Origin of the sequence: Nonomuraea sp. NPDC049709 (genome assembly GCF_040674815.1) — a bacterium.
Taxonomy (GTDB): domain Bacteria; phylum Actinomycetota; class Actinomycetes; order Streptosporangiales; family Streptosporangiaceae; genus Nonomuraea.
In genome coordinates this window covers 4,216-48,523 of record NZ_JBFANM010000083.1, presented here as the reverse complement: position 1 = coordinate 48,523, position 44,308 = coordinate 4,216, and the positions used below count along the sequence as shown (strand labels likewise).

At 71.4% G+C, this 44,308-nt stretch carries 41 protein-coding genes and 1 pseudogene; 23 read left to right on the top strand and 19 right to left on the bottom strand.

Annotated features, from left to right (window positions below; genetic code table 11):
• Positions 1 to 81: 81 nt before the first annotated feature.
• The 4 genes from AB0J69_RS50595 to AB0J69_RS50580 form a co-directional block, all read right to left on the bottom strand.
• Positions 82 to 987: an amino acid ABC transporter permease gene (locus tag AB0J69_RS50595; RefSeq protein ID WP_364133595.1), complete on the bottom strand. Its 906-nt coding sequence runs from the start codon at positions 985 to 987 to the stop codon at positions 82 to 84.
• Entirely contained in the window at positions 984 to 1,673 is a 690-nt protein-coding gene (locus tag AB0J69_RS50590) for an amino acid ABC transporter permease (protein WP_364133593.1), read from the bottom strand. The genes AB0J69_RS50595 and AB0J69_RS50590 overlap by 4 nt, the downstream gene beginning before the upstream one ends.
• A gap of 73 nt (positions 1,674 to 1,746) precedes the next feature.
• Entirely contained in the window at positions 1,747 to 2,586 is an 840-nt protein-coding gene (locus AB0J69_RS50585) for a glutamate ABC transporter substrate-binding protein (protein ID WP_364133591.1), read from the bottom strand.
• Positions 2,587 to 2,617: 31 nt separating this feature from the next.
• Positions 2,618 to 3,373 (bottom strand): amino acid ABC transporter ATP-binding protein, encoded by a 756-nt coding sequence (locus AB0J69_RS50580; protein ID WP_364133588.1) that lies wholly within the window; start codon positions 3,371 to 3,373, stop codon positions 2,618 to 2,620.
• Positions 3,374 to 3,511: 138 nt separating this feature from the next.
• On the opposite strand from AB0J69_RS50580, the gene miaB reads away from it, so the two are divergent.
• Entirely contained in the window at positions 3,512 to 5,008 is a 1,497-nt protein-coding gene (gene miaB / locus AB0J69_RS50575; protein ID WP_364133585.1) for a tRNA (N6-isopentenyl adenosine(37)-C2)-methylthiotransferase MiaB, read from the top strand.
• Positions 5,009 to 5,069: 61 nt separating this feature from the next.
• Here miaB and AB0J69_RS50570 read toward each other — a convergent pair whose 3' ends face one another.
• Positions 5,070 to 5,513, bottom strand: a complete 444-nt coding sequence (locus AB0J69_RS50570) for a hypothetical protein (RefSeq protein WP_364133582.1) — start codon at positions 5,511 to 5,513, stop codon at positions 5,070 to 5,072.
• A gap of 403 nt (positions 5,514 to 5,916) precedes the next feature.
• Between AB0J69_RS50570 and AB0J69_RS50565 the strand changes: the two genes are divergently transcribed.
• From AB0J69_RS50565 to AB0J69_RS50555, 3 genes are all read left to right on the top strand, one after another.
• Complete coding sequence (locus AB0J69_RS50565) at positions 5,917 to 6,480, top strand: hypothetical protein (protein WP_364133580.1); 564 nt, start codon at positions 5,917 to 5,919, stop codon at positions 6,478 to 6,480.
• Positions 6,481 to 6,557: 77 nt separating this feature from the next.
• Positions 6,558 to 7,310 (top strand): isocitrate lyase/phosphoenolpyruvate mutase family protein, encoded by a 753-nt coding sequence (locus AB0J69_RS50560; RefSeq protein WP_364133577.1) that lies wholly within the window; start codon positions 6,558 to 6,560, stop codon positions 7,308 to 7,310.
• 33 nt (positions 7,311 to 7,343) lie between these two features.
• Complete coding sequence (locus tag AB0J69_RS50555) at positions 7,344 to 7,997, top strand: hypothetical protein (protein ID WP_364133575.1); 654 nt, start codon at positions 7,344 to 7,346, stop codon at positions 7,995 to 7,997.
• Here AB0J69_RS50555 and AB0J69_RS50550 read toward each other — a convergent pair.
• A complete protein-coding gene (locus tag AB0J69_RS50550) occupies positions 7,970 to 8,887 on the bottom strand; it encodes a ribonuclease Z (RefSeq protein ID WP_364133572.1) in 918 nt (305 codons plus the stop codon). The two genes, AB0J69_RS50555 and AB0J69_RS50550, sit on opposite strands and share 28 nt — an antisense overlap.
• Before the next feature lies 1 nt (position 8,888).
• Between AB0J69_RS50550 and AB0J69_RS50545 the strand changes: the two genes are divergently transcribed.
• The 7 genes and pseudogenes from AB0J69_RS50545 (at position 8,889) to AB0J69_RS50515 (ending at position 15,104) form a co-directional block, all read left to right on the top strand.
• On the top strand, positions 8,889 to 9,398 hold the full coding sequence (locus AB0J69_RS50545; protein WP_364133569.1) for a methylated-DNA--[protein]-cysteine S-methyltransferase: 510 nt from the start codon (positions 8,889 to 8,891) through the stop codon (positions 9,396 to 9,398).
• 12 nt (positions 9,399 to 9,410) lie between these two features.
• A complete protein-coding gene (gene miaA / locus AB0J69_RS50540; RefSeq protein WP_364133566.1) occupies positions 9,411 to 10,316 on the top strand; it encodes a tRNA (adenosine(37)-N6)-dimethylallyltransferase MiaA in 906 nt (301 codons plus the stop codon).
• A gap of 9 nt (positions 10,317 to 10,325) precedes the next feature.
• On the top strand, positions 10,326 to 11,138 hold the full coding sequence (gene dapF / locus AB0J69_RS50535) for a diaminopimelate epimerase (RefSeq protein WP_364133560.1): 813 nt from the start codon (positions 10,326 to 10,328) through the stop codon (positions 11,136 to 11,138).
• 48 nt (positions 11,139 to 11,186) lie between these two features.
• Positions 11,187 to 11,942, top strand: a complete 756-nt coding sequence (locus AB0J69_RS50530; protein WP_364133557.1) for a hypothetical protein — start codon at positions 11,187 to 11,189, stop codon at positions 11,940 to 11,942.
• A gap of 19 nt (positions 11,943 to 11,961) precedes the next feature.
• Entirely contained in the window at positions 11,962 to 14,238 is a 2,277-nt protein-coding gene (locus tag AB0J69_RS50525; protein ID WP_364133554.1) for a tetratricopeptide repeat protein, read from the top strand.
• Between the two features lie 106 nt (positions 14,239 to 14,344).
• A pseudogene (locus tag AB0J69_RS50520) lies at positions 14,345 to 14,614 on the top strand (SDR family NAD(P)-dependent oxidoreductase); the annotation flags it as partial.
• A gap of 100 nt (positions 14,615 to 14,714) precedes the next feature.
• Positions 14,715 to 15,104: an SDR family oxidoreductase gene (locus tag AB0J69_RS50515; protein WP_364133551.1), complete on the top strand. Its 390-nt coding sequence runs from the start codon at positions 14,715 to 14,717 to the stop codon at positions 15,102 to 15,104.
• A 245-nt stretch (positions 15,105 to 15,349) separates the two neighbouring features.
• Here AB0J69_RS50515 and AB0J69_RS50510 read toward each other — a convergent pair whose 3' ends face one another.
• Positions 15,350 to 16,333, bottom strand: coding sequence for a helix-turn-helix domain-containing protein (locus tag AB0J69_RS50510; RefSeq protein WP_364133548.1), 984 nt, complete (start codon positions 16,331 to 16,333; stop codon positions 15,350 to 15,352).
• 149 nt (positions 16,334 to 16,482) lie between these two features.
• On the opposite strand from AB0J69_RS50510, the gene AB0J69_RS50505 reads away from it, so the two are divergent.
• From AB0J69_RS50505 to AB0J69_RS50475, 7 genes are read left to right on the top strand one after another with little or no spacing between them, the layout of a single operon-like run.
• On the top strand, positions 16,483 to 18,933 hold the full coding sequence (locus AB0J69_RS50505) for an FAD-dependent oxidoreductase (protein ID WP_364133545.1): 2,451 nt from the start codon (positions 16,483 to 16,485) through the stop codon (positions 18,931 to 18,933).
• The gene (locus AB0J69_RS50500) at positions 18,930 to 20,132 is read left to right on the top strand and encodes a sarcosine oxidase subunit beta family protein (protein WP_364133542.1); all 1,203 of its coding nucleotides are present in this window, start codon (positions 18,930 to 18,932) and stop codon (positions 20,130 to 20,132) included. The genes AB0J69_RS50505 and AB0J69_RS50500 overlap by 4 nt, the downstream gene beginning before the upstream one ends.
• Complete coding sequence (locus AB0J69_RS50495) at positions 20,132 to 20,374, top strand: sarcosine oxidase subunit delta (RefSeq protein WP_364133539.1); 243 nt, start codon at positions 20,132 to 20,134, stop codon at positions 20,372 to 20,374. The genes AB0J69_RS50500 and AB0J69_RS50495 overlap by 1 nt, the downstream gene beginning before the upstream one ends.
• Entirely contained in the window at positions 20,371 to 23,559 is a 3,189-nt protein-coding gene (locus AB0J69_RS50490) for a 2Fe-2S iron-sulfur cluster-binding protein (protein ID WP_364133537.1), read from the top strand. The genes AB0J69_RS50495 and AB0J69_RS50490 overlap by 4 nt, the downstream gene beginning before the upstream one ends.
• Before the next feature lie 60 nt (positions 23,560 to 23,619).
• Positions 23,620 to 24,291 carry an HNH endonuclease family protein gene (locus tag AB0J69_RS50485; protein ID WP_364133534.1) on the top strand — a complete coding sequence of 224 codons (672 nt, stop codon included), beginning with the start codon at positions 23,620 to 23,622 and terminating at the stop codon, positions 24,289 to 24,291.
• A 33-nt stretch (positions 24,292 to 24,324) separates the two neighbouring features.
• Complete coding sequence (locus AB0J69_RS50480) at positions 24,325 to 25,113, top strand: endonuclease/exonuclease/phosphatase family protein (protein WP_364133532.1); 789 nt, start codon at positions 24,325 to 24,327, stop codon at positions 25,111 to 25,113.
• Positions 25,114 to 25,170: 57 nt separating this feature from the next.
• Positions 25,171 to 25,899 (top strand): MBL fold metallo-hydrolase, encoded by a 729-nt coding sequence (locus AB0J69_RS50475; RefSeq protein WP_364133529.1) that lies wholly within the window; start codon positions 25,171 to 25,173, stop codon positions 25,897 to 25,899.
• Positions 25,900 to 25,947: 48 nt separating this feature from the next.
• Here the strand turns inward: AB0J69_RS50475 and AB0J69_RS50470 are convergent, their stop codons facing one another.
• The 3 genes from AB0J69_RS50470 to AB0J69_RS50460 all read right to left on the bottom strand — a co-directional run bounded on the left by AB0J69_RS50470 (position 25,948) and on the right by AB0J69_RS50460 (position 28,274).
• Positions 25,948 to 26,295: a PepSY domain-containing protein gene (locus AB0J69_RS50470; protein WP_364133527.1), complete on the bottom strand. Its 348-nt coding sequence runs from the start codon at positions 26,293 to 26,295 to the stop codon at positions 25,948 to 25,950.
• Between the two features lie 66 nt (positions 26,296 to 26,361).
• Positions 26,362 to 27,600 carry a HAMP domain-containing sensor histidine kinase gene (locus AB0J69_RS50465; RefSeq protein WP_364133524.1) on the bottom strand — a complete coding sequence of 413 codons (1,239 nt, stop codon included), beginning with the start codon at positions 27,598 to 27,600 and terminating at the stop codon, positions 26,362 to 26,364.
• Positions 27,597 to 28,274: a response regulator transcription factor gene (locus AB0J69_RS50460; RefSeq protein ID WP_364133521.1), complete on the bottom strand. Its 678-nt coding sequence runs from the start codon at positions 28,272 to 28,274 to the stop codon at positions 27,597 to 27,599. The genes AB0J69_RS50465 and AB0J69_RS50460 overlap by 4 nt, the downstream gene beginning before the upstream one ends.
• A 92-nt stretch (positions 28,275 to 28,366) precedes the next feature.
• On the opposite strand from AB0J69_RS50460, the gene AB0J69_RS50455 reads away from it, so the two are divergent.
• Entirely contained in the window at positions 28,367 to 28,786 is a 420-nt protein-coding gene (locus AB0J69_RS50455; protein WP_364133518.1) for a hypothetical protein, read from the top strand.
• Between the two features lie 109 nt (positions 28,787 to 28,895).
• Here AB0J69_RS50455 and AB0J69_RS50450 read toward each other — a convergent pair whose 3' ends face one another.
• The 8 genes from AB0J69_RS50450 to aceB all read right to left on the bottom strand — a co-directional run bounded on the left by AB0J69_RS50450 (position 28,896) and on the right by aceB (position 38,281).
• Positions 28,896 to 30,800, bottom strand: coding sequence for a hypothetical protein (locus tag AB0J69_RS50450; RefSeq protein ID WP_364133515.1), 1,905 nt, complete (start codon positions 30,798 to 30,800; stop codon positions 28,896 to 28,898).
• A gap of 62 nt (positions 30,801 to 30,862) precedes the next feature.
• Positions 30,863 to 31,075, bottom strand: a complete 213-nt coding sequence (locus AB0J69_RS50445) for a DUF2277 domain-containing protein (RefSeq protein ID WP_364133512.1) — start codon at positions 31,073 to 31,075, stop codon at positions 30,863 to 30,865.
• 3 nt (positions 31,076 to 31,078) lie between these two features.
• Positions 31,079 to 31,819: an IclR family transcriptional regulator gene (locus tag AB0J69_RS50440; protein WP_364133509.1), complete on the bottom strand. Its 741-nt coding sequence runs from the start codon at positions 31,817 to 31,819 to the stop codon at positions 31,079 to 31,081.
• A 303-nt stretch (positions 31,820 to 32,122) separates the two neighbouring features.
• Positions 32,123 to 32,875, bottom strand: coding sequence for an IclR family transcriptional regulator (locus tag AB0J69_RS50435; protein WP_364133506.1), 753 nt, complete (start codon positions 32,873 to 32,875; stop codon positions 32,123 to 32,125).
• Positions 32,872 to 34,074: a heterodisulfide reductase-related iron-sulfur binding cluster gene (locus tag AB0J69_RS50430; RefSeq protein ID WP_364133503.1), complete on the bottom strand. Its 1,203-nt coding sequence runs from the start codon at positions 34,072 to 34,074 to the stop codon at positions 32,872 to 32,874. The genes AB0J69_RS50435 and AB0J69_RS50430 overlap by 4 nt, the downstream gene beginning before the upstream one ends.
• Position 34,075: 1 nt before the next feature.
• Positions 34,076 to 35,242 (bottom strand): FAD-binding oxidoreductase, encoded by a 1,167-nt coding sequence (locus tag AB0J69_RS50425; RefSeq protein ID WP_364133500.1) that lies wholly within the window; start codon positions 35,240 to 35,242, stop codon positions 34,076 to 34,078.
• 8 nt (positions 35,243 to 35,250) lie between these two features.
• Positions 35,251 to 36,687 carry an FAD-linked oxidase C-terminal domain-containing protein gene (locus tag AB0J69_RS50420; RefSeq protein ID WP_364133498.1) on the bottom strand — a complete coding sequence of 479 codons (1,437 nt, stop codon included), beginning with the start codon at positions 36,685 to 36,687 and terminating at the stop codon, positions 35,251 to 35,253.
• A gap of 16 nt (positions 36,688 to 36,703) precedes the next feature.
• A complete protein-coding gene (gene aceB / locus AB0J69_RS50415) occupies positions 36,704 to 38,281 on the bottom strand; it encodes a malate synthase A (RefSeq protein ID WP_364133495.1) in 1,578 nt (525 codons plus the stop codon).
• Positions 38,282 to 38,438: 157 nt separating this feature from the next.
• Between aceB and AB0J69_RS50410 the strand changes: the two genes are divergently transcribed.
• The 3 genes from AB0J69_RS50410 to hutI all read left to right on the top strand — a co-directional run bounded on the left by AB0J69_RS50410 (position 38,439) and on the right by hutI (position 42,313).
• Positions 38,439 to 39,131, top strand: a complete 693-nt coding sequence (locus tag AB0J69_RS50410; RefSeq protein WP_364133492.1) for a DUF4097 family beta strand repeat-containing protein — start codon at positions 38,439 to 38,441, stop codon at positions 39,129 to 39,131.
• A gap of 108 nt (positions 39,132 to 39,239) precedes the next feature.
• A complete protein-coding gene (gene hflX, locus AB0J69_RS50405; protein WP_364133598.1) occupies positions 39,240 to 40,652 on the top strand; it encodes a GTPase HflX in 1,413 nt (470 codons plus the stop codon).
• A gap of 452 nt (positions 40,653 to 41,104) precedes the next feature.
• Positions 41,105 to 42,313, top strand: coding sequence for an imidazolonepropionase (gene hutI / locus AB0J69_RS50400; protein ID WP_364133489.1), 1,209 nt, complete (start codon positions 41,105 to 41,107; stop codon positions 42,311 to 42,313).
• Between the two features lie 51 nt (positions 42,314 to 42,364).
• Here hutI and AB0J69_RS50395 read toward each other — a convergent pair whose 3' ends face one another.
• Complete coding sequence (locus AB0J69_RS50395; RefSeq protein ID WP_364133486.1) at positions 42,365 to 42,556, bottom strand: hypothetical protein; 192 nt, start codon at positions 42,554 to 42,556, stop codon at positions 42,365 to 42,367.
• Between the two features lie 193 nt (positions 42,557 to 42,749).
• On the opposite strand from AB0J69_RS50395, the gene AB0J69_RS50390 reads away from it, so the two are divergent.
• Entirely contained in the window at positions 42,750 to 43,466 is a 717-nt protein-coding gene (locus AB0J69_RS50390; protein WP_364133483.1) for a DegV family protein, read from the top strand.
• Positions 43,467 to 44,308 lie beyond the last annotated feature (842 nt).

Below are 44,308 nucleotides of genomic sequence, written 5' to 3'. Positions count from 1 at the left end.
CACATATTCCGGGTGGTGTTTCACGCCGGGGGGGTGGGGCGGGCCCCCCCCCCCACCGCCGTGGCGTTCCTTTCGAGGCCGTCATTCCATGGTGGAGACGGCCTCCCTGCCCGGACCGCCGCCGCCCCCCGTGCCGATGGCCGTGGGCGGTGCGATCGGTCCCGCGGCCGACCTGCGGCTGCGCCGGCTGCGGCGCTCGAGCCAGTGCGCGAGGTAACCGAGTGCCAGGTTGATCAGCACGTAGAACATGGCCAGCACGATCGCGCTCGGGATGAGGTTGCCGTAGTTGACCGCGAACTGCTTCAGCCCGGCGTTCAGCAGGTCCTCGTACGCGATGATCCAGCCCAGCGCGGTGTCCTTGAGCAGCACGACCATCTGGCTGACGATCGCCGGCATCATCGCGGTCGTCGCCTGCGGCACCAGCACCAGGCGCATCACCCCGGACTTGCGCAGCCCGATGGAGTAGGCGGCCTCCGACTGGCCCTTCGGCACGGAGAGGATGCCGGCCCGGACGATCTCCGCGAGCACCGACCCGTTGTACAGGGTCAGGCCGATGACCACGGCCCAGAACGCGGGCACGCTCACCGTGTAACCGCTCAGCGTGGCCGGCCCCGCCTGCACGAAGAAGATCAGGATGAGCAGGGGGATCGCCCGGAAGAACTCCACGATCCCGCCGGAGACCACCCGGATCACCCGGTGGTCGGACAGCCGGCCCAGACCGAAGACCACGCCGAACACCAGCGCGAGCACCGCCGACACGAGCGCGGCCTGCAGGGTGCCGATCAGGCCGGGGATGATGAACCCGGTCCAGGTGTCGCCACGCAGGAACGGCTCCCACTTGGCGGCCTCCAGCTGGCCCTTCTCGCCCAGCGTGGTGATCACCAGGTAGGCGATGAGGAGCAGGACGACGACGGACAGCAGCGTCAGCGCGTTGTTACGCAGCCGCGCCCGCGGCCCGGGGGCGTCGAACAGGACACTCTGGCTCATCGCGCCACCGCCAGTCGCTTGGCCAGCCAGCCGAACAGGAAGCCGGTGGGCAGGGTCAGGACCATGTACCCGAAGGCGAAGCCCAGGAAGATGGGGATCGTGCCGCCGTAGTCGTCGAACATCTGCTTCATCTGGGCCGCCGCGTCGAGATAGCTGGCGACGATGACGATCGTGGTGTTCTTGGTGAGCGCGATCAGGATGCTGCCCAGCGGCGAGATGACCGACCTGAACGCCTGAGGGAGCACCACCAGCCGCAGCGACTGGATGAACGTGAGCCCGATCGCCCGGGCGGCCTCCGCCTGCCCCAGGGCGACGGTGTTGATGCCGGAGCGCAGCGCCTCGCACACGAACGTCGCGGTGTACGCCGACAGACCGGCCACCGCCCACCAGAAGTAGTTGGTGGTGGGGTCCTCGGAGAACGTGAGCTGCATCGTGTCGCTGAGCCCGAGCGCGCAGAGGATCAGCACGAGCGTCAGGGGCGTGTTGCGGACGACGTTGACGTACGCCGTGCCGGCCCAGCGCAGGACCGGGGTCGGCGCGACCCGCATCGCCACCAGGATCGTGCCGAGGACGAGCGCGATGATCGCGCTCATGACCGTCAGCCGGATCGTCGACCAGAACCCGATGAGGATCTTGTCGAATTCCTGTACCAACGGCGAGAAATCAAACAGGGCAGAAGTGTCCATGACGTTCCTCGTCAGGAGAGCTCGCCGATGAGCAGAACGCGCTCATCGGCGAGCGACCGGGTCTGAACGGGGATCAGGCGCAGCCCTCAGCCGGCGGCGCCGTGGTCTCCACCTTCAGGCCCGTCCCGGCGAAGTGCTTCTCCAGCAGCTTGGCGGCCGTGCCGTCGGTCCACATCCCTGCGACGATCTTGTTGATCTCGTTGCAGGTCTCGATGTCACCCTTCTTGATGCCGATGCCGTACTTCTCGTCGGTGAACGGCGCGCCGGCCACCTTCAGAGCGCTGCCCTCGCGCTTGGCGAAGCCGGCCAGGATGGTGTCGTCGGTCGTCACCACGTCGACGGCGTTGCTCTTGAGCTTGGCGATGCACTCGTCATAGCCACCCGCCGGCACCAGGGACGCCTCGACCTTGAGGCTCATCTTGTTGGTGCCCTCGGTGATGTTCTTCCACGAGTTGGAGCCGCTGACCTGGCAGACCTTCTTGCCCTTCAGCGTCTCGAGGCTCGTGATCGAGGCGTCGTCGGCCCGGATCAGCGAGTCCTGGTGCGCCAGGTAGTAGGGGCCGGCGAAGGTGACCTGCGGCTTGCGGGCGTCGGTGATCGAGTAGGTCGCGATGACCAGGTCGACCTGACCCTGCTTCAGGAAGCTCTCCCGGTTGGCGGAGCGGGCCTCCTTGAACTCGATCCCGCTCTCGGGTACGCCCATCTTGCCGGCGATGTATTTGGCGACGTCCACGTCGAAGCCCTCGACCGTGCCGTCGGGCTTCTTCAGGCCAAGACCGGGCTGGTCGTACTTGACGCCGACGACGAGCTTCTTCTCGTCCTTGGCCTTCTGCAAAACGGTGGTCGCCTCGCCGCCGCCGCAGGCGGTAAGGCCGGCGACCATGGCGCCGGCCGCGACGAGGGCTGCGCCCATGCGACGGATCTGCATCGTTACCTCGACTCTCTCAATGTGTCAGGATCTTAGAAAGGAAATCCTTGGCCCTGTCGGTCTGCGGTGAGCCGAAGAACGCCTCAGGATTGTTCTCCTCCACGATCTGGCCGTCGGCCATGAACACGACCCTGTTCGCGGCTCTGCGGGCGAAGCCCATCTCGTGTGTGACGACCATCATCGTCATGCCGTCCCGGGCCAGCCCGATCATGACGTCCAGGACTTCTTGCACCATCTCGGGGTCCAGCGCAGACGTCGGCTCGTCGAAAAGGATCATCTTCGGGTCCATGGCCAGCGCCCGGGCGATCGCCACGCGCTGCTGCTGGCCGCCGGAGAGCTGCGCGGGGTATTTCTGCGCCTGCGCCGCGATGCCGACGCGCTCCAGCAGCTCCATCGCCTGCTTCTCGGCGGCCTCACGTGCCTTGCCGCGGACCTTGATGGGCCCAAGCGTGACATTTCCGAGGATCGTCTTGTGCGCGAACAGATTGAATGACTGGAACACCATACCGACGTCAGAGCGGAGCCTGGCCAGCGCCTTACCCTCGTCCGGCAGCTCCTGCCCGTCAAATATGATCTTCCCGTCGTTGATCGTCTCCAGTCGGTTGATCGTGCGGCACAACGTGGACTTGCCCCCGCCCGAGGGACCGATGACGACCAGAACCTCGCCACGAGAGACGGTCAAGTTGATGTTCTTCAGGACATGTAGCGCCCCGAAGTGCTTGTTGACGTTCTCCAACTGGACCAGTGGAGTGACGTCGCCGTTCTCCGTCATGGAGTAAAACGGTAGAGGGCATTAGAGCGCTGGTCACTAACCGAGCGGTACCGATCCGATCACATCATGCCGTCAAGCTGGCCTTTTAGATCGGTACGGGCCGCCGCAAGCCGGACAACGACTACTCTTGAACGTGCCATGACTGTGACCCAGGAGGGCGCCCGCACGTACGAAGTGCGCACATACGGGTGCCAGATGAACGTCCATGACTCCGAGCGGCTGTCAGGCCTGCTGGAGGACGCCGGCTACGTGGCCGCTCGCGACGGTGAGACGGCCGACGTGGTGGTGTTCAACACGTGCGCCGTGCGGGAGAACGCCGACAACCGCCTCTACGGCAACCTCGGCCACCTCAGGCCGGCCAAGGTGAGCAACCCGCGCATGCAGATCGCCGTCGGGGGCTGCCTGGCGCAGAAGGACCAGGGCGAGATCGTCCGCAAGGCGCCCTGGGTCGACGTGGTGTTCGGCACCCACAACATCGGCTCGCTGCCGGTGCTGCTGGAGCGGGCCCGCATCGAGGGCGAGGCGCAGGTCGAGCTGAAGGAGTCGCTCGAGGTCTTCCCCTCGACGCTGCCCACCAAGCGCGAGTCCGCCTACGCCGCCTGGGTCGCCATCTCCGTCGGCTGCAACAACACGTGCACGTTCTGCATCGTGCCGTCGCTGCGCGGCAAGGAGAAGGACCGCCGCCCCGGCGACGTCCTCGCCGAGGTCCGGACGCTGGTGGACCAGGGCGTGCTGGAGGTCACGCTGCTGGGGCAGAACGTCAACACGTACGGCGTGGAGTTCGGCGACCGGCTCGCCTTCGGCAAGCTGCTGCGCTCCTGCGGCACCATCGAGGGGCTGGAGCGGGTCCGCTTCACCTCGCCGCACCCGGCGGCCTTCACCGACGACGTGATCGCCGCCATGGCCGAGACGCCCAATGTCATGCACCAGCTGCACATGCCGCTGCAGTCGGGCTCGGACCGGGTGCTGCGGGCGATGCGGCGCTCCTACCGGGCGGAGCGCTATCTGGGCATCATCGAGCGGGTGCGCGCCGCCATGCCGGACGCCGCGATCTCGACCGACATCATCGTCGGCTTCCCCGGCGAGACCGAGGAGGACTTCCAGGGCACGCTGGAGGTCGTCCGGCAGAGCCGCTTCGCCAACGCCTTCACCTTCCAATACTCCATCCGCCCCGGCACCCCCGCGGCCACCATGGAGGACCAGGTGCCCAAGGAGGTCGTGCAGGAGCGCTACGAGCGGCTGGTCGCCCTGCAGGAGGAGATCTCCTGGGAGGAGAACAAGAAGCAGGTGGGCCGGACGCTCGAGGTCCTGGTGGCCGAGGGCGAGGGGCGCAAGGACGAGGCGACGCACCGGCTGTCCGGGCGCGCGGCCGACAACCGGCTGGTGCACTTCGCCGTGGGGTCCGAGACGCCGCGGCCCGGTGACATGGTGACGGTCGAGGTGACCTACGCGGCGCCGCACCACCTGGTGGCGGACAGCGCTGTGCTGGGGGTCCGGCGCACGCGGGCCGGTGACGCCTGGGAGTCCCGCCAGGGCGGGGCCGCGAACGCCGGTGCCGGCGTGCTGCTGGGCATGCCGACCATCGGGCGCCCCGCGCCCGCGCCCGCGGCCACGGGGGCGTGCTCGGCGCACTGAGCGAGTCGTTCGCGGAGAAGGGCGGTGCCACCGGCGCCGCCCTTCTTCCGTCCGTACGGGGTCACCGGGTGAGGCCGCCCAGGATGTCGTAGCAGGGCTGTCGGCGGAAGTCGTGGAACGTGGCGCACGGGTCGGGCATCCCGCGCCCCCGCGACGACGGCGGCGGATCGGCGGGCCGTTCCAGGGCAGGCGCCTCGGGGGGTGCCTGCGGGGCCGGCGAGCCCTGCGGCCGCGGACGGGCCGGCCGGTCCTGGGGCGGCGCCAGGGGTCTCTCCGGCCGCCGGTCCCGGCGGGGCACCTCGACGGCCGGGAACGGCGACACCGGCGGGCCCGCGCTCACCGACGGGAGGACGGTCACCGGCGGGACCCCGGTCACGGACGGGAGGGCGGAGATCGGCGGGACGGCGGAGATGGGCGGGACGCCGGGGATGGGCGGGACGCCGGGGATCGGCGCGTGCCACGGCGGGACGGGCTCGATCCAGGGCGGTGACAGCGGGCCGAGCATGACGTCGGCAGGCTGGGGCGACGCGAATTGGAGCGATCCATCGGAAGGCGTCGAAGAGAGCAGAACCGCGGTCGCTGTTTGTGGCGCGTTCGACGCCCAGAGTAGCGATGATCTTGAGGAAAGCGGAGTTTCCTGATCAAATTCGGGTGGTCTTTGCGGTGATGGTTCGTGGCTGTTGGTGAATGCCAGGAATATTCCCAGCGTCGCGGTGACGAGTACCCCGACGGCTCCGGCCACGGGTGCCAGGCGGGCGCGGCTACCTGGGCAAATGGATCTAAGGGGGGACAAGTCGTGATTCCTTTGTGATTGGTGTGCGAGCATTCAGCTGTTGCGGCTAGTGTGGTCCATCACCCGCGGAAGCCGGCGAGCTTTCCCCGATACGACCGCAGGGAGCTGCACCACCATGCATGATCCGATCGAGGCGGATCGCCAGGAGATCCTTACCGGGCCCGGAGACATCCACCCGGCTTCGAGAAACAGACCTCCGAGAAAAAGGGCGAAGAGCAACCAGAAGACCATCCTCATCGCCGCCTCGGCGCTGGTCGCCGTGCTCGCGGCGGGCGGCACCGGCTATCTGCTGGCGTCGGACTCCGGCCAGGCCGCCCAGCAGAGCGGCGGCCGCCCCGCCCCCTCGCAGAGCGTCGCGGGCGAGGACCTCGGCGGCGACGACGCCACCATGGGCGACGTCACCACCGACTCCCCTGAGGACGGCCTGCCCACCGACGCCCCCGACGACGGCAGCATGGGCGACGTGGCCGACCCCGGCAACGGCGTCAGCGAGCCGGTCGACCAGGGTTCGACGGGCAGTGACTCCTCCGACGGCACCACGAGGACCGGCACCGGCAAGAAGCCGGCGACGACGTCGCCCACCAAGTCGCCGCAGTCCGCGGGCGACGCCCCCGTCGACACCCCGGCGGACGGGCCGGCGGGCGAGGTCAGCGGCCAGTGCTCGAAGAGCGGCTGCTGAACCCCGGGAAGTGGCTTGCCGCTAATGGGTCGTACTGGACCTTCGGCGGGAGCCACTCCGTTCCGTAGGGTCGGGGCATGATGACCGACAGACTTTCCGACGGGGCCTCCGAGCTGCGGGCGTTGCACGTCCCGGGTGCCCCGCTGATCCTGCCCAACGTCTGGGACGCCGCCTCCGCCCGTGCCGTGCAGGAGGCCGGGTTCCCGGCCGTCGCCACCGGCAGCGCCGCCGTCGCCCGCGTGCTGGGGTACCCCGACGGCGAGGGCACGCCGGTCGGCGAGATGATGGCGGCCGTCGCCCGCGTGGTCAGGGCCGTCGACGTGCCCGTCACCGCCGACGTCGAGCGCGGCTACGGGCTCAAGCCCGCCGAGCTGGTCGAGCGCCTGGCCGCGACCGGGGCGGTGGGCTGCAACCTGGAGGACTCCGTGCCCGGCCGGGGCGAGCTGGTGGACCCCGGGGAGCAGGCGGACTTCCTGGCCGAGGTGCGGGCCGCCGCGGGGGACGCGCTGGTGATCAACGCCAGGGTCGACGTCTACCTGCACGGCCGTGCCATCCGCCAGGAGGCCCTTGAACGCGGGCGGCGCTACCTGGAGGCGGGAGCCGACTGCGTGTACCCCATCCTGCTGGCGGACGAGGACGAGATCCGGGCCCTGGCCGGCGAGCTGGGCGGGCCGGTCAACATCCTGTTCCGGCCGGGCGCCCCGGACCTGGGCAGGCTGGCCGAGCTCGGGGTGGCCAGGATCAGCTTCGGGGGAGGGCTGCACCAGGCGGCCCACGCCTACGCCGAGGGCCTGTTCGCGAAGGTCCGGGAAGGTCGTACCCCGTACTGACCTGGGCGGCGTCGGCCCCGTACGCTTGCGCTCGTGCTTGTCGCCGCGGCCGTCTGCCCGCCAACCCCGCTGGTCCTGCTGGAGATGCCCGACCTGCGCTCCGCCTGCCGGACCGCGATCGCCGCGCTGCGCGAGGCACGTCCCGACGCGCTGATCGTGGTGGGCGGCGCGGACGCCACCGGTGCGTACGCCGGCGGCGCGGCAGGCACCCTGCGCCCCTGGGGCCTGGACCTCACCGCGGGCACCGGCGAGCCAGTCCTCCCGCTCTCGCTGACCGTCGCCCGCCTGCTCATGGGCGAGCCCGCCCCGGACGGCTTCCGGTCCGTGGCCTTCGACGCCGCCGCCGGGGAGTGCCGCGAGCTGGGGGAGCAACTGGCGGGAGCCGGGGAGCGGGTGGCGCTGCTGGTCATGGCCGACGGCTCGGCCTGCCTCGGCCCGCGGGCCCCGGGCAGGTACGACGAAACGGCCGGGCCGTACAACGACGGGATAGCCAAGGCGATCGCCGCCGGCGACGCGAGCGCCCTCGCGGCCCTCGACCCCGGGCAGGCCGACAGGCTGTGGGTGAGCGGCCGGGCGGCGCTGCAGGTGCTGGCGGGCGCGGCCGGCACCCGGGCCTTCGACGGCCGCCTGCTGATGGCCGCCGCCCCTTACGGGGTGGGCTATTTCGCCGGGTTGTGGGCGGGCTGACGCTTCGGCACCGGGATCCGCATCAGGTCGCGGGCCAGCACCACCTCGCCCTCGAAGCTGCGGCGCACCTCCTGGATGAAGGCCGGCTCGTCGTCGAACCCGTACCGCTCGGAGAAGTGCGTGAGCACCAGCCGGCGCACCCCCGCGTCCGCCGCCACCAGCCCCGCCTCGAACGCCGTCAGATGCCCGTACTCCTTGGCCAGCGTGCTCTCACCCGACAGGAACGTGGCCTCGATCACCAGCAGGTCCACCCCGGAGGCCAGCTCGAAGACGGTGTCGCAGAGCCGGGTGTCCATCACGAACGCCATGCTCTGCCCCGGTTTCGGCACGCTGCACTCGTCGAGGGTGACGCCGCGCACGGAGCCGGTGCGCTGGAGTTCGCCGACCTCCGGGCCTCGGATGCCGCGGGCGGCCAGTCTCTCGGGGAGCATGCGGCGGCCGGCCGGCTCCTGGACGCGGTAGCCGTACGACTCGACGGGGTGGGACAGGCGGCGCGCGATGAGCGGGCCGACGCCGGCCAGGTCGCCGGAGACGGGGTGCTCGGAGATGACCGACGTGTCGGCGAACGCGGCGGCGTGGCGGAGCCGGCGCCAGTACACCTCGCCGGAGCGGGGGAAGACCGCGCGCACCGGATGGCGGACCCTGTCGCGGGCGATGCGCTGCACGACCCCCGGCACGCCCAGGCAGTGGTCGCCGTGGAAGTGCGTCAGGCACAGCCAGTGGACGTCGTGCGCGCTCAGCCCGGCGTGCACCATCTGCCGCTGCGTGCCCTCGCCGGGGTCGAAGAGGAAGCCTTGACCGTCCCAGCGCAGGAGGTAGCCGTTGTGGTTACGGTGTCGGGTAGGAACCGCGCTGGAGGTGCCCAGCACCACGAGCTCACGTGAGGACACGATGACCACGGTCTCTTTCGCCGAGGTGCCCACGCCGGTGGGCACGTTCGTGCTGGCTGTCACCGAGATCGGGCTCGTCGCGTCGGGCTGGGGGTCCCGCGCCCGGCTGGCCGGCGGGCTCGACCTGGCTGAGGTTCATGATGCGGATCGTACGGCCTTCGCGGTCGCCGAGCTGAACGCTTATTTCGCCGGGGAGCTGAAGAGGTTCGAGACACCGATCGACTGGCGGCTCATGTCCGGCTCCCGGCTGCGGGTGCTGAGGGCCCTGCACGGAGTGCCGTACGGCAAGGCGGTCACCTACGGTGAGCTGGCCACGCTCAGCGGCTCCGGCGTGCCCGCCCGCGGCATCGGCTCGATCATGGGCTCCAACCCGATCCCGATCTTCGTGCCCTGCCACCGCGTGATCGCGGGCAACGGGCTGGGCGGGTTCAGCGGCGGCGAGGGCGTGGAGACCAAGCGCCGGCTGCTGACCCACGAGGGATACCTGCAACCGACTCTGCTCGATCTCTAGCAAACTGGTCGTGTGCGCCAGCAGCCAGTCATCGCCGTCGTGGGCCCCACCGCGGCAGGAAAGTCCGATCTCGCCGTGGACCTCGCCCTCCGGCTGGGGGGTGAGTGCGTCAACGCCGACTCCATGCAGCTCTACCGCGGCATGGACATCGGCACGGCCAAGCTGACCCCCGCCGAGCGGCGCGGGGTCCCCCACCACCTGCTGGACATCTGGGACGTCACGGTCACGGCCAGCGTGGCCGAATACCAGAAGCTGGCCAGGGCCGTCATCGACGCCGTCGAGGTGCCCGTGCTGGTCGGCGGCAGCGGCCTCTACGTGCGGGCGGCCATCGACGAGCTGGAGTTCCCCGGCACGGAGCCGGAGATCAGGGCCCGGCTGGAGGCCGAGCTGGCCGAGCGCGGCCCGGCCCCCCTCTACGAGCGGCTGCGCGAGAGCGACCCCGCCGCCGCCGCGGCCATCCTGCCGAGCAACGGCCGCCGCATCGTGCGCGCCCTGGAGGTGATCGAGCTCTCGGGGCGCCCGTTCTCGGCCACCATGCCGTCCTACGACGCCGTCTACCCGAGCGTCCAGATCGGCATCGAGGTGCCCAGGCCGGTGCTGGACGAGCGGATCGAGGTCAGGGTCGAGCGCATGTGGGAGGCGGGCCTGGTGGCGGAGGTGCGCGCGCTGCTCGGGCAGGGGCTGGCCGAGGGGCGTACGGCCGGCCGCGCCCTCGGGTACGCCCAGATCATCCGCTTCCTGTCGGGCGAGTGGAGCGAGGAGCAGGCCAAGGCCGAGACCGTCAGGCTGACCAGGCGCTTCGCCCGCCGGCAGGAGTCGTGGTTCCGCCGGGATCCGCGGGTGTGCTGGTTGCCGTACGACGATCCGGAGCTGCTTGACCGATCCCTGGCGCTGATTGCCGCACACCCGTACGCATAAACTCCTACAATGCGCTTTCTCAAGGGGCACGGCACCGAGAACGACTTCGTCATCCTGCCTGATCCGGACGGCGAGGTCGACGTCACGGCCGCGCTCGTCGCCAAGATCTGCGACAGGAGAGCCGGCATCGGTGCCGACGGCGTGCTCCGGGTGGTCCGTACGAAGCAGAGCCACGAGGTGGCCGATCAGGCGTCCGCCGCCGAGTGGTTCATGGACTACCGCAACTCCGACGGCAGCATGGCCGAGATGTGCGGCAACGGCGTGCGCGTGTTCGCCCGCTACCTGATCGACGCCGGTCTCGTGCACGCCACGGAGTTCGGGGTGGCGACCAGGGGCGGCCTGCGCAAGGTCCGCGCCGAGCCGAACGGCGACATCACGGTGGACATGGGCAAGCCCGTGATCCGCGGCGAGAGCGTGGCCAGCGTGGGCGGCCACGAATACACCGGGATCCACGTCGACATGGGCAACCCCCACCTGGCCTGCGCCATCGGTGACCCCGTCCTCCAGCTCGACCTCGACCACCAGCCGGGCTTCGACACCGGGGTCTTCCCGGCGGGGGTGAATGTCGAGCTGTTCAACCCGGTCGGCGTCAGCCGGGCCGTCATGCGCGTCTACGAGCGCGGCTCCGGCGAGACCCGCGCCTGCGGCACCGGCGCGGTCGCCACCGCCGTCGCCGCCGCGCAGCTGTCGGGCGACACCACCGGCACGTGGACGGTCGAGGTGCTGGGCGGCACGCTGACCGTCATCCTCGACGAGGACACGAGCTACCTGTCCGGCCCCGCGGTCATCATCGCCAGCGGCGAACTGATGCTTGCAGAATGATGTTCTAATAGGGGATGCTGGGTTCACTTCACGAACTGAGAGGTGGACATGGCGGACCCACGCACCACCGCTGCACAGGTCAAGGCGCCTATCGGCCAGTTCGGCGGCGGATTCATGATCTCCAGAGAGGCCAAGGCCGTCTGCGAGGAGCACGGGCTCGGCGCCCGCGAGTTCTACTTCAGGGGTCGCTGCGGCGTCCTCGGCGAGTGCGACGCCGACGTGGTCACCTCGGTCGTCGTCTTCTTCCCTCCCGCACACGTCGAGGAGAGCTGGAACGGCGGCCGCAAGCTCGCGGTCGACCGGGCCGTCGAGCTCTACGCCGAGGTGTGCCAGGCATGGGGGCGGCGCAAGCTGGGCGGCTACGACGGCTGCGCCAGGATCGCCGAGCTGCTGCAGCCGGTCGTCGATCGGGCCTCGTCGGTCGGGGCGCCGCTGTTCGCGGGGTGGCGGGCGGTGCCGCTGGCTCCCGACCCGCCCGCCAGGGCCGTGCAGCTCATGCACGTCGTACGCGAGCTGCGCGGCGGCCTGCACGCCAACGCCGTGCTCGCGGCGGGGCTGCGGCCGCTGGAGGCGACGCTGGCGACGGAGCACGACGCGACCCCGTTCGGGCAGACGACCGGCGAGCTGATCGCCAAGTTCTTCACCTGGCCCGAGCCGTACGACAAGCCCGGCCCGGACGTCGTGGCCCGGCGCGCGGCCGTCGAGGAGACCACGGACGACCTCATGGCCGACGTGTTTTCGGTCCTGACCGACAGTGAATCGGACGAGCTGATCGAGCTTCTGCGTTTTGGGCACGGTCATTGACCTGGCAGACTGACTGCCCATGGACGTGGACATCTGGGCCTGGGTCGGCGAAACCCAGCAGCAGCTTTCCGAGGCGGGCAACGTTGGCCTCGCCATGGCGCTGGGAGACCTCCCTGCACAGGCCTATGAGGGCCGTTATCCCCAGCTCGACGTCATGGCCCCGGCCATCGCGCAGCAGGCGGAGACCCTGGAGCTGCCGTGGCTCGAGTTCTACGCCCGCTACTGGCACCTGATGGGCCGCATCGGCGACCGCGCCCAGGGCGCGGTCGCCATCGACGACGCGCAGCAACTTCTGGCGTTCGCCCAGCGCGAAGACGTGCGCGAGTGCCCCGCCACCCCGGCCGCCGTCGAGGCGCTGGCCGTCGTGTGGGCCAACGCCGACGGGCCCGGCCACGCCACCGAGCGCCTGGAGACGCTCGGCGCCTACATCGAGGCCACCACCCCGGAGAAGCCGGCCTTCGCCGGGCTCGTCACCCAATACGTCGCCGCCCTCATCGACGCCGGCAAGCCGGGCGAGGCGGTGACCTACGCCGAGTCCGCCGTCGAGCGGCTGCGGGTGGCCGGCCGCGAGGCGAGCTGGGAGCTCGGCGCCGAGAGCGCCCGCGCGCTGCTGGCCGTCGGCCGCACCGACGACGCGCTCAACGCGCTGCAGGCCGCGGCCGGGTTCCAGGCCGACGACCCGGTGGCCAAGGAGCACCGCGACGGCGTCCGGCGGGCCCTCATCCTGGCCACGCTCGGCCGCACCGCCGAGGCCGTGGACGCGCTGCCCGACCTCGACGTGGTGGGCGAGCACCCGCGGGTGTGGGTCGAGTGGGCGCAGGCCGTCAACAAGCTGGCCGGCTCCTCCCAGATCACCAACACCTGGCAGCTCGGCCGCGTCCTGCGCCAGTGGATGGACTACTTCGGCATGATGGGCGGCTACCGCGCCCGCGTCGAGCTCGCGCTGGTCGCGGGCGACCTGGCGATCGCCAGGCAGGGCGTGTGGCAGGCCAGGCTGCTGGCCGACGTGGCCGAGTCCGGCGCCGCCGAGCTGCGCGAGACCGGCGACCTGAGCGAGCGCATCGCCGCGCTGCGCGCCGCCGCCGAGACCACCGTCGAGCCCGAGGCGCCCGGCGCGCCGGAGGAGCGGGTGGGCCTCTTCGACGCCGCCGACGGCTTCAACGCCGACCCGGAGAAGTGGGTCGGCTGGCTGGCCCCGCTGTCCGGCCAGGACCTCGAGGCCACCCGCCGCCACACCACCACGATGGGCTTCCTCGGCTACCCGGCCACCGGCGCCGACATCTACTGGAAGCTGCTGGTCGACTCCGGCGACATCGCCACCGCCGACCCCGACGACGTGGCCTACCTGACCACGCTCCTCGTCGAGGCCCGCCAGGACGAGCGGCTGGAGCAGATGGCCGCGATGCTGCCGCACGCCGCCCAATACCTCACGCTGGCCAGGCTGCACAGCGCCCGCGAGCGCTGGCAGGAGACGCTCGACGCCGCCGAGCACGCCGTCGCGGCCGGGGCCGGGCTCGACGCCCGCCGCCTGCTGTCCGGCGCCGCCCAGCAGCTCGACCACAACGCCAGGGCCGCCGAGGTGCTCCTCGAAGTGATCGACGACCTGGTCGAGGAGGACGTCTGGCGCATGATCGTCATGGCGACCTCGGCCGAGGACTGGGAGACCGTGCGCAAGGGCGCGGCCAAGATCGGCATGCCGATCAAGTCCAAGGAGGGCCCGATCGAGGAGGAGATGGGCCTCATCAGACTCATCCTGCCCGCGCCCGACGGCGGCCAGCGCCAGGTCCTGTCCATCCGCACCGGCCCCGCCACCGCCAGGCTGGCCCTGCCGCAGCCGCGCGGGATGGACTACAACGCCGGTGACCTGGTCGTGTTCGACCCGCAGCTGCTGGAGCCGGTCCCCGACGACCCGCAGGAGCAGCAGAACTTCGTGCCGCCCTTCGCCGCGGTGCGCATCCTGCGGCCGGGCGGCTACACCAGCTACTTCTTCGACGGCGCCGCGCCGAGCGAGGAGGACTGGGCGGAGTTCACCGAGGTCATGGCCGAGCGCGGCTGGCCGATGTGGGTCTACAGCGACGAGAACTACCAGGTGACCCACCCGACCAGCGGCGAGCCGCTGCCGGGCGTGTTCGGCTGGGTCGCGGTGCCGCCCAACGTGGCGCCCTCCGAGGTCGACGCGCTGCTCGACGACGCCACCGAGCGGTGGGTGCACCCGCTGGCCTGGCTCGACCTGGCCCGCGAGATCGACGTCGAGGTCGAGCGGCACGAGCGGATCGTCAAGGAATACGGCCTGTAACGAGTCGCCGCCGGGCTTCGGCCTCCGGCGACGTGGTGCCGGGCTCCGGTCCCTGTGACGGGGTCTGGCGAGGTGCTGGGCTTCGGTCTCGACCGGGAGGTTTGACGTGCTGGAGCGGTTCCGGCTCGACGGGAAGGTGGCCATCGTCACCGGGGCCTCCGCGGGGCTGGGCGTGGCCTTCGCGCGGGGCCTGGCCGAGGCGGGCGCCGACGTGGTGATCGGCGCCCGGCGCAAGGAGCGGCTGGAGGAGACACGGCGGCTGGTCGAGGAGACCGGCCGCCGGTGCCTGGCCGTGCCCGCCGACGTGGCGCGGCCCGAGGACTGCGACGCGCTGGTGGCCGCGGCCGTCGAGACCATGGGCGGGGTCGACGTGCTGATCAACAACGCGGGGGTCGGCACGGCCGTGCCCGCGCTGCGCGAGACGCCCGAGGAGTTCCCGGCAGGTCATCGACATCAACCTGCACGGCACCTACTGGATGGCCCAGGCGTGCGCGCGGGTGATGCGGCCCGGCTCGTCCATCGTGAACATCGGCAGCGTGCTCGCCGAGACCACCGCCGGGCTGCCGCAGGCCGCCTACACCGCGTCCAAGGCGGCCGTCGTCGGGCTGACCCGCGACCTGGCCCAGCAGTGGACCGGGCGGCGGGGGATCAGGGTCAACTGCCTGGAGCCCGGGTTCTTCGCCTCGGAGATGACCGAGCAGTACAAAACCGGCTATCTCCAGCAGGTCGTGGAGTCGCGGGTGGTCATGAAGCGCGCCGGTGACCCGGCCGAGCTGGTGGCCGCCGCCGTGTTCCTGGCGAGCGACGCGTCCTCGTACGTCACCGGGGTGACGCTCCCGGTGGACGGCGGGCTTTTGCTCACCTGAGGCCCGTTTCCCTCCTGCCGTACTTCGGCGGGTGTCCCTTTGGGCAGGGAGGAAGGCGGTCCGTGGCGGCTGAGTGGAAGCCGCGGTTCGGCAGGCGGGTCGTGCCGGCTGGGAGGTGAGGTTCGGCGGGTGAGTCGTGCCCGGGCGGGGTGTGGTCGGGCGAGCGGGTCGAGCCGGGCAGGATGTGCGGGGTCGGCGGGTGGCTCGGGCTGAGGCGGTTGTGGTCAGGTGAGAAGCGGGTGTGGTCAGGTGAGAAGGTCGTGCTGGGCGGCGAGGAAGCCGGCGTGGAAGCGGGTCCGGGCGCCCAGGCGCTCGCAGAGCACCTGCACGCGGCGCTGCACCGTACGCGGGCTGAGGCCGAGTTGCCTGGCGATGGCGTCGTCCTTCATGCCGGCCGCGAGCAGTGCCAGCACCTCCGTGTCGGGGGCCTGCGGCCACGCCTCGGGCTCCAGGGCGTCGGCCGACAGGCGCAGCGGCACCGCGGCCCGCCACAGCGTCTCGAACAGCCCCACCAGCGCGTCGAGCAGCGCGGACGGGTGCACCACGAGCGCGCTCTCCACGGCCCGGTCCTCGTCGGAGACCAGCGGCAGGATGGCGGTGCGGGCGTCGGCGATGGCCAGCTTGACCGGCACCTGCCCGAGCCTGGCCTGCTCGCCGTCGGCGATGGCGCGGCGGGTGTGGGCCAGCATGCCGGGGTGCTCGAAGGCCAGCGGGCTGTAGATGCCACGGGTCGGCGCTCCCTGGCGGGCCGCGCGCTGCCGGTTCTCCTGGTCGTCGCTGATGTCCACCGCGTATGGCGGATGGACCAGCACCAGCATCTCCCGCGTCGCGTTGCGTTCGAGCTGGAGGTAGCGCCGGGCCACGGCGTCGCGGCCGGTCACCACCTCCAGCACCTCCTCCGGATGCGGCCCGCTGCGCTCGGCGACCTCCGTGGCCAGCAGCGCGGCGGCGGCCCGGCTGTGCGTGAGCTCCTCCTGGCGGCGCGCGACGAGGATGTCGATGGCGACGTTCGGGGGCGTGGCGACCAGCCGCAGCGGCCGGCCCGCCACCCGGGAGATCAGGCCCAGGTCCTCCAGCCGGGGCAGCATGCGGCGGATCGCGGCGGCGGACGAGCCGGTTTCGGCGGCGAGCTCGCTCAGCGTCGCCGGGCCGTGCCGGAGCAGGGCCCGGTAGGAGGTCTCCTCGGCGACGGTGACGCCGAGTCCCTCAAGTAAGCGCCGCTGCGCCATGTCGCCTCTTCCTGACGTGCCATGATCCGAAATAAGAGTATGGGGGCCACCTCCGGCGGTGAAGGGGCCCTTGTTCCCGGAAGCACGGGGATCTATGTTCGTTGCGTAGTCCGGTACGTGTTGCGCATTATGGAACAACCGGAGGCGTCATGAGTCGGCCCCGATTGGTGATCGTGGGGGCGGGGATCGTGGGCTGTGCCCTCGCCGACGAGCTCACCGAGCGGGGGTGGACGGACGTCACGGTCGTCGACCAGGGACCGCTCTTCGCGGCGGGCGGGTCCAGCTCGCACGCTCCCGGCCTGGTCTTCCAGACGAACCCGTCGAAGACGATGACCGAGTTCGCCGCCTACACCGTGCGCAAGTACACCGCTCTCGGCGAGCGCTGCTTCCGCCAGGTCGGCGGCCTGGAGGTGGCCACCACCCCCGAACGCTGGACCGACCTGCACCGCAAGCAGGGCTGGGCCGAGTCGTGGGGGGTCGAGGCGCGCCTGCTCGACACCGCTGGATGTGCCGAGCTGTGGCCGCTGCTCGACCGGGACAAGGTGCTCGGCGGTTTCCACGTGCCCAGCGACGGGCTGGCGACGGCGGTCGCCTGCGGTGAGGCGCAGGCGGCGCGGGCCACCGAGCGCGGCGCCAGGTTCCTGGCGGGGCACACGGTGGTCGGCATCGAGGCGCGGGGCGGCCGGGTCACCGGGGTCGCGGTGGTGACCTCGGGGGAGTACCGGACGATCCCGGCCGACGTGGTGGTGTGCGCGGCCGGGTTCTGGGGGCCCTCGATCGGGCGGATGGCCGGACTGACCGTGCCCCTGTTGCCCCTGGCCCACCAGTACGCCAGGTCCGGTCCGCTGGCCGCGAAGGGGGAGGGCCCGATCCTTCGCCACCAGGACCGTGACCTGTACTTCCGCTGGCACGGCGACCGCGTCGGCATCGGCTCGTACGCGCACCGTCCCATGCCGGTCACCCAGGACGAGATCGGCCCGAAGTCCACCACGATGCCGTCGGTGCAGGCGTTCACCGAGGAGGACTTCGACCCCTCCTGGCGGGACGCGGTCGAGCTGCTGCCCGCGCTGGCCGAGTCCAAGTACGAGGACGGCATCAACGGTATTTTCTCCTTCACCCCCGACGGATTCCCGTTGATCGGGGAGGCGCCGCAGCTGGACGGGTTCTGGCTGGCCGAGGCCGTGTGGGTGACGCACTCGGCCGGGGTCGCGCGGGCGCTGGCCGAGGTGCTGGTGACCGGACGCTCCGAGATCGACCTGCACGAGTGCGAGCTCAACCGGTTCGAGCAGGCGCAGCTCTCGCCCGCGTTCATCGAGGAGCGGGGCAAGCAGAACTTCGTCGAGGTCTACGACGTCATCCACCCGCTGCAGCCGATGGAGTCGCCGCGGCCGCTGCGTACCAGCCCGTTCCACCCGCGGCAGCGGGAGCTCGGGGCGTACTTCCTGGAGGCGGCCGGGTGGGAGCGGCCGCACTGGTTCGAGGCGAACGTGCCGCTGCTGGAGCAGCTCGTACGCCGCCGCAGGGACGAGTTCGCCGACGTGCCGGAGGAGGCGAAGGGCATGGCCGCGGAGCCGTTCCTGGGCGTCTCCCAGCGGGGCGAGTGGGCGAGCCGGCACTGGTCGCCGATCGCCGCCGCCGAGGCGCACGCCACCAGGGAGGGGGTCGCGCTCTACGACATGACCCCGCTCAAGCGCATCGAGGTCAGCGGCCCCGGCTCGGCGGCGTTCCTGCAGCGGATGACCACGAACAACGTGGACAGGAAGCCCGGCTCGGTCACCTACACGCTGCTGCTGGATGCGAAGGGCGGCATCCGGTCCGACCTCACGGTCGCTCGGCTGGCCGAGGACCGCTTCCAGATCGGCGCGAACGGCAACCTCGACCTCGACTGGCTGACCCGGCACGCGCCGGGCGGGGTGCGCGTGCACGACCTCACCCCGGGGACCTGCTGCGTCGGCGTGTGGGGGCCGCGGGCCAGGGAGCTGGTGCAGGGCCTGACCGACATGGACCTGTCGCACGAGAGCTTCCGCTACTTCGGCTGCAAGAGCGGATATGTCGGGCACGTTCCGGTGCTGGCCCTGCGGGTCTCGTACGTGGGCGAGCTGGGCTGGGAGCTGTACACCGGCGCGGACATGGGTCTCAAGCTCTGGGACACCCTGTGGCAGCCCGGGCTGGCGATCGCGGGCGGGCGCGCGGCGTTCAACAGCCTGCGGCTGGAGAAGGGTTACCGGCTCTGGGGCGTCGACATGACGACCGAGCACAACCCGTACGAGGCCGGGCTCGGCTTCGCCGTCAAGGACGGCAAGGACTTCATCGGCCGCGACGCCCTCACCACGGAGATCACCCGTAAGCTGGTGCCGCTGGTCTGCACCGAGGTGGTCATGGGCAAGGAGCCGGTCCGGCACGCCGGCCGCACCGTCGGCCACGTCACCAGCGCCGCCTACGGCCACACCGTCCGGCGTCCCATCGCGTACGCGTGGCTGCCGATCGAGCTCGCCGAACCCGGAACGCATGTGGATATTTCCTACTTCGGCCGCCGTGTCCCCGCGGAGGTCGCCGCCGAGCCGCTGTACGACCCCGGGATGGAGAAGATCAGGCGTTGACCCACCCCGACTTCCTCTGGCGCAACCCCGACCCCAAGCCCGCCTACGACGTGGTGATCGTGGGCGGCGGCGGGCACGGCCTGGCCACCGCCTACTACCTGGCCAGGAACCACGGCCTGACGAACGTCGCCGTCCTGGAGCGGGGCTGGCTGGCCGGCGGGAACATGGCCCGCAACACCACGATCATCCGCTCCAACTACCTGTGGGACGAGAGCGCCGGGATCTACGAGCACTCGCTGAAACTCTGGGAGGGGCTCAGCGCGGAGCTGGACTACGACCTGCAGTTCAGCCAGCGCGGCGTGCTCAACCTGGCGCACAACCTGGGCGACGTGCGCGAGGGCAGGCGCCGGGTGAACGCGAACCGGCTCAACGGCGTGGACGCCGAGTGGCTGGACGCGGCCGAGGTCAAGAAGTTCTGCCCGGTCATCAACGTGTCCGGGCGGGCCCGCTACCCGGTCATGGGAGCCACGCTGCAGCGGCGCGGGGGGATCGCCAAGCACGACCACGTGGCCTGGGCGCTGGCCCGCAAGGCGGACGCGTACGGGATCGACCTGATCCAGGGCTGCGAGGTCACCGGGTTCGAGATCACGAAAAATCGGGTGACGGCCGTACAGACCTCGCGCGGCCGGATCGCCGCCGGGAAGGTCGCGCTCGCGGCGGCCGGGCACACCTCGGTGCTGGCCGCGCGGGCCGGGATCAGGCTGCCGCTGCAGTCGCACCCGCTGCAGGCGCTGGTGTCGGAGCTGCTGGAGCCGGTGCTCGACTGCGTGGTCATGTCGAACGCCGTCCACGTGTACGTCAGCCAGGCCCACAAGGGGGAGCTGGTCATGGGGGCCGGGATCGACGCGTACAACTCCTACGGGCAGCGCGGTGGCGTGCACGTCATCGAGGCCCAGATGGCGGCGGCGCTGGAGCTGTTCCCGATCTTCAGCCGGGTACGCGTGCTGCGCACCTGGGCCGGGATCGTCGACGTCTCCCCGGACGCCTCGCCCATCATCGGCCCCACCCCTGTCGACGGCCTGTACATCAACGCCGGCTGGGGCACCGGCGGCTTCAAGGCCACTCCCGGATCGGGCTGGGTCTACGCCCACACCCTCGCCCACGAGCGGCCCCACCCGCTGGCGGAGCCGTTCGCGCTGGAGAGGTTCAGCACGGGAGCGCTCATCGACGAGCACGGCGCGGCGGCGGTGGCGCACTGATGCTGCTCATCGACTGCCCGCATTGCGGCCCGCGCGACGAGAACGAGTTCCACTACGGCGGCCAGGCCGGGATCGCGTATCCGCGAGAAGAGACCTCCGACGAGGAGTGGGCCGCCTACGTCTTCCTGCGCGACAACCCCAAGGGCTGGTTCCGCGAGCGCTGGTTCCACGTGCACGGCTGCCGGACCTGGTTCGCCGTCGAGCGGCACACCGTCACCCACGAGATCAGGAAGCCCTCATGAGGTTCACGTTCGACGGCCGGCCGATGCGCGGCGAGCCGGGTGACACGCTGGCCGCCGCGCTCCTGCGCAACGGGGTGGGCGTGGTGGGCCGCAGCGTGGAGCTCGACCGGCCGCGCGGCGTCTTCACCGCCGGTTCCGAGGAGCCGAACGCCCTGGTCCGGGTGGGCGCCGACCCGATGCTGGCGGCCACGACCGTGGAGCTGTACGACGGGCTGGAGGCGTGGAGCCTGCGCGGCAAGGGGCGGGTGGATCCGGACGCCGGTCTCGGCACAGCGGATGAGCGGCGGTGCGACAAGGGATACCTGCACTGCGACGTGCTCGTGGTGGGCGGCGGGCCGGCCGGGCTGGCCGCCGCGGTGGCGGCGGGGCGGTCGGGCGCGCGGGTGATCCTCGTGGACGAGCAGCCCCGGCTGGGCGGCGACCTGCTGAACGCCCGCCTGCTCCTGGACGGCGCGCCCGCGCTCGACTGGGTGGACGGGCTGGAGCTGCCGGGCCGGGTGCTCACCCGGACGACCGCCGTCGGCTACTACGACCACAACTACGTGGTGGCCGTGCAGCGGCGGGCGAGCGGCGAGCGGTTGTGGCACATCAGGGCGCGCAGGGTGGTGCTGGCGACGGGGGCGCACGAGCGCTCGCTCGCCTTCCCGGGCAACGACCGGCCGGGGGTGATGCTGGCCTCGGCCGCCCGTGCCTACGCCAACCGGTACGGCGTGGCGCCCTGGCGGCGGGCGGTCGTGTTCGCCTGCGCGGACTCGGGCTACGAGGCGGCGCGGGACCTGGCGGCGGCCGGGGTGGAGGTGGTCGCGATCGCCGATCCCCGTGACGACGCCGCCCAGGTGGTGACCGGCACGACCGGCGACGCGGCGGGCGTGCTGACCGGGGTCCAGGTGGGCTCCCGGCACATCGAGGCCGACCTCCTGGCGGTGGCCGGGGGCTGGAACCCGGCCGTCCACCTGTTCAGCCAGTCGCAGGGCCGGCTCCGGTTCGACGAGGAGCTGCAGGCGTTCGTGCCGGGCACCTCGGCTCAGGCCGAGCGGTCGGCGGGGGCCTGCAGGGGCCTGTACGGCACCCGCGAGGCCATCGCGGACGGCTACGCCGCCGGGCAGGAGGCCGCCGAGCTGGCGCTGTCAGGCCGGCCGGCCGAGGCCGGGGCGGCCTCGAGCACGCCGCCTGGGGCCGGCGAGGCGGCCGGGAGCGTGCCCGCGGGTCCGGACGTGCGGGAGCTCCGGGTGCCGCAGTGCGACGAGCAGCCGCCGCGGCCGCCGGCGGCGCTCTGGACGGTCGAGGGGACCTCCGGCGAGCCCGCCTTCGCCGACCTGCACCGGGACGTGACCGTCGCCGACCTGGCCAGGGCCGCCGGGACCGGGATGCGCTCGGTGGAGCACGTCAAGCGCTACACCACCGCGGGCACCGGCGCCGACCAGGGCAAGACCTCGGGCGCGGTCGTCGTCGGCGTCATGTCCGCGCTCCTCGGGGCCGCGCCGGGCCAGGTCGGGACCACGACGTTCCGGCCCCCGTACGCGCCGGTCTCCTTCGCCACCCTCGCCGGACGCGACCGCGGCGAGCTGTCCGACCCCGTCAGGACCACCGCCATGCACGACTCCCACATCGCCAGGGGAGCGGTGTTCGAGGACGTCGGCCAGTGGAAGCGCCCCTGGTACTTCCCCCAGGACGGCGAGCCCATGGAGGCGGCCGTGCGGCGCGAGTGCCACGCGGCCCGCACCTCCGTGGCCGCCATGGACGCCTCCACGCTCGGCAAGATCGACATCCGGGGCGCGGACGCGGGCGCGTTCCTCGACCGGATCTACACGAACATGTACTCCACCCTCGCCGTCGGCGCCTGCCGCTACGGCCTGATGTGCGGGGCGGACGGCATGGTGCTCGACGACGGCACCACCACCCGGCTCGCCGAGGACCACTACCTCATGACCACGACCACGGGCAACGCCGCCACGGTGCTCGACTGGCTGGAGGAGTGGCACCAGACGGAGTGGCCCGGACTGGACGTGTCGTTCACCTCGGTCACCGACCACTGGGCGACCGTCGCCGTGGCGGGACCGCGCGCCAGGGAGGTCCTCGCGGCCGTCGCCCCGGGGGCGCTCGACCTGGCCTTCATGCGGTACGCGGCCACCGACGTGCTGGGCGTGCCGGGGCGGGTGTTCAGGATCAGCTTCTCGGGCGAGCTGGCCTACGAGGTCAACGTGCCCTGGCCTTACGGGCGGGCGCTGTGGGAAGCCGTGCTGGACCTCGGCGCGGTGCCGTACGGGACCGAGACCATGCACGTGCTGCGGGCCGAGAAGGGGTTCGCGATCGTCGGCCAGGAGACCGACGGCACCGTCACCCCGCAGGACCTCGGCATGGCCTGGATCGTCTCCAAGCGCAAGCCGGACTTCGTCGGCAAGCGCTCGCACGCACGCCCCGACACCGCGCGGAGCGGCCGCAAGCGCCTGGTCGGCCTGCTGCCCGACGACCCGGCGGCGCGGATGGAGGAGGGGGCCCAGCTCGTCGCGGCCGGGCGGTCCCTGGACGGCGTGGTGCCGATGCTCGGCCACGTGACCTCCAGCTACGACAGCGTGGCGCTCGGCCGCACGTTCGCCCTGGCCCTGGCCAAGGACGTCGCGGCCGGTGACCGGCTGACCGCCGTGTCCGGGGGAGCGGCGCATCCGGTGACTGTGGTGGAGCCGGTCTTCTACGACCCGGAGAACACCCGCCGGGAGGGCGAGCCGTGGACGGGCACGCCCCTCCCCTACGAGGGAGAGTGCCGGGCCGAGAGTCCCGCCGCCGCGTTCGCCACCCGGTTCGGGGCCGCGGGCGGGGACGGGGTGCGGTTGCGGGAGGTGGCGTTCGAGCCCATGTGGGAGGTACGGGGCGCGGATCCGGGGGTGGGGCTGCGGCTGGGCCCGTCCTGGTGGCTCGTGTCCGGAAATATCACGCCACGGCCGGGGTGGGTGGACGTGTCAGGGCAGCGGACGATCCTGGAGCTGTCCGGCCCGGAGGCCGAGGAGGTGCTGATCACCGGTTGCCCGCTTGACCTGCGCTCCCTCGCCGGCCACGCCCAGACGCTGCTGGGCAGGACCTCGGTCGTCCTGGAGCGGACGGCCCCCGGAACGTACCGGATCTACGTCAGGTCGTCCTTCACCCGGTATCTGGCGGAGTGGCTCCTCGACGCGATTGACGCTTTATAGGTCTATATCCGGGCATTACCTAGACTTTACGAAAACATCGACGAAAGTCTGGGGGCGGACGTGCGGGTACGGGCGTTCATGGCCGGTCTGGCCACGGCGGTGGCTCTGGCCGGATGCGGCGGGCTCGAAGCCCAGTCGTCCGGCGGTCCGAAGGCCACGAAGCCGGACTCGGCCTTGATCTCCGAGGCCCGCGAGAAGCTCGACAAGCTGGCCGTCAAGGGCCGCGCGCCCAAGACCGGCTTCGACCGCGACGAGTTCGGCCCGGCCTGGTCCGACGTGGACCGCAACGGCTGCGACACCCGCAACGACATCCTCAAGCGCGACCTGGAGGACGAGACGTTCAGGTCCGGCACCCACGACTGCATCGTGCTGACCGGCACCCTGCACGACCCGTACAGCGGCAAGACCATCAAGTTCCGGCGCGGCCAGGACACCAGCATGGACGTCCAGATCGACCACGTGATCCCGCTGTCGGACGCCTGGCAGAAAGGCGCCCGGCAGTGGTCGGCGACCAAGCGCAAGGAGTTCGCGAACGACCCGCTGAACCTCATGGCCGTGGACGGCCCGCTGAACGGCCAGAAGAGCGACTCCGACGCCGCCACCTGGCTGCCGCCCCGCAAGTCCTACCGCTGCACGTACATCGCCCGGCAGATCGACGTGAAGGCGAAGTACGGGGTCTGGGTGACCTCGGCGGAGAAGACCGCGATGGAAGGCATCCTGGAGAACTGCTGACCTCACGCGGCGGTGTCCGTAAGATCACGATTCATGCGTGTGACAAGACGTATTCATGTGATCGCCGTGTCCGCCCTTCTCGCCGCCGCGGCCCTGACCGCACCGCCCGCACAGGCCGCGGCCGCCAACGTCGTCGTGCTCGACTGGAACGTCCACGGTGAGAGCGCCGACATGAAGGCCATCGCCGAGGTCATCCGTGACAGCGGCGCCAACGTCGTCACGCTCCAGGAGATCCATCGCCGGCCGGGCGCCGACCAGGTGCGCCAGCTCGCCGACGAGCTCGGCTGGGACATCACGGCCAACGCCCACTTCGGCGCGGGCGACGACGTCGGTCCCTGCGACGACCCGCATCCGGGCAAGGCGGGGAACGCGATCCTGTCCTCGTACAAGATCGTCGAGCGGGTCACGCTGCCGCTCACCGACTTCGCCACCTGCCCCGTCAACCGCTCCATGGCCGGGGTGAAGCTCGACCTCGGCGGCGGCTCGCAGATCCGGGTGTTCACCACCCACCTGTCGCCGGGCCTCTCGCAGACCTCGGTCAGCCGCCGCGAGGCCCAGGCCGCCAAGGTGCTGGACTATTTCGGCTCCAGGTCGCAGATCGTCCTCACCGGCGACTTCAACGCCAGGCCCACCGACGCGCTGTCCAAGCGGTTCGTGAGCGCGGGCTGGACGGACACCGGTGCCAGGTACGCCAACAAGCCCACCCTCGGCGACGCCCGCATCGACTACGTCTACACGCGAGGGGTCACGACGACGAGCGGGTCGGTGCTGCCGACCACACTGTCCGACCACCGGCCCATTGTGATGAGAATGGTTCGCTGAATTTCCCCAAGGGAAGACCACTGCCAGATCCGATTCTGGAAAAGGAAAGGTCTGGCAGTGGAGCTCACATTCATCGGGACCGGCTCGATTCTGACGGCACGAATGAGTGCGTCTGCCCTCGTTGACGGCAAACTGCTCATAGACACGCCAAATGGTGCAATGAAGGCCATCCGTCGAGCCGGGATCGACCTGATGGGCATCGACGTCTGCCTCATCACGCACTTCCACGCCGACCACTTCTTCGACATCGTCTTCCTTTTCCTGGAGCAGGGGCTCTTCGCCCCGAAGGAGCGTGGCCTGGTGCTCATCGGGCCGACGGGCTTCGAGGAACGCGTCAAACAGCTCTTCGAGCTCAGCTACCCCGGCACGTGGGAAACGGTGAGTCGCAACACCTCCCCGCGTTTCATCGAATTCGGGGAGGAGGGTGGCGAATGGTCCGGAAACGGATATCGGATCAGAGCCCTGCCGATGAAACACACGACGCCGATCGCGCTCGGCTATTCCATCGTGGACGAGGCGGGGGCGCGACTCGGATATACCGGCGACACGGTGCACTGCCCGGGGGTGGAGGAGCTCGCGTCGAGCAGTTCCGTTCTCGTGCTCGACACTTCTTTCCCGCACGAGAAAGCGGGGCACATGGGGCTGGACGACGTCGAGGGGGTCGCCTCCCGGTGGCCCGATCTCCAGCTCATCGCCACCCATCTGGGTGACGAGGTCACCGGCTCATCGAAGCCGAACATCGCCTTCCCCTCCGACGGCCAGACGTTCCAGGTCCCGGCGGCATAGGGACGCCGGCCCACCGAGAGGCGGGCCGGCGTCGTCGGGCAAAGGGGATCAGTCGTCGTCGCCGTCGTCCTGCCGGTCGTCGCTGTCGTCCCGGTCGTTCCGGTCGGTCTCCTGCTTGGTGACCTTGCCCGAGGCCGCGTCCACGTCCACCTCGTGCCGCTCCGAGCCCTTGGTCAGCTCGAGCTCCCACACGTCCGCCTGCTGGCCACGGCGGTCGAAGTCGAGCTCGCTGACCCAGGCTCCCGGCACGGCCTTGTGGGCGATGTCGATGGCCTGCTCGGCCGTGACCTTGGGGGCGGCGGGGGCGGTGGCGGTGGTGGCGTAGGCGGCGCCGCCGCCCACCACCAGCGCGACGATCCCGGCACCAGTGACAATGAGCTTCTTCGTGATCTGCATGACTCCACCAAACCGCGAGAGCGGGTAACCGGGCACTAAACGACGGTTAAGGCCACGAGAAGGCGTTCAGGGCGCGCCGAGCAGCATCTCGACGCGAGCCCCGCCCTCCTCGGACCGCGACACGGACAGGCCGCCGCCCGAGGACTCCGCGGTACGCCGGGCGATGTCCAGCCCCAGCCCCGTCGAGCCGCCCGCGCTGTTCCCCCGCTCCAGCAGCGCGGGCTCGAACCCGGGCCCGGCGTCCGCCACGGCCAGCAGGCCCCCGGGAGGGTGCGGCCGGAGCCGTACGGACATGGAGACCCCCTCCGGCGTGTGCGCGAAGACGTTGCCGAGCAGCGCGTCCACGCACGCCGCCAGCTCCTCGGCCCCCACGGCGACCGGCAGCGGCCCGTCCGGCAGGGAGATCGACACCTCCCGCCCCTGGTCCTCGGCCAGCACCGACCAGAACCGCACCCGTTCGCCCACCACCGCCGCCGCGTCGCACGAGTCGCGCCCGGCCGAGCGGCGCCGCGCCTCCGTGATGACCGCGCTCACCGCCCTCTCCAGCGCGTCCACCCTGGTCTGCACCCGGGCCGCCTCCTCCGGGTCCCGCAGCGACTCGGCGTCCAGCCGCAGGCCCGTCAGCGGGGTACGCAGCCGGTGCGAGAGGTCGGCGACGGACTCCCGCTCGGCCACCAGCAGCTCGTCGATCCGCCCCGCCAGGTGGTTGAGCGCCAGCGCCACGGAACGTACCTCCGGGGGCCCGCCCGGCTCGGCCCTGGCGGTCAGGTCGCCGCCGGCCAGCCGGTGCGAGACCCGCGCCAGGCCGTCCACCGGCTTGGTCACAGCCAGCGCGAGCCGGTCCGCCAGCACGATGCCCAGCGCCACCAGCCCGAGCCCGAGCAGCACCAGGGCCAGCCAGGCCTCCCGCACGCCCCTCATCAGCTCGGCGTCCGGCACGAACACCCTGATCACGGCCGTGCCGCCGGGCGACTGCGCCGAGACGAGCACCTCCCTGCCCCCGGCGGCCTCGGCGGTGACGCTGCGGCCGGTCGCGGCCAGGCGTACGGCGTCGGACCGCGTGGCCCGTGCCCCCACCGCGCTCCCGTCGGGCAGGAACACCGTGACGGGCCGCGACACCTGCTCCACCGCCAGCTCGAGGTCGGGCGTGCCCACCGTGACCGCGACGGACTCGGCGGCGGCGGTGGCCCGGCTCGTCGCCCCGTTCTCGGCCACGGCACGGATCAGCAGCGCCATCGGCACCAGCAGCGCGATCAGCACCAGCGAGGTCGTCGCGGCGACGAGCAGCGCCAGCCACCGCCTCATGAGGGCTCGACCAGCTTGACGCCCACGCCGCGCACCGTGTGCAGGTAGCGGGGCTCGGCGGCCGTCTCGCCCAGCTTCCTGCGCAGCCACGACAGGTGCACGTCCACGGTCTTGTCCGCCCCGCCGTACGGCAGCTGCCACACCTCCGTCAGCAGCTCCCGCTTGGTGACCACCTCGCCGGGCCGCGCGGCCAGATAATGCAGCACGTCGAACTCGCGCGGCGTCAGGTCCAGCGCCGCGCCGTCGAGCGTGGCCGTCCGCGCCCGCGGATCCACCCGCAGCGCCCCCACCGCCAGCGGTTCGGGCGCCGACCCGCCGGCCCGCCGCAGCACCGCCCGCACCCGGGCGTCGAGCTGCGCCGCGCTGTACGGCTTCACCACGTAGTCGTCGGCCCCCGCGTCCAGCACCGGAACCATCTCGGCGTCCCCGTCCCTGGCGGTGGCCACGATGACCGGCACCCGGCTGACCGCCCGCAACATCCGCAGCAGCTCCACCCCGTCCAGGTCGGGCAGTCCCAGGTCGAGCACGATCAGGTCGGGACGGTCCTGCACGGCCAGCCGCAGCCCGTCCAGCGCCGTCGGGGAGGAGGACACGGCATGGCCGAGCTCCCGCAGCCCCCGGCTGAGCGCCGTGCGGATCGCCACATCGTCCTCGATGAGCAGAATGTCAGCCATATCAAGAACGTAGACGCTCTGTGGCGATGACTTGGGCAGCCTTAGCGCCGCCTTAACCTGGCCTTAGCCGTACATGGGGGAACCTGAGCGGGATGAAGAGACTCGTCGTGGCCTGGGCCGCCACCGTGCTCGCCGCCACCGGCGCCGCCGTGGCGGTGCTCGGCCTGCTCGGCAACGGCCTCACCGGCACCGACAGTCGCGTCCTCGGCCCGGCCGAGGTGCGCCAGGCCCTGGCCACCGCCACCACGCGCGCCCCCGCCGCGCCGGCCGCCGCGCCGTCGCAGACGTCACAGGGCAGGCTGATCCGCAGCGCGGGCGGGAACGTGATCGCCTCCTGCGACGGCGACCTGGTCACGCTGCGCTCGTGGAGCCCCGCCCAGAACTACTCGGTGGACGAGGTGGAGTCGGGGCCGGCGCGGGAGGCGAAGGTCGAGTTCGAGCCGGACGAGGGCGAGGAGATCGAGCTCACCGTCGTCTGCTCCGGTGGCCGTCCCGTCAGCCGTACCCAGTAGCCGGCCGGGCGACGTACGCCGTCTTGGCGTCGCCCGAGAAGCCGCAGGCCCGGTAGAAGGCGTGGGTCGAGGGCCTGCGCGAGCCCGTCATGAGTTCGCCCGGAAGCGCTCAGGAGATCTCGGCGCCGAGGGCCGCCTTGGTCAGCTCCGCCTGGCGGCGGATCTGGCCGAGGACGACGGCGTTGACCCCCTTGGCCTCGAACGTGGCGACCATCTTGTCCATGACCGCGTTCGCCCGCACCAGGTCGCCCTGCCGCGCCTCCGCCCTGGCCAGGCGGCGCATCACCAGGTTCAGGGTGATGTTGTCGATGGTGGCCGCGCGGGCGACGTGGGTCAGGTGCTCGATGCCCTGCTTGGGGTCCGGCGGCCGGATGCGCAGCTCGTTGCCGGGGGTCAGCTCCTTGAACTCCCGCTCGGCGTTCAGCCCCTTGACCAGCCGGGCGTAGACGGCCAGCGGGTGGCCGCCGTAGCGGCTGATGACCTCGTCCAGCGCCAGGTTGCCCGAGCGCAGCTCCGGCGAGTCGGAGCCGAGCAGCGAGAACAGCTTGCCCTGGTCCTCGCCCAGCATCAGCTCGGCCACCTGGTGGTCGTCGCGGGTGACCGGGAAGCGCACTCTGACCAGGCAGGCGGGGGAGACGATGCGGGAGCCGTCGGCGGCGATGTACTGGGCGCGCACGTGATAGTCGCCGGGCTGCTGGAAGTAGTGGCCGTCGCGCCCGTGCCCGATGTACGCGCTCCGGTACATGGCCGGATTGCCCGGGTCCAGCCGGATCTCCGGTGAGGTGTCCACGCAGTGCCGCATCATCGGCCGGTACAGCACGGTCCGGCCGCCCGGCTGCGTGATCGAGACCTGGGTGAACTCCGTGTCGGGGTGCAGGTGCCCGTGCGTGGTGCGCGGCTCGCCGGCGTAGGAGAGCTTGAGCTCGATCACGACGGGCTCGCCGAGCTCGAACGACTCCTTGGCGCGCAGCTCCAGCCGCAGCCCCGAGTGGTCCTCGACCGGCTGCTCGAAGGGGTCGATCTCGGCGGCCCCGGTGCCGAACGCGTTCGCGCCCATGGCCACGTCGCGGTAGAAGCCGTGCCGCAGGTGCACCAGCTCCGGTTCGGTGAACTGGAACGGGAAGGCGGCCCAGTAGCCCGCCTCGCCGCCGGGGCGGTAGTTCTGTACGTAGTTCATCCAGGACAGGTCGCCGAAGCCACCGTCGGGGCCCAGCGGCTGGGGTGGGCTGGCCAGGTTCTTCTGCCAGGAGTGCAGCAGGTTGAAGGCGTGCCCGAGCTCATGCACGTACGTACGTAACTGTGCCCGCTGCGACTGCGGCGTCGTCCCCTGGATCGCGTCGTGGAACACCGCGGCCCCCTGCCGCTGCCGGGCGTCGTTGTAGTCGAACATGATGCCCCGGTAGCCGCCCACGTGCTTGCCGGCCACCAGCAGCCACACCCGCCACGCCGGCGCGTCGCCGAACGCGCTGAAGTGCCGGGTCATCGCGTGGTGCAGCTCGGCGTCGTCCCACGCCAGGTCGGAGCCCGACCCGTCGACCGGGATCACCCCCGGCTCGCTCACCCGCAGCTCGATGCCCGCCTCCGCGTAGGCGGCGCCCACCGTCAGCTCCCTGGCCGGCGAGCCGCTCGGCCCGGGCAGCGTACCGGTCCGGTACGACACGAACGGCACGGCCCCGACCACGGAGTCCTGCTCCAGCAGCACGCTGCGGAAGTACGGCGAGGTGAACGACACCTGGTACGTGCGCCCCGCGACCGAGGCCGTCCCCGTCCGGTCGTTGATCGTGATGCTCACGTCCCGGACCGAGGTGTCGAACGAGAACCGCCCGCGCCCGTGGATCAGCGTGCCGTCGATCGCCGGGGCGTCGACCAGGAAGGAGCCGGCGTACGAGGTGGTCGCGCCGGCCACGGTGAACAGGTCGCCGCTGATCCGTCCCGTCGGCCTGGGCCCGTCGACGTCGACGCGGAGCGCCAGCCGCGAGTCGCCGTCCTGTCCCTCGTACAACCCGCTGATCATGGGAGCTCCCTGGGGGATCGCTGGGGGTTATACGGGCACACTTCTCCCGGAGACAGGCCCTGTCAACGACTCCCGCGAACTTGGAGTGCCCCCAGCAGTTCCTCCGACGCCCTGGTGATCGCCTCGACGGCCCGGTCGAAGGCCTCGGCGTTGTGCGCGGCGGGTGCGCGGAAGCCCGAGATCTTCCTGACGTACTGCAGCGCCGCGGCGCGCACGTCCTCCTCCGTCACGCTCTCGGTGAACGGCGGGCGGAGGGTTTTGATGCTTCTACACATGCCTCAACCGTAATAGCCGATGCGCTGGCTTATCTCCCGCGCGCCCTCGGCGAGCAGCTCCCCGACCTCCGGCAGCCGGTCCGGCGTCAGCCGGTAGGACGGCCCGGAGGCGCTGACCGCGGCCACGACCGAGCCGTCGGCGCCCCTGATCGGCGCCGCCACCGCGTTCAGCCCGACCTCCAGCTCCTCCACCGTGGCCGCCCAGCCGCGCTCCCTGATCTCGTCGAGCCGCAGCTCCGCCGCCGAGGTGACGGTCTGCGCGGTGTAGCGCTCCAGCTCGGCCGGCGGCCGCAGCGCGCCGTAGGCCAGCAGCACCTTGCCGCTGGAGGTGGCGTGGGAGGGGGTGCGCTGCCCGACCCAGTTGTGGCCGCTGATGGCGGCGGGGCCGCGCACCTGGCTGATGTTGACCGTGTCGCCGTTGCGCGGCACCGCGATGTTGACCGTCTCGCCGATCGCCTCCGCCAGGCGCAGGCACACCGGCCGGCTCTCGCGCGACAGGTCGAGCTGGGCCGTGGCCGCGCCCGCCAGCCGTACGACGCCGAACCCGAGCCGGTAGCGCCCGCGGTCGCCGGTCTGCTCCACCAGCCCGCCCTGCTCCAGCGCTGCCAGCAGCCGGAACGCCGTGGACTTGTGCACGTCGAGCTCCACCGCGAGATCCGTCACCCGTGTGGCGCCGTCGCGGGCGAGGATCTCCAGGATCGCGATGGCACGATCGACGGACTGGATCGACGTGCTGTTGCTCATAGCGCAACAGGGTACTTTGTCGAGGCTGTGTGAAAGCCTGCCGAGCATGGCAGAGAGAACCGGTTATGCCGACGGCAAGATCGATGCGGCGGGCGGTAAGCTGATCGAGGGCCCCGCCGGGGGTTACGCGCTGGTGAGCGATCCGGCCGGGGCGACGTTCGCGATCTACCAGCCGGGGGAGTTCGCCGGGGCGCTGTTCCCCTACGAGACGGAGCCGGTGCCGGGCGGGATCGACTACGCCGTCTACAAGCTGGGCGGCGAGCCGGTCTGCGGTCGTCCACCATCCGGGCGGGGGCGGCTTCTTCAGCCTGCGCCGGCCACGGGGCTGAGCTCGTTGCCGAAGTCGAGGGCGATCTTGCGCATGCCCTCGGCGAGGTCGTCGCGGTCCAGCGCGTCGATCCGCTCGGCCGGTCCCGAGACCGACATCGCGGCCACCACCCGGTCGCCGTCCCACACGGGCACGGCCAGGCAGTGCACGCCGAGCTCCTCCTCGCCCAGGTCCATGGCGTAACCACGGCTCTTGACGGTGCCGAGCTCGGCCAGCATGGCGGCCACGTCGGTGATCGTGTTCGGGGTGCGGCGGGGCATGCCCGTGCGCTCGAACACGGCGACCGCGTCCGGCGCGGGCCGCCCGGCCAGCAGCACCTTGCCCACCGCCGTGCTGTGCGGCAGGACCCGGCGGCCGACCTCGGCGAACATCCGCAGCCTGCGCGGCGAGGGCACCTGGGCCACGTAGACGACGAAGTCGCCTTCGAGCACGGCCAGGTTCGCGGTCTCGCCGGACAGCTCGACCATCTTGGTCAGGTAGGGCTGCGCCCACACGCCGACCATGCTCTCCGCGATGCCGCCCAGCCGTACGAGGCCGCCGCCCAGGGCGTAACGCCGGTCGGACTCCTGGCGTACGTAGCCACGGGCGAGCAGCGTCTGCAGCAGCCGGTGGATGGTGCCGTACGGCAGCCCGGTCCTGGCGGCGATCTCCGACAGACCGGCCTCGCCCCCGTGTTCGGCCAGGGCTTCCAGCACGTCGAGCGCCCGCTCGACCGACTGGACACTCATAGGGTGACCCCGCGCAGGGAGGCGTCTAGCACCTCGGCCGTGTGCGCCACCCTGATGTCCGCGCCGCCGCGCCGCACGGCCGCCGCGATCTGCATCGTGCACCCGGGGTTGGCCGAGACGAGCAGCTCGGCGCCGGTGGTCGCGACCGCCGCGGCCTTCCGGTCGCCCAGGTCGCGGGCGGCCTCGGGCTGCAACAGGTTGTACGTGCCCGCCGACCCGCAGCAGATGGCCGACTCCGGGATCTCGCGCAGCTCCAGCTCCGGGATGCCCCTCAGCAGCTCGCGCGGCTGCGCCCGCACACCCTGGGCGTGGGCCAGGTGGCAGGCGTCGTGGTAGGCGACGGTGAGCGGCAGCGGGTGCCGCTTGGCCACGGGGCCCAGCTCGGCTAGGTATTCCGACAGGTCCATGACCCGGAACGCGGGCTCGTGCCCGAGCAGCTCGGCGTACTCCTTCATCGTGGAGCCGCAGCCGGCCGCGTTCACCACGACGGTGTCCACGCCGGCCCGCTCGAACACCCGCACCGTCCCGCGCGCCAGCCGCTTGGCCTGCGCGTCGAGCCCGGAGTGCACGCTGAGCGCCCCGCAGCAGCCCTGCTCGGGCGGGATGACCACGTCGCAGCCCTCCAGCGCCAGCACCCGTGCGGTGGCCGCGTTGACCTGCGGGAAGAACTCCCGCTGCACGCATCCGGTGAGCATCCCGACCACGGCCCGCCGCTCACCCCTGGCGCGCACCACGCGCGGCAGGCGCTGGCGGTGCTCCACGTGCGGCGCGAGCGTGGCCATGGCGCCCAGGCTCGGGTGCACCCGGGCGAGGAACGGCGCCATCCGCTCCGCCAGCCACATCGTCGGCCGCAGCAGCCGCAGCCGGCGCGGGTAGGGGAACAGGCTGAACACGATGCCGCGCACGGCCCGCTCCTGCGGCGGGCGTACGTGGTGCCGCTCCACCTCGACCCGGGTCAGCTCGATCAGCCGGTCGTACTGGACCCCGGAGGGACACGCCGTCACGCACGCCATGCAGCCCAGGCAGGCGTCGAAGTGCCCGGCCATCTCAGGGGTGATCGGGGTCCCCTCGACGTGCTGCTGCATGAGGTGGATGCGCCCGCGCGGCGAGTCCATCTCCTCGCCCCACAGCGCGTACGTGGGGCACGTCGGCAGGCAGAACCCGCAGTGCACGCAATCGTTGATCAGCTTCGGATCCACGTCAGATGCCTCCCACGAACCGGCCGGGAGACATCCTGCGCCCGGGATCGAACCGTTCCTTGACCCGCCGCATCAACGGCAGCCCGCTCACGTGCCCCCACCTGTCGACCCCCTCGTACGGCGTGGCGAGCACGCTCACCCGTCCCCCGGCCGCCTCCACCCGCTCGCGCAGCCCGGAGACCGCCGCGGCCAGCTCGTCCTCCTCCATCGCCCGCCACGACTCCAGCAGCACCCGCCCGGAGACCGGCGAGCCGCGCAGGGCCAGCCCGCTCCTGGCCGCCGCGTCGAGCACGGCTTGCGTGCCCGAGGCCGGGAACCGCACCTCGACCAGCACGTCGTCGCCCTGGATCAGCCCCCACCACGACGGCGGCTCCCCGGTCACCGTGCCCCTGCCGATCAGCTCGCGCAGCGCCTCGGCCCTGGCCTCGGCCGCCGTGCCCTCCACCAGCGCGGCCAGGCCGACCGGTCCGGCGGGGTCCGGCCGGTCCACCTCGACCGCGCTCGGCTCGGCCTGCGAGGCGGCCAGCGCCGCGGCGATCGGCGGCACCTCGGCCGGGTCGAGCTCCGCCACCGCCCAGCGGCGGCCGGCGGGCAGCGGGTGCAGGCGGAAGGTGGCCTCCGCGATGACGCCGAGCGTTCCGTACGAGCCGGTGAAGAGCTTGCCCAGGTCGTAGCCCGCGACGTTCTTCACCACCTTGCCGCCCGACCTGGCGATGGTCCCGTCGGGGAGCACGACGGTGATGCCGATGAGCAGGTCGCGGGCGGTGCCGTAGCGGAACGCGCGCGGCCCCGGCATCGGGGCGGCCAGCGTGCCGCCGACCGTCGCGTCCTCGGCGAACGGCACGTCGAGCGCCAGCTCCTGCCCCTTGCCCGCCAGGATCTCCGACAGCGCCGCCATCGTCACCCCGGCCTGCGCCCGCACGACGAGGTCGCCGGCCGCGTGCTCCAGGACCTCGTTCATGCAGCACATGTCCAGCAGGACGTCGCACCGCTCGGGCGCCGGGCCCCAGTGCAGCTTCGTGCCGCCGCCCGCGGGCACCACCGCCAGGTCCTGCTCGGCGCAGGCCCGCAGCACGGCCGCGACCTCCTCCACGGTCTCGGGCAGCGCGACCAGGCGGGGCTGCACCCCGCCCACCGCGTCGTCCGCGCCGGCCGGCCTGGTCGTCACCCCGCCGATCAAAACTGCTCCGCCTTCCCGGACTCGACCAGCGGATGCACGCCCCTGCGCACGCCCGGCACCTCGCCGCACAACCTCGGGGTGGGGAACACCTTGCCCGGGTTCGCCAGCCCGCGGGGGTCGAACGCGCACCGGACGAGCTGCATGGTGTCCAGGTCGTCCTCGCTGAACATCCTCGGCATGTATCGGGATTTGTCCACCCCGACTCCGTGCTCGCCCGTGATCGAGCCGCCGTGCTCGATGCACAGGTCCAGGATCGCGCCCGAGACCACCTCGGCCCGCTCGCCCGCCCCCGGCTCCTCGTCGTCGAAGAGCACCAGCGGGTGCAGGTTGCCGTCCCCGGCGTGGAAGACGTTGGCCACCCTGATGCCGTGCTCCTGCGAGAGCCGGTCGATGGCGGCCAGCACGGCGGGCAGGGACGTACGCGGGACCACGCCGTCCTGCACGATGTAGGCCGGGCTGATGCGCCCGACGGCGGCGAACGCGGACTTGCGACCCTTCCAGATCGCCGCCCGCTCGTCCGGGCCGGCCGCCACCCGCAGCTCGAACGCCCCCGAGCAGATCTCCCGGAGCTGCGCGAACTGCCGCTCCACCTCGGCCGCCGGCCCGTCGAGCTCGACGATCAGCACGGCCCCGGCGCCCTCGGGGTAGGAGCAGGCCACCGCCGCCTCGGCCGCCGCGATGGCCAGCGCGTCCATCATCTCGATCGCGGCCGGCACGATGCCGGCCCCGATGATCGCCGAGACCGCCTGCCCGCCCTGCTCGATGCTCTCGAACGCGGCCAGCACCGTGGTCACGGCCTCGGGCGCGCGGCTGAGCCGTACCGTGATCTTGGTGGCGATGCCCAGCGTGCCCTCGGAGCCGATGAACGCCCCGAGCAGGTCGTAGCCCGGGTCCATGCGGTCGAGCGTGACCAGGTCGCCGTCGGGGGTGACGATCTCGCAGGCCTCGACGTGGTTGACGGTGAAGCCGTATTTGAGGCAGTGGGCGCCGCCGGAGTTCTCCGCCACGTTGCCGCCGATCGAGCAGACCTGCTGGCTGGAGGGGTCGGGGGCGTAGTAGTAGCCGCGGTCGCGGACGGCCTCGGTGATTGCCAGGTTCGTCACGCCGGGCTCCACGACCGCCCGGCGGTCGTCCAGGTCGACCTCCAGGATCGCGCGCATCTTGGAGGTGACGATCAGCACACCGTCCTCGCGGGGGAGCGCGCCCCCCGACAGGCCCGTGCCCGACCCCCGGGCCACGAAGGGCACGCCGAAGTCGTTGCACAGGCGTACCACGCGGGCGACCTGCTCGGCCGTGCTCGGCAGCACGACCACGGCGGGGGTCGCCCGGTGGTAGGTGAGGCCGTCGCACTCGTAGGTGCGCAGGCGTACCGGATCGGTGATCACCGAATCGTGGGGCAGCAGCGACCGCAGGGCTGCTATCAGCGTTTCCATCACCGATCCCCCTTTCTTATGGCATTTGAGCATAGGCCGGAAGCGTCAGGAACTCCGCGAAGTCGTCGTCCAGCGCCACCTCCTTGAACAACGCCGTCGCCTGCCCGAACAACTTCTCGTCGTAGGCGGGCTCCTGGGCGATCTTGGCCAGCTCCTCGGAGATGATCCGCTCGACCAGCTCCTTCGTCACCTGCGCGCCCGTGTCCTTCAGCCTGATGTCGTTGTGGATCCACTGCCAGATCTGCGAGCGCGAGATCTCGGCGGTGGCGGCGTCCTCCATGAGGTTGTGGATGGCCACCGCGCCCAGCCCGCCCATCCAGGCGGCCAGGTAGCGCAGCGCCACGTCCACGTTGTTGCGCAGCCCCGACTCGGTGATCCCGCCCGGCGTCTCGGAGACGGCCAGCAGGTCGGCGGCGGACACGCTGACGTCCTCGCGCAGCCGGTCGAGCTGGTGGGGCCGCGAGCCCAGCACCCCGTCGAACACCTCGCGGCAGATCGGCACCAGGTCCGGGTGCGCCACCCACGACCCGTCGAACCCGTCGCCCGACTCGCGCGTCTTGTCCGCCCGCACCTTCTCCAGCGCCACCGCGTTCACCTCGGGATCCCGGCGCGAGGGGATGAACGCCGCCATCCCGCCGATCGCGTGCGCGCCACGCTTGTGGCACGTGCGCACGAGCAGCTCCGTGTACGCGCGCATGAACGGGGCGGTCATCGTCACCGCGTTCCGCTCCGGCAGCAGGAACTCGCGGCCCCGGGTGCGGAACTTCTTGATCACGCTGAACAGGTAGTCCCAGCGGCCCGCGTTGAGCCCCGCCGAGTGGTCGCGCAGCTCGTAGAGGATCTCCTCCATCTCGAACGCCGCCGGGTACGTCTCGATGAGCACGGTCGCCCTGATGCTGCCGTGGGGGATGCCGAGCAGCTCCTGCGCCCTGGTGAACACGTCGTTCCAGAGCCGGGCCTCCAGGTGGGACTCGATCTTGGGCAGGTAGAAGTACGGGCCCTTGCCCTTGTCGAGCTGCCGCTGGGCGCAGTGGAAGAAGTAGAGCCCGAAGTCGAACAGCGACCCCGAGACCGGCTGCCCGTCCACCTGGGCGTGCTTCTCGTCCAGGTGCCACCCGCGCGGGCGCACCACCACGGTGGCCAGCTCGGCGTCGGGCCTGAGCGCGTACGCCTTGCCGCCGGCCTCGAAGTCGATCGTGCGGTCGAGCGCGTCGCGCAGGTTGAGGTGGCCGGACACGCAGTTTTCCCACAGGGGGGAGTTGGCGTCCTCGAAGTCGGCCAGCCACACCTTGGCGCCGGAGTTGAGGGCGTTGATGGTCATCTTCTTGTCGACCGGGCCGGTGATCTCGACGCGGCGGTCCTCCAGACCGGGCGCCGGGGGCGCGACCTGCCAGTCGGCCTCCCTGACCTCCTTGGTCTCCGGCAGGAAGTCGAGCATGCCGCCCGCCGACAGCTCCGCCTGGCGCGTCTGGCGGGCGTCCAGCAGCTCCAGCCGCCTGGCGCCGAACTCCCGCTGGAGAGCCGCCACGAAGTCGAGCGCCTCCGGCGTGAGGATCTCGTCGAACCGGTCGAGCATCGGGCCGGTGATCTCCATGGGTCCTCATCTTTCCGTATCCTGGAAAATGACTTCTGGATTGTGGAAGTTAAGCTACTCCCCTGACATAGTCGGGTCAAAGGCTGGGGTTACCTCGGGGGCTCCTAGGGGGTGTTCCGGATGTCGGTCGAGGGCGCTTCGCGGCAGGATTTCCGGTATGAAGACGATGGCGATCGCGGGCGGCCTGCTGGCCTCCGCCGTGCTGCTGACCGGATGCGGGCTCGCGAGCGTGGCCGGCCCGGGGAGCGAGGAGACGGCCTCGTACCAGGTGACGGAGAAGGTCACCAAACTCCAGCTCAAGAGCAACTCCGGCGACGCCGTGATCACGGAGACGGACGGTTCCGCGGTGCGCGTCGTCGAGACACTGCGCTGGCGCGGCGGCGACAAGCCCAAGCCGGAGCACAAGGTCGAGGGTGACGCGCTGTTCCTCACGTACAGCTGTCCCTCGGACTGGGGGAGCTGCGGCGTCGACTACAAGATCGAGATTCCCAAGGGGCTGCACGTCGACCTGGACAGCGGCTCGGGCAACCTCACGCTCAGGAGCCTGACCGGGCCGATCGACGTGCACGTGGGCTCGGGTGACGTGGACGCCGCGGACCTGCGGGGCAAGAAGGTGATCGCCGACGCGGGGTCGGGCAACATCGAGCTCAAGTACGCCTCCGCGCCGGAAAGTGCCGAGCTGAAGACAGGGTCGGGGGATATCACGCTGAATGTCCCCGATGGTGCTTATGACGTGAAAACGGAGGTGGGATCCGGCGACGCCAACGTTTCGGTCAAGAAGGACGGCGCCTCGCCGAACAAGATCTCGCTCACGGCGGGTTCCGGTGACATCACCGTGTCGCCTGCTTGACAGGGGCGTGAGGTACCTGGATAACCAGGTGATTGCGCCGGGGATGTCATGCCACCATCGTGGGAAGACATCGAGGTGTCCAGACGTTCCCTAATAGAGATGACACGAATGCACGAATACTCCGCGCTCGACGAGTTCGAGACCGGCGACATGGACCTCGAGGAGCGCCAGGCGCTGCGGCGCGTGGCGGGCCTCTCCACCGAACTCCAGGATGTCTCCGAGGTCGAGTACCGGCAGTTGCGGCTCGAGCGGGTCGTCCTTGTCGGCGTCTGGACCTCCGGCACCTCGGAGGACGCCGAAAACTCCCTCCTCGAGCTCAAGCTCCTGGCCGAGACGGCCGGGTCGCAGGTGCTCGACGGGCTCATCCAGCGCCGCCAGAAGCCCGACCCGGCCACCTACATCGGCTCGGGCAAGGCTCTGGAGCTGCGTGACGTGGTCGAGTCCACCGGGGCCGACACCGTGATCTGCGACGGCGAGCTGGCCCCCGGCCAGCTGCGCCAGCTCGAGGAGACGGTCAAGGTCAAGGTCATCGACCGCACCGCGCTGATTCTCGACATCTTCGCCCAGCACGCCAAGAGCCGCGAGGGCAAGGCCCAGGTCGAGCTGGCTCAGCTCTCCTACCTGCTGCCGCGCCTGCGCGGCTGGGGTGGCAACCTGTCCCGGCAGGTCGGCGGTCGCGCCGCCGGCGGTGTCGGCATCGGTGGCCGCGGCCCCGGTGAGACCAAGATCGAGCTGGACCGCCGGCGCATCCGCGAGCGGATGTCGAAGCTGCGCCGGCAGATCAGCGGCATGTCCACCTCGCGCGACACCATGCGCTACCAGCGCCAGCGCCGCGAGGTGCCGGCCGTGGCGATCGCCGGTTACACCAACGCCGGCAAGTCCTCGCTGCTCAACCGCATCACCGGTGCGGGCGTGCTGGTGGAGGACGCGCTGTTCGCCACCCTCGACCCGACCGTGCGCCGCGCGCGCACGCCGGAGGGCAGGCTGTTCACGATCGCCGACACCGTCGGCTTCGTCCGGCACCTGCCGCACCAGCTCGTCGAGGCGTTCCGCTCCACGCTGGAGGAGGTCGCCGACGCCGACCTGATCCTGCACGTGGTGGACGGCTCGCACCCTGACCCCGAGGGGCAGCTCGCGGCGGTGCGCGAGGTGTTCGCCGACATCGAGGGCGCGCCGGACGTGCCCGAGATCGTGGTGATCAACAAGGCCGACGCGGCCGACCAGGAGGTGCTCGACCGGATCGCCAGGCGCGAGCGCGACAGCATCGTGGTCTCGGCGCGCACGGGCAAGGGCATCCCCGAGCTGCTGAGGCTCGTTGAGGAGCGGCTGCCGCGGCTGGACCACGAGGTCCATCTGCTGGTGCCGTACGACAGGGGCGACCTGATCTCGCGGGCCCACAAGGAGGGCGAGGTGCTCTCGGTGGACCACGTGGAGGACGGCACGATCCTGCACGCCAGGGTGCTTCCGAGCCTGTCCCAGGAGCTGCAGCGCGTGGGCAAGCCGGTGGAGCGCGTCTCCTAGCCCTTTCTTCGCTGTCCGGCATGGTTGGGCAGCTCTCGCCGCAAAGCGCGCAGAGCTGCCCAAAAGCGGCAGTGGTCCCCGAACCCTGGGATTGCTAGGATTGGCCAGACCTAACGTTGGTCTGGTCTTTGGTTTGGGTTCTGGTTTCAATGCTGACTGCAGGTGGTCGAGTCGTCTGCGGGGGCCGTGGGGGCAAGGTAGGGCTGCGTGACGCGTGGGATGAGTGGTCTTTCTTCCGAATAACCCTGTACAGCAGCCCAACATGTGAAATAACGTAACTGAACTGAAATCGCCGGATCATGCGTCTGGCGATACGGTCACCGCACAACTGATGCGGATGAGAGCAGGAGACCCCCCATGTCGTCCGGACCCGGAGCGGACTCAGTGGGCGCGGCCCAGGCCGTGCGCTGGGCTCTGCGCATGCCCTGGGGGTCGTGCTGGGTGGTGATGCGGTGACCGTTCGGCTCCTTACCAACATCGGCCGCCTCTGGACCGGCAACGAGGTCCTCAGCAACGCCGCCATCCTGGTGCACAACGACCGCATCGCGTGGGTCGGGCGCGCGCCCGACCTGCCGCAGAGCGTTCCCGGAGTCGTCGACGACATCGTCGACGTCGACCACGTCGAAAACCTGGGCGGCGCTCTCGTCACGCCCGGGCTCATCGACGCCCACACGCACCCCGTCTACGCCGGCAACCGCTACGCCGAGCTGGCCATCCGCACCGGCGGCTCCACCTCCGCCTCCATCACCGCGGCGGGCGGCGGCGTGGGCTCCACCGTCACCGTGACCCGCGGCACCGACCCGTGGACGCTCTGCAACGGCGTGCGCGAGCGGCTGCGCGGCTGGCTGCTCAGCGGCACCACCACCGTCGAGGCCAAGACCGGCTACCACCTCACCCGCGACGGCGAGCTCGCCGACGTGCGGCTCCTGCGCGAGCTGGAGAAGGAGCCGATGATGCCGCGGGTGCACGTCACGTTCCTGGCCGCGCACGTGGTGCCGCCCGAATACTTCGGCAGGCAGCGCGAATACGTCGAGGCCGTGGGCGCCTGGTGCGCCGACGCGGCCGCGGCGGGCGCCGACAGCGTCGACGTCTACTGCGACGAGGGCCACTTCACCACCGAGGAGTCCCGCTGGGTCCTCGCCTCCGGTCGCAACGTCGGCCTGCTGCCGCGCATCCACGCCGGCACCTACAGCCGCCGCGGCGCCGTCCAGCTGGCCGCCGAGCTCGGCTGCGCGTCGGCTGACGGCCTCCACCACATGTCCGACGAGGACATCGCGATCATGTCGCGCTACGGCGTGCCCGCCGTCGTCTGCCCGGCCACCGCCCTCCAACGGGGCCACCTCCCGCCGGTCCGCCAGATGATCAAGCACGGCGTCCAGATCGCCCTCGGCAGCGACCACAACCCCGGCTACTGCGGCATCACCTCGATGTCCCTGGTGATCGCCATGGCGGTGTCGGCGTTCGGGATGAGCGTCAACGACGCGCTCCGCGCGGCCACCCTCGGCGGCGCCACGGTCCTGGGCGCGCCGGACCGCGGGGTCCTGGCTCCGGGGCGGCTGGCGGACATCGTGCAGTGGGACGCCGACCATGAGGGCGCCTTCGCCTGGTCGTTCGGACTCAAGCCGCGTCGGGTGTGGCGGGGTGGGACGCCCGTTCAGTAGTTAATCTCGGGTTATGTCGCCGTTGGTCGCTGTTGTCACGGATTCAACCGCTTACCTGGGGTCTGTGGATGGTGTGGCCGTGGTTCCCGTACAGGTGATCGCACGGGCAACCGCTGATGCCGGCACCTCCCGGCCTGGCACCACGTCGCCCGGCACCAGGTCGCCCGGCACCAGGTCGCCCGGCACCAGGTCGCCCGGCACCAGGTCGCCCGGCACCACGTCGCCCGCCACCACTCCCGCCATCACCGCTCCCTCGGCCTCCGCTCCTTCTCTTCCCGCCGCGCCCGCGCCTCCGACGCCCGCTGGGCGCGCCCCCTCGATGCGGCCCGCAACCCCACCGAGCCCGGCGAACCTCGGCCCGACACGACCCTCCGACGTCGTGATCCCCTCACAGGCGATCCATGCGGGCACATCAGGGCGGCCCACAGGCGGCGGTGTGTCGTTCGACGAGGACTCCTTCACCGGCGACTTCGCCTCAGCCACCACCTCGCGGCCATCGCCGGCCCGCTTCGCCGCGTGCTACTCGGACCTGGCCGCCGCCGGAGCCACGGCGATCGTCTCGATCCACGTATCAGGTGAACTGTCGGGCACGATCGAATCCGCCCGGGCCGCCGCCCGCGACGCCCCCGTACCGGTGGAAGTGATCGACAGCCGCTCGATCGCGATGGGCCTGGGTTATCCGGTCCTGGCCGCCGCCCGTACCGCCGCGAGCGGGGCCTCCCTGGAGGCGGTGACGGCGGCCGCTCGCCGCTGCATGGAGACCACGCGCACGTTCTTCTACGTGGACACCCTCGACTACCTCCGCCGCAGCGGCCGCATCGGCGCCGCGGCCTCCCTCGTCGGCTCGGCCCTCATGATCAAGCCCCTGCTCCACATCGTGGACGGCCGCATCTCCCTCCTGGAAAAGGTCCGAACCGCCGCCCGCGCCATCGCCCGCCTGGAGGACCTCGCGGTGCGGGCAGCGGGGGACGGCCCTGTTGAGGTGGCGGTGCAGCACTTGGGCGCGAAGGAACGGGCCGAGGCGCTGGCGGAGCGGCTGCCGAAGCGGATCTCCGGGCTGGTGGATTTGCGGGTGGTGGAGGTGGGGGCGGTGATCGGCGTACACGTGGGGCCGGGCATGCTCGGCCTGACCGTCACGTCAAGCGACCATTAGCCACCCTGCCGGTTCCCGCGACCATGCACCCGTTGCCATAAGCCCCAGGCCCGCCCTCGTTGGCCACGTACGAACGGGACACCCCACCGCCCCCGACCGGCCGGCAAACCACGACCGTCGCCATCCCGGACGCGTCGCCCCCTCCTGCCACCATCCCCGGCCGCGAGCGCCCGCTCCCGCCGCCAGGCTCCACTGCCGGCGCTGTCCCCAGCCGTAAGCGCCCGCTCCCACCGCCGACGATGTCCCCAGCCGTGAGCGCCCGCTCCCACCGCCAGCGCTGTCCCCGGTCGTGAGCGCCCGCCTCCCCCAACCACCACCCCCTGTCCCTGGCCCTGAGCGCCCGCTACCACCGCCATCCACAGCCATGTCCCCCACTCCTGCCGCTATCCCCAGAACGCCGCTCGGCTCCGCTCCGGCTGACCCCCAGGCCATACCGTCGCCTGCGTGCGAACCCCCGATCCGTCGGCAGAGCGGGCCATAGCCGAGTCCCGGCTACGGTCGATCACGGCCCCTGCCCGCCGCCCACGCCGTCTCCTGAGCCGCCCACCCTGGGCCACGGGAAGCGGACCCGGAGCCCGGAGGGAAACCCACCACGCAGCCCCCGCGAACTGGCAGCAGGAAGCCCCAGCCACGACACCTCCAACCTCTCCCCAAAACTGGACGAACTGGCCCGATCCCTCCACCGCCACGCACACCACAACCAACCACGACCAAAACCCACAGGACCCCCCGCCAACACCCCAACTCCCGCCAACACCCCAACTCCCGCCAACACCCCAACTCCCGCCAACACCCCAACTCCCGCCAACACCCCAACTCCCGCCAACACCCCAACTCCCGCC

Excerpts from the sequence above, each read along its gene's own strand:
- AB0J69_RS50595 (WP_364133595.1), bottom strand. The coding sequence starts at position 987 with ATGAGCCAGAGTGTCCTGTTCGACGCCCCCGGGCCGCGGGCGCGGCTG.
- AB0J69_RS50590 (WP_364133593.1), bottom strand. The coding sequence starts at position 1,673 with ATGGACACTTCTGCCCTGTTTGATTTCTCGCCGTTGGTACAGGAATTC.
- AB0J69_RS50585 (WP_364133591.1), bottom strand. The coding sequence starts at position 2,586 with ATGGGCGCAGCCCTCGTCGCGGCCGGCGCCATGGTCGCCGGCCTTACC.
- AB0J69_RS50580 (WP_364133588.1), bottom strand. The coding sequence starts at position 3,373 with ATGACGGAGAACGGCGACGTCACTCCACTGGTCCAGTTGGAGAACGTC.
- miaB (WP_364133585.1), top strand. The coding sequence starts at position 3,512 with ATGACTGTGACCCAGGAGGGCGCCCGCACGTACGAAGTGCGCACATAC.
- AB0J69_RS50570 (WP_364133582.1), bottom strand. The coding sequence starts at position 5,513 with ATGCTCGGCCCGCTGTCACCGCCCTGGATCGAGCCCGTCCCGCCGTGG.
- AB0J69_RS50565 (WP_364133580.1), top strand. The coding sequence starts at position 5,917 with ATGCATGATCCGATCGAGGCGGATCGCCAGGAGATCCTTACCGGGCCC.
- AB0J69_RS50560 (WP_364133577.1), top strand. The coding sequence starts at position 6,558 with ATGATGACCGACAGACTTTCCGACGGGGCCTCCGAGCTGCGGGCGTTG.
- AB0J69_RS50545 (WP_364133569.1), top strand. The coding sequence starts at position 8,889 with ATGACCACGGTCTCTTTCGCCGAGGTGCCCACGCCGGTGGGCACGTTC.
- dapF (WP_364133560.1), top strand. The coding sequence starts at position 10,326 with ATGCGCTTTCTCAAGGGGCACGGCACCGAGAACGACTTCGTCATCCTG.
- AB0J69_RS50530 (WP_364133557.1), top strand. The coding sequence starts at position 11,187 with ATGGCGGACCCACGCACCACCGCTGCACAGGTCAAGGCGCCTATCGGC.
- AB0J69_RS50525 (WP_364133554.1), top strand. The coding sequence starts at position 11,962 with ATGGACGTGGACATCTGGGCCTGGGTCGGCGAAACCCAGCAGCAGCTT.
- AB0J69_RS50515 (WP_364133551.1), top strand. The coding sequence starts at position 14,715 with ATGGCCCAGGCGTGCGCGCGGGTGATGCGGCCCGGCTCGTCCATCGTG.
- AB0J69_RS50510 (WP_364133548.1), bottom strand. The coding sequence starts at position 16,333 with ATGGCGCAGCGGCGCTTACTTGAGGGACTCGGCGTCACCGTCGCCGAG.
- AB0J69_RS50505 (WP_364133545.1), top strand. The coding sequence starts at position 16,483 with ATGAGTCGGCCCCGATTGGTGATCGTGGGGGCGGGGATCGTGGGCTGT.
- AB0J69_RS50495 (WP_364133539.1), top strand. The coding sequence starts at position 20,132 with ATGCTGCTCATCGACTGCCCGCATTGCGGCCCGCGCGACGAGAACGAG.
- AB0J69_RS50490 (WP_364133537.1), top strand. The coding sequence starts at position 20,371 with ATGAGGTTCACGTTCGACGGCCGGCCGATGCGCGGCGAGCCGGGTGAC.
- AB0J69_RS50480 (WP_364133532.1), top strand. The coding sequence starts at position 24,325 with ATGCGTGTGACAAGACGTATTCATGTGATCGCCGTGTCCGCCCTTCTC.
- AB0J69_RS50470 (WP_364133527.1), bottom strand. The coding sequence starts at position 26,295 with ATGCAGATCACGAAGAAGCTCATTGTCACTGGTGCCGGGATCGTCGCG.
- AB0J69_RS50465 (WP_364133524.1), bottom strand. The coding sequence starts at position 27,600 with ATGAGGCGGTGGCTGGCGCTGCTCGTCGCCGCGACGACCTCGCTGGTG.
- AB0J69_RS50460 (WP_364133521.1), bottom strand. The coding sequence starts at position 28,274 with ATGGCTGACATTCTGCTCATCGAGGACGATGTGGCGATCCGCACGGCG.
- AB0J69_RS50455 (WP_364133518.1), top strand. The coding sequence starts at position 28,367 with ATGAAGAGACTCGTCGTGGCCTGGGCCGCCACCGTGCTCGCCGCCACC.
- AB0J69_RS50450 (WP_364133515.1), bottom strand. The coding sequence starts at position 30,800 with ATGATCAGCGGGTTGTACGAGGGACAGGACGGCGACTCGCGGCTGGCG.
- AB0J69_RS50445 (WP_364133512.1), bottom strand. The coding sequence starts at position 31,075 with ATGTGTAGAAGCATCAAAACCCTCCGCCCGCCGTTCACCGAGAGCGTG.
- AB0J69_RS50440 (WP_364133509.1), bottom strand. The coding sequence starts at position 31,819 with ATGAGCAACAGCACGTCGATCCAGTCCGTCGATCGTGCCATCGCGATC.
- AB0J69_RS50435 (WP_364133506.1), bottom strand. The coding sequence starts at position 32,875 with ATGAGTGTCCAGTCGGTCGAGCGGGCGCTCGACGTGCTGGAAGCCCTG.
- AB0J69_RS50420 (WP_364133498.1), bottom strand. The coding sequence starts at position 36,687 with ATGGAAACGCTGATAGCAGCCCTGCGGTCGCTGCTGCCCCACGATTCG.
- aceB (WP_364133495.1), bottom strand. The coding sequence starts at position 38,281 with ATGGAGATCACCGGCCCGATGCTCGACCGGTTCGACGAGATCCTCACG.
- AB0J69_RS50410 (WP_364133492.1), top strand. The coding sequence starts at position 38,439 with ATGAAGACGATGGCGATCGCGGGCGGCCTGCTGGCCTCCGCCGTGCTG.
- hflX (WP_364133598.1), top strand. The coding sequence starts at position 39,240 with ATGCACGAATACTCCGCGCTCGACGAGTTCGAGACCGGCGACATGGAC.
- AB0J69_RS50395 (WP_364133486.1), bottom strand. The coding sequence starts at position 42,556 with ATGGCGGGAGTGGTGGCGGGCGACGTGGTGCCGGGCGACCTGGTGCCG.